Source organism: Nocardiopsis suaedae (genome assembly GCF_027706745.1).
Classification (GTDB): Bacteria; Actinomycetota; Actinomycetes; order Streptosporangiales; family Streptosporangiaceae; genus Nocardiopsis_A; species Nocardiopsis_A suaedae.
The window spans coordinates 1-57,671 of the sequence record NZ_JAQFWP010000033.1 but is presented as its reverse complement, the minus strand read 5'-3'; the positions used below and the strand labels follow the sequence as shown (position 1 = coordinate 57,671).

The following is a 57,671-nucleotide window of genomic DNA, read 5'->3' as shown; positions in this document are numbered from 1 at the left end:
ACCACCACGTCCAGGTCGGTGATGTCGGTGCGGATGCCGCGCGCCAGGAGCGGCCCGCTGCCCGCGATGATGTAGTCGTCGGCCGGCAGGCCGAGGCGGGCGAGGTCGACGAAGAGGGGATGGCTGTGCAGGAGTGCGTGCTGCCGTGTCACCCGAGTGCCTTCTCTCCTAAGACGATGCGGATCACCGCGGCGATCAGGAGGGCCAGGCCGATACTGCTCATCGAGCCGATGAGGAAGTACTCGGCGAACCGCTTCTGGTTGCTCTGCAGTTCGGGGAAGCGCGCAAGCGCCTTGATGCCGACGACCACCGCGATGGCCTCCGGCCGTCCCGCGACGGTGAGGGCGTAGGTCATGGACCGCTCCAGCCATCCGATGGCGGTTCCCGCCCCTTTCAGGGGCTCCATCTCCCCCGCCTCCGCCTTCTTCAGTTCGGCGTAGAACGGATGGAGCGTGTGCGTGACGACCTCCCCTCCGATGAACGTGGCGATCAGCAGCCCCGACACCGCGATCGCCGTTCTATCGTCCAGGATAAGATCACGCGCCCCGGTGAGGACCTTCGTCCCCGTGTGCAACGCCGCGGCCGTGCCCGCCAGGGCGAGGGTCAGCCCCAGCGGCGCGAAGATGGTCCCGGCCACCGAGCGCGAGATGAGGATGCGGGGGGAGCCCTGCATGTGGGCGTCGGTGCGGGCCAGCCGCCACAGGCCCCAGGACGCGGCCGCCGTCAGCGGCAGCAGCACGGCGGCGGCGGGGGAGAGCAGCGCCGGAGCCAGTGCGTAGGCCGCGTACAGGACGGTCAGGGGGACCGCGAGCAGCGGCCGGGGGCGGACGGCCGGGAGGGAGTAGGGGAGCAGCAGCGCGGCGACGAGTCCGATGACGACGCGTTCCAGCTCCATGCCGCTCCTCTTCAGTTGTCCGGCCGTCCGGGCGGCTCCCTGCCGGGCGGGCCCGGCGGTCGGGGCAGTCGATTATCGCCCGCAGAAACCCCCGAAAACAGGGGGAAGAGGGCCCATTTCCGGCATGGGTGTCCCCGGGTCGCAGGAGGCCGTACGGCTCACTCCCGAGGGGAAGAAGGACGGGAACGGGGCGATTCGGACCAACGGTGACCGCCTTGCCCAGCGGCCCAGCGCTGCCCTGCGTGCCCGCGCGGCGTGCGGAGGCGGGCGGGCCGTCCGGTGGTGCGTCCGGTGGGGCGGCCGGTTCCGGCCGCCCCACCGGGATCCGGGCTCAGTCCCGGAACTCCGGGATCACGTGCTCGGCGAACATCTCAAGGTTGCGCTTCACCGTGTCCAGCGGAAGCACGCCCTGCTGCCCCTGCATGAACAGGCCGAACCACTCCAGGTCGGGGATCTCCTTGAGCATCGCCTCGATGCCGCGCTTGACGTCGTCCGGGCCGCCGATCAGCGCCATCTGCACGTCGGCCATCCGCGTGAAGTCGCCCTTCTCCGGGCTGATGGGGGCGGCCGCGTCGTCGTCCTCGGTGCGCAGCACCTCCAGGTACCCGAAGGGGCCGAAGAACGAGGCGAAGTCCTTGTGCATCTTGGCCCCGTAGGTCGCGATCGCCTCCTCGCGGGTGTCGGCCATGCCCACGATCTTGAGGATGCCGGTGTGCTCGCCCAGCCGGTAGTCGCGCCCGTGCTCGGCGGCCACGCTCCGGTACAGCTCGGCCTTCTTGCGGTGCTCGCCCGGCAGCGGGGTGAACATCCACGGCAGGATGTCCTCCTGCGCCGCCCGCACCACCGACCGGTCGCTGACGGTGAAGGGCTGCCACAGCTCCGGGTGCGGGTCCTGGTAGGGGCGCGGCACCACGCTCACCCGCTGGACGCGGCCCTGTTCATCCAGCTCGCCCGGGGCCCCGAAGGTGCGCGTCCACTCCTGGGCGGGCCAGCCCTCGATGCCCTCGTAGGGGTCGGGCACCTGGTAGTCCAGCACGTCGCTGCGGTAGCGCAGCGTCTCCTGCGTCCAGGCCATCTTCATGATCTTCAGCAGCTCGCCGAAGACGTCGAAGTTGCGGTCGTCGGTGCGCGAGCCGTCGCTGCGCGCGGCCCGCGACTTCCACCGCTGGCCCAGCACGTCCGCCCAGCGCGACTGGTACCCGCGGGCCACCCCCAGGCGCAGCCGCCCCTGGCAGAAGTGGTCGAGCAGGGCCACGTCCTCGGCGGCGCGGATCGGGTCCCAGGCGGGCAGCACCAGCCCCAGGGGGGCCAGCAGGATGCGCTCGGTGCGCGCCGCCAGGTCGGCCAGCACCATCAGCGGGTTGACCGAGAACTCGAAGCCCTCGGAGTGGAAGTGGTGCTCGGTCAGCATCAGCGCGTCGAAGCCGATCCGGTCGGCGTGCACCGCGATCTCCCGCACCTCGTGCAGCAGGGCCTGGTAGGAGGCGGGGTCGCGGCCGATGGGGCGCAGGGCGCGGGCGTTCTCCTCGGCGGCGTAGCCGGACCCGGGGATCTGGGGGTTCATGAACAGGCTGAACTTCACGGCCATCTCACCTCTCGTGGTCGGTTCCGGCCAGCCAGCCCTCCAGCGCCCGGAGGAACTCGGCGGGCCGCTCCTCGTGCAGCCGGTGCCCCGCGCCCTCCCAGCACTCCACCCGGGAGCCGGGCGGGAGCAGCGGGCGCTCCCAGGCGGCCCGCCCGGGGTGGTGCCACAGCGACAGCGCGGGCTGGGGGCGCCGCGCCAGGTGCCGCTGGGCGGCGGGGCGCGGCCCGATCGCCCCGGGGTCGGTGAACATCCCGGCGAAGGCCTCGGCCAGCACGCGGGGCCGGGCGGCCCGCAGCCGCCGCTCGTGCCAGGTGCGGATCCAGCCGGGGGTGGCGGGGGTGGTGCTCCAGGCGTCCAGGGCCAGGGCGGTGCCGACCGGGTCGGGCCCGTTCAGGGCGCGCACGGCGGCGGGCAGCGGGTCGGTCTCGGCGGGGCCGAAGCCGTAGCCGGGGTCGACGGTCACCACCGCACCGACCAGGTCCGGCCGGTCGGCGGCGAGCAGGCTGACCACCTGCCCGCCCATGGAGTGGCCGACCGCGGCGACCGGTGCGGCGCCGGCGTCCTCGACGAGGCGGGCGAGGTCGGCGGCCATGGCGGCGGGGGTGCAGGGGGTGTCGGGGACCGAGGAGGCCCCGTGTCCCCGCAGGTCGGGGGCGAGCACCCGGTACCGCTCGGCCAGCGGGCCGATGTGGTGCACCCACTCGTGGGAGTCCGACCCCCAGCCGTGCACGAGCAGCAGGGTACGGGCGCGCCCGGGGTCGGCCGGGCCGTCGTCGGTGTGGAAGAGCCGCACGTCGGAGAGGTCGGTGAAGGCCATGGACGCTCCCGCGGGGGAGGGGTGCGGGCGGTCGAAAAGCAGAACATGTTTCAGTTTTTCGGTCCCGTTCACGGTAACCCGTCCCCATCGGCCCGATCAATCGCCCCAGGCCGGTTCGCGCATCCAGCGTGGTGAAAGGACCATCCCGGGGCTGGCCGTGTGGCGGAACCGCCCCCCTCGCCGTCCCCACGGTGCGCATGGGCCCCGGGGAGCGGGGCGCCTGCCGGTCCGTTGCTCATCCCTGCGGGACGACGAGGGCGCGGGCGGTCTCCCCCTTTCGGACGCGCTCGACGGCGCCGTTCACGTCCTCCAGGTCCACGCGCTCGGTGATCAGCTCCTCCAGGCGCAGCCGTCCCGCCCGGTACAGGTCGACCAGGCGCGGCAGGTCCGTGTGCGGGGACGCGTCCCCGCCCTGGCAGCCCATCAGGCGCCGGGAGGCGAACAGGGTCCCGGCCGGCACCGCCGCCTCGGCCCCCGGCGGCGGGCTGCCCACCATCACCGTGGTGCCGCCCGGCCGGGTCGCCGCGAACGCCCCGGCCAGCGCCGCCGGCGCCCCGGTGGCCTCGATGGCGTAGTCCACCCCGCCCGGCACCAGGTCCCGCACCCGCTCCTCCAGGCCGTCGCCGGCCGTGACGGTGTCGGTGGCGCCGAACCGCCCCGCCGCCTGGGCCTTGGCCTCCACCAGGTCGGCGGCGACGATCCGGGCGGCGCCCGCCACCGCCGCCCCCTGCACCGCGTTCAGCCCCACGCCCCCGCAGCCCACCACCAGCACCGAGGAGCCGGGCTCCACCCGCGCGGTGGTCAGCACCGCCCCCACGCCGGTGACGACCGCGCAGCTCAGCAGGGCCATCGGGGCGAGCGGGACGTCGCGGGGAAGCGGCACGAGCGCGCGCTCGGAGACCACCGTGTACTCGGCGAAGGACCCGATGCCCAGGTAGGGGCGCACCTCGGCGCCGTCCATGCGCAGGCGCGTGCCGCCGTCGGGCATCAGCCCCATGACCGCCTTGAGGCGCGCGTCGTCCGTGCACAGGTGCGCCTGGGCCCCGGCGCACATCCGGCACCGCCCGCACGGGCGGTTCATCGCGATGAGCACCGGATCGCCGGGGGCCACGGCCTCCGCCCCGGGCCCGACCGCGTCCACGGTCCCCGCGCTCTCGTGCCCGCACACCACCGGAAGCCGCGGCACCACCGGGCTGTGGCCGTCGATCGCCTTGAGGTCCGACCCGCACACGCCGGACGCGGCGATCCGGACCCGCGCCTCGCCGGGCCCGGGGTCGCCCGCCTCCACCCCGCGGACCTCCAGCGGAGCGTCGAAGGCGGTCAGCACCGCCGCACGCATCAGCATCCGTCACGTCCTTCCCGTCCGGGCCGCCTCAGGCCGGCTCGATCCACGCGGCCTTGAGGGTGAGCCACTCGCGCAGGGCGTCCGGGCCGTTGGAGGGCAGGTTGCCGCTCTGCTTGCGGCCGCCGAAGGGGACCGCCCAGTGGATGCGCCGGAAGGTGTTGATCCACACCGTCCCGGCGTCGATGGCGGAGACCGCCCGCCGGGCGCGCGCCAGGTCGCGCGTCCACGCGCCCCCGGCCAGCCCGTACCCGGTGCCGTTGGCGATGGCGTAGGCCTCCTCTTCGGTGGCGAAGGGCAGCGCCACGGCCACCGGTCCGAAGATCTCCTCCTGGCAGAGCCTCAGGCCGCCGTCGTCGGCCCGGAACAGGGTCGGCTCCACCCAGTAGCCCCCGTCCAGGGCGGGGTCGGGCCCGGTGAGCGCGTCCGGGCCGGAGCCGCCGCCGAACAGGAGCTCCGCGCCCTCCTTGGGGCCCAGCTCCAGGTAGGAGAGCACCTTGCGGTACTGCTCCTCGGAGGCGATGGGCCCCATGTCGGTGTCGGGCGCGCCGGGGGCGCCCACGCGCAGCGCCCGTGCGTGCGCGCGCACCCGCTCGGTGAACGCCTCGAAGACGGTGTCCTGGACGACGAACCGGGAGGCGGCCACGCACGACTGGCCCGCGCCGCCGGTGTAGACCGCCCCGGCGGCCCCCGCGGCGGCCGCGTCCAGGTCGGCGTCGTCGAAGACGATGCAGGCCGACTTGCCGCCCAGCTCCAGCGAGAGGTCGGTGATGCCGGCGGCCGACAGCTCGGTCACCCGCCGCCCGGTGGCGGTGGAGCCGGTGACGTGCACCTTGGCGACGCCGGGGTGGGCCACCAGCGCCTCCCCGGCGCGCTCCCCGGTGCCCGCGACCACGTTGACCGCGCCGGGCGGCAGCCCCGCCTCCTCCAGCAGGGCGCACCCGGCCAGCACCGAGCAGCAGGCCTGCTCGGCGGGCTTGACCACGACCGCGTTGCCCGCCGCCAGGGCGCCGGACACCTTGGCGAAGAACATGGCCAGCGGGGCGTTCCAGGGCAGGATCACCCCGACGACCCCGTAGGGCTCCAGGAGGGTGGAGACCGAGGCCGTGCCGCCCAGGTGGAGGGTGTCCCCGGTGACCGTGTCGGCGAGGCCCGCGTTGTACGCGATGTGCATGGCGCCGCCGGGCAGGTCGGCGCCGCGCGTCTCGCGCAGCACCCGCCCGTTGTCGCGGCTCTCGGTGCGGGCGAGGTCATCGGCGTGCTCGGTGACGGTCTGGGCCCAGCGGCGCAGCACGGCGGCGCGCCGGGCGGGCGGGACGGCCGCCCACCCGGGTGCGGCCCGCCGGGCGGCGTCCACCGCCTCGGCGATGTCGTCGGGGCCGGAGTCGGGCACGCGCGCCCAGACCCGGCCGGTCGAGGGGTCGGTGCTGTCCAGCCACCCGCCGCCGATCGCGGGCCGGGACTCACCATCGATGTGGTTGGGGTAGGTGGGCGGCGTCATCGGGGGGTCCTTTCACGGCCGCCCTGCCGCCCGGGGCGCGGGAGGGAAGGGCGTCGGGGGAGTCGTGCGCGCATCGTAACCCGCATACCAAGCGAGCGCTAGGTGCGGGTGGTCGCCGCCCCTTCCCGGCGGTGGGGGCGTGCGGTGACCGGGGGTGGCGACCTCCGATGATCTCGGGAGGAACGACGGAAGGGGCCGGGTCGGCGGCCGAGTCGCGCGGCTCCTTCGGTGACGCGCGGCGGCTTGGCGGAGGCTTTGCCACCCGGATGCCGCCGCCCGCGGCACGCCCCTCCGGGGCCGTCCGCCACCGGGGTCTACGGTGGAGCGGGGACCCCCGCCCCGCATTCCGGGGCGGGGCCGCCCGGTGCACGGGGCGCGCCTGAGGGGGCGCCCGGACTTCGCGAAAGGCGGGGGCATGACGCGGGGCGTCTACATCGCGGCCACCGATGCCGATAGCCAGCAGGCCGTCGTCGCGCTCGGGACCGCCGAGCAGCTGTCCAGCACCGTCCACTCCGTCGGGGTGCTGCGCCCCGTCGTCGACGGGCGCGGGCGCGACCCCATCGTGGAGACCCTGCGCACCCGCTTCGACCTGGGCGACGACTACGAGGACTGCGTCGGCGCCACCTACGGCGACGTGCGCACCGACCCCGACCAGGCCTTGTCGCGCATCGTCGACGCCTACCACGCGGCCGCCGCCCGGCACGCCGCCATGGTCGTCGTCGGCTCCGGCTACACCGACGTCGGCTCGGCCACCGAGTTCTCCTTCAACGCCCGCGTCGCCGCCAACCTCGGCACCCCCGTGCTGCTGGTGGTCTCCGGCGCCGGGCGGGGCGAGCCGGAGGTGCGCGACGTCATCGCCATCGCCCGCCAGGAGCTCGACCGCGAGCACGCCTCCCTGCTGGGCACCGTCGTCGACCGGGTCGACCCCGACCAGGCCCCGCTGCTGCGCCGGGAGCTGGCCGGGGAGGGGTACGTGCTGCCCGAGGTGCCCCGGCTGCGCGCCCCCACCCTGCGCGACCTGCAGCGGGCCTGTGAGGCCCGGCTGCTCTTCGGCGAGGAGAAGCGGCTCGGCCGGGAGGTGTCCGGCGTGCTGGTGGCCGCCATGTCGCTGCCGAGCATCCTGGACCGGCTCGAACCCGAGAACGCGGTCATCATGGCCGCCGACCGCGCCAGCGCCCTGCTCCCGGCGGTCAACGCCGCCCACACCTCGCCCGACTTCCCGCCGCTGGCCGGGGTGGTCCTCACCGGCGGCGCCGACCTGCCCGAACCGGTGTGGCGGCTGCTCACCGGGATGGACATCCGGCTGCCGGTGCTCGCCACCGACCTGGACACCTTCCCCACCGCCACCCGGGCGGCCCGCACCCGCGGCCGCATCGCCCCCGGGGCCGGACCCAAGATCGAGACGGCGCTGCGGGCCTTCGCCGAGTCCGTCGACGGCCGCGACATCGTCGAGCGCCTCCAGGTGGCCCGCTCCACCGCGGTCACCCCGCTCATGTTCGAGCACACCCTGCTGCAGCGGGCGCGCGCCGACCGCCGCCGCATCGTGCTGCCCGAGGGCACCGAGGAGCGGGTGCTGCGCGCCGCCGACCTGCTGCTCCGCCGCGACGCCGCCGACCTGGTGCTGCTCGGCTCGCCCCGGGACGTGGCGGCCCGCGCCGCCGACCTGGGCCTGGACGTGGGCGCCGCCGAGGTCGTCGACCCCGACGCCTCCCCGGACCTGGTGGAGCGGTTCGCCGAGGAGTACGCCCGGCTGCGCTCCCACAAGGGCGTCTCCGTCGGGCTGGCCCGCGACACCGTCCGCGAGCTCTCCTACTTCGGCACCCTGATGGTGCAGTGCGGACTGGCCGACGGCATGGTCTCCGGCGCGGTGCACACCACCGCCCAGACCATCCGCCCCTCCTTCGAGCTGCTCCGCAGCTCCCTGGTCTCCAGCGTGTTCTTCATGTGCCTGGCCGACCGCGTTCTGGTCTACGGCGACTGCGCGGTCAACCCCGACCCGGACGCCGAGCAGCTCGCCGCCATCGCCGTCGACTCGGCCCGCACCGCGCGCGGCTTCGGCGTGGATCCGCGGGTGGCCATGCTGTCCTACTCCACGGGCGCCTCGGGCACCGGGGCCGACGTGGACAAGGTGCGCCGGGCCACCGAGCTGGTCCGTGAGCGCGCCCCGGAGCTGGCCGTGGAGGGGCCCATCCAGTACGACGCGGCCATCGACCCGGGGGTCGCCCGCACCAAGCTGCCCGACAGCGAGGTCGCCGGGCGCGCCACCGTGTTCATCGTGCCGGACCTGAACACCGGCAACATCCTCTACAAGGGGGTGCAGCGCAGCGCGGGCGCGGTGGCGGTCGGCCCGGTCCTGCAGGGGCTGCGCCGCCCGGTCAACGACCTGTCGCGCGGCGCGCTGGTGGACGACATCGTCAACACCGTCGCCATCACCGCGGTCCAGGCGCAACAGGCCGACGAGGATGCCCGTTGACCTCGGGGGCCAACGAGAAGGGGGGCGGCGGGAAGCCCGCCGCCCCCTACTCGAACCGCCGGACTACTGCCCGGCCGCCTCCGGGGCCTGGAGGTCGGCGTCGGACGGCGGCAGGGACAGCTCGAAGTCGGGCGTGTCCGCGATGAGCGCGCGCGTGTACCCGTGCCGCGGCCGCGCCATCACCTCGCCCACGTGCCCGTGCTCCACGATCTCTCCCTTGTTCAGCACCGCGACCTTCTGCGCGATGTTGGACACCAGGGCGATGTTGTGGGTGACGAACAGCAGCGCCATCCCCCCGTCCTGCAGGTTGCGCAGCAGCTCCACGATCTCGGCCTGCACCGACACGTCCAGCGCCGAGGTGATCTCGTCGCAGATCAGCAGGTCGGGGCTGGTGGAGATGGCGCGGGCGATGCTCACCCGCTGCCGCTCGCCCCCGCTCAGCTGCTCGGGGTAGCGCGCCGCGTACGACGCCGGGAGCGCCGCGCGCTCCAGCGCGCGCGCCACCACCGCGTCGGGGTCCTTCGGCTTGCCCGCCAGGTGCGTGTACGGCGCGAGGATCAGTTCCCGCACCCGCTTGCGCGGGTTCAGCGCCTCGTAGGGGTTCTGGAAGATGTACTGCACCCGGCGCCGCTGCTCGGGGGTGCGCCGGTAGCTGCTGCGCGCCAGCACCTCCCCGTCGAAGACCATCCCCCCGGAGAACTGCGTGTGCAGCCCGGCCACCGACCGCGACAGCGTGGTCTTGCCCGATCCGGACTCGCCCAGCAGCGCCACGCACTCCCCGCGCCGCACCTCCAGGTCGATGTCGCGCAGCACGATGGTGCGCCCGTACCCGGCCTGCACCCCGCTCAGCTCCAGCACCGGCGCCTCGGGCAGCTCCTCCGGCTCGGGGTGCCCCTCGGTGCGCAGCAGCGGCACCGCGCGCAGCAGCCGCCGCGTGTACGGGTGCTCGGGCTCGGCGAGCACCCGGGCCGCCGCGCCGCGCTCGACGACCTCGCCCTTGTACATCACCGCGATGTCGTCGGCCAGGTCGGCGACGACCGCCATGTCGTGGCTGATGTACACCCCGGCGGTGCCGTAGTCGCGGGTCATGGACCGGATGGTCTGCAGCACGTGGGCCTGCGTGGTCACGTCCAGCCCGGTGGTGGGCTCGTCCATGACGATCACGTCGGGGTACCCGGCGAAGGCCATGGCGATGGCGACCCGCTGCTGCTGGCCGCCGGAGAGCTGGTGCGGGTAGCGCGCCAGGAACGCGTCGTCGTCGGGCAGCGCCACCTCCCGCAGGACCTCGCGCACGCGGTCGGCGCGCGGCCCGCGCTCCTGCTCGTCCCACTCGTGCAGCGCCTCGGTGAGCTGGGTGCGCAGCCGCAGCGCCGGGTTGAGCGCCGAGGCCGGGGACTGCGGGATGTAGGCGACGGCGCGGCCGCGCAGCCGTCGCACCTCCTTCTCGCCGAGCCCGGTCAGAGCGTTGCCGGACACCTCGATGGTCCCGTGGGAGACCTCGGTGGCGCGCTTGCAGTGCGCCAGCAGGGACAGCCCCAGGGTGGTCTTGCCCGATCCGGACTCGCCGACCAGGCCGAGGATGTGCCCGCGCTCCAGGGTGAGCGACACCCCGGAGATGATCTCCACCTCGGAGGGGTGGCCCACCACGGCCAGGTCGTCGACGCGCAGCGCGGTGCCGCCGCGCCCGGCGGCCGCGCCCGTGTCCGCGTTCTCTTCGGAGCCGGTCATTACTTCTCCACCCCCCGGTCGATCCCGATGGAGGCCCGGGAGAGCCCGTCGGTGATGAGGTTCGCGCCGATGGTGAGCACCGCGACCGCCGTGACCGGCAGCACGACCGCCCACGGCTGGATGGTGATGGCGGTGCGGCCCTCGTTGATCATCAGGCCCCAGTCGGCCTGGGGCGGCTGCAGGCCCATGCCCAGGAAGCTCAGCGTGGCGATGGTGCCGACCGAGTAGGTGATCCGCAGCCCCAGCTCGACCAGCAGCGGGCTGGTGATGTTGGGCAGGATCTCGGCGGCCATGATCCGCCACCGCGGCACGCCGATCGCCTCGGCGGACTTGACGAAGTCCTGCTCGACCACCTTCAGCGTGGCCTCGCGGGTCACCCGCGCCACCCGGTTGGCGTGCGAGAGCGCGATGATGGCGACGATCAGCCACACCTTCGGGCCCAGGATGGACAGCAGCAGCAGGGCCAGCACCAGCTGCGGGAAGGCCAGCAGCATGTCGTTGGTGCGCATGATCAGCTCGTCGGCCCAGTTGCGCAGGTACCCGGCGACGATGCCGAACACGGCGCCGGCGGCGACCCCGGCCAGGGCCGAGGCCACGGCGATGGTCACCAGCGTGTAGCCGCCGTGCAGGAACCGGCTGAACACGTCCCGGCCGACCTCGTCGGTGCCGAACAGGGTCCCCGCGGCCGAGGCGCTGTTGGGCATCCCGGCCCCCTCGGTCGGGGAGAACGGGCTGAGGAACGGGCCGGCCGCGGCGACCAGCAGTACGGCGCCGGCCAGCACCACGCCGATCTTGGTGCGGTGGAAGCGCCAGGCGGTGCGCAGCAGGCCGGGGCGGCGGACGGGCGCGGCGGGCGCCGCGCCGGATGCGGTGTCGGCGGTGCTCATCGGGACGACACCCTCACCTTCGGGTTGGCGGCCAGCCCGACGACGTCGGCGATCAGGTTGACCAGCACGTACACGGCGGCGATCAGCAGCGCGACGGCCTGGATGACCGGGAGGTTGCGGGCCTCGATCGCGTCCATCAGCGCCTTGCCGATCCCCGGGAAGTTGAACAGGAACTCGATCGCGACCACGCCTCCGGCCAGCCAGCCCAGCTGCAGCGCGATCACCTGGGCCACCGGCCCGATCGCGTTCGGGGCGGCGTGGCGCCAGATGACGGTGCGCTCGGGCAGGCCCTTGAGCCGGGCCTGCTGCACGTACTCGCTCTCCAGGACCTCGATCATGGAGGCGCGCATCATCCGGATGATGGGCGGGCTGACCGCGATCGCCAGCGTCAGCACCGGCAGCACCAGCTGGTCGGGGTTGGCCAGCACCTCGGTGGAGCTTCCGGCGTAGACGGCCGGCAGCAGCTTGAGGCCGCCGGTGGACAGCAGCAGGATTCCGGCGATGCCGACCGCGAACTCGGGCACGGCGGCCAGCACCAGGGTGGCCATCGAGGAGGTGTGGTCGAAGCGGCGGTCGCGGCGCAGCGCGGCGAAGGCGCCGATGGCCATCGCGATCGGGGCGGCGATCACCGCGGTGACCAGCATCAGGGTCAGGCTGGCCTGGACGCGCGGGCCGAGCAGCTCGGACACGGGCATGCCGCCCGACAGCGAGGTGCCGAAGTCGAGCACCGCGACGCCGCTGAGCCAGCTCCAGTACTGCAGGGCCAGCGGCTGGTCGAGGTTGAGCTGTTCGCGCAGCGCCGCCAGGCGGGCCGGGTCCGCGGCCTCGCGCCCGAGGATGGCCTGGGCCGGGTCGCTGGGCAGCGCCTGGGTGGCCGCGAAGACCACGAGCGAGACCACGAACAGGGTCAGCAGCCCGTAGAACAGGCGGTACAGGATGAGTCGAAGCATGGTGACCTTCGGAGTCGGCGGGAGCGGGCGTTCGGGAGGGCGGCGCGCCCCGGTGCCGGTACTCCGGCGCGCCGCCCCCGTCGGTCAGTCCTCGACGGTCACGCCTCGATGGTCACCGAGCGGAAGTTGTAGCCGCCCAGCGGATGGCCGACCACGGAGGGCTCGAAGCCCTTCACCTTCTTGCTGACCCCGTCGATCATGCTGGGGAAGCCCCAGATGATGTAGCCGCCGCGCTCGTACTCGATCTTCATCGCCTGCTGGACGAGCTTCTCGCGCTCGGCGTCGTCGGTCTCGGCGCGCGCCTTGTCGACCACCTCGATCCACTCCTCGTCCTCCCAGTGCGTCTCGTTGAACGGCGCACCGGGGTAGGACCCCTGGGCGGTCTGGGAGAGGTAGTGGCGGGCGCTCCAGAAGTCCTGGGCGAAGGTCCACTTGAGGTAGTTGTCGCCGTAGAACTCCTCGCTGGTCACCCGCTTGAGCTTGACGGTGACCCCGGCCTGTTTGGCCTGCTCCTTGAAGACCTGGGCGGCGGCCTCGGCGCCGGCGTTGATCGGGCCGGTGACCAGCTCGACCTCCAGGTCGTCCTCGTAGCCGGCCTCCTTGAGGAGCTTGCGGGCCTGCTTGATGTCCTGCTCGCGCTGGGGCAGCTCCTCGTCGTAGAAGGGGTCGAACCGGCCGTAGACGTCGTTGCCGATGAGCCCGTGGCCGTTGAGGGCCTGGTCGATCATCCCCTGGCGGTCGACGATGAGCCGGAAGGCCTGGCGCACCTTCTCGTCGTCGAAGGGCTCGGAGTCCACCCGCATGGTGAACGGCAGCCACATGCCCGACTCCGACTCCATGATCTGGAGGGACTCGTTGGACTCGATGACCTCGATCTGGGAGTGCGGGACCTGCGCGATGGCGTCGACCTCGCCGCTGACCAGGGCGTTGACCCGGGCGCTCTCGTCGGCGAAGTTGATGATCTCCACCTCGTCGATCTTGGGGCGGCCGTCCCAGAAGTCGTCGAAGGAGGTGAACAGGCTGCGCTCGCCCTTGGTGAACTCCGAGAAGGCGAACGGGCCGGCGCCGACCGGGTTCTCCGGGTCGTAGCCCTCGGGGACCAGGCCCATGGCGTACTCGGAGCACAGCTCCTTGAAGGTGACGTAGCCCTCTTCGAAGGGGATCTCGACGGTGCGGTCGTCGACCTTCTTGAGCTCGTCGCGCTTCATGGTGGCCAGCTGCTGGGCGCTGGTGCCCGGCTTGTCCGGGTCGGTGATGCGCTTGAGGGTGAAGATGAGCGCGTCGGCGTCGACCGGGGAGCCGTCGTGGAAGGTCAGGCCCTCCTTGAGGGTGGCGGTCCACACGTCGGCCTTGTCGTTGGGCTCCAGCGACTCGGCCAGCGCCATCTCGATGGAGAAGTCAGCGGCGAAGCGGCACAGTCCGGCGTAGAGGTTGTAGACGCGGGCGATGTCGGGGTTGTCGGTGGGGTTGTGGGCGTCCACGGTGTCGTTGGACGATCCGCCGGCCACGCCGACCCGCAGACGGCCGCCGCCCGCGCCGCTCCCGCCGCCGGAGCCGGAGCCGCAGGCGGACAGGGCGGGGACGACGACGGCGCCGGCCGCACCCGCCATCAGGACGGTGCGGCGGCTGGGCGCCGCCTTCGCGTCCCCGGAGGCGGGCTGATGGTCGGAATCGGTGGGCAGGGACGACACGTGGCACCTCGGTTCGCGCTGGGGTCAGGACAGGGTGCGCTTCGGCGCCGGGTCGGGGAGGCGCGAAGCGAGGGGGCACCCGCGGCGCACGCATGCGCCGACCTGACCGATAGTCATCACCACGAAGATGCACGTCAAACCGTGGTCGAGCGCTCACACAGGGTGAAATCGGACTGTGATGGACACCCGATGGCATTTCGTCACAGCATGTAATTAAAATGGGGGTGACCAGCAATGATGCGATTATCGCAAGTTGCGTCAGGCGCACCGCCGTCCGGATGGTGCGAGCGGGTGCCACGGCCCCGGAAAGCGCCTCCGGGGCCGTGAGGTCGTGACCGAATCGATGCGGGCGATACGTGAAAACGTGTTGTTTGAGGTTGATTTCGCCCGATTTGGGTTATATCAAGCGCACGCTTGGTAAAGATGGGGTCAGCGCGGCCCCACCGCCGGGTCGGCCGCCGGGTCGTCCGCCAGGGCACGGCGGCTCTCGGCCAGCGCCTCGGGGCCGACCGTGAAACCGTGGTCCACCTGCCCCCGCAGGTCGCGCCCGGTGGCCGCCTCGGCCCACGCCTCGGCGTTGCGCAGGTGGAACTCCACCCCCTGCCGGGTGAACTTCTCCCAGTCCTTGGGGACGGCGTCCACGGTGTCGCGCATCCAGGCGAGCGTCTTGAGGTTGGCCCCCTCCAGCTCGGAGAGGGCCGGGTGGCGGCCCTTCTCCATGGCGCGGACGAAGCGCGAGTGGCCGAACGAGGCGACCAGCGCGTCCCCGACGTGCTCGTGGAGGAACTCCAGGTCGGCCTCGTCCTCCACCTTGTTGCCGACCACCATGATCCGCACGTCGTGCTCGCGCGCGTAGTCCGCGTACTGGCGGTACACCCCCACCCCGCGCAGTGTCGGCTCGGCGACCAGGAAGGTGACGTCGAACCGGGTGAACAGGCCGGAGGCGAAGGAGTCGGCCCCGGCGGTCAGGTCCGCCACCGCGTACTCCCCCGCCCCGTCCACCAGGTGGTTCAGGTACAGCTCGGCCGCGCCGACCTTGGAGTGGTAGCAGGCCACCCCCAGGTCCTCGGAGGTGAACGGGCCGGTGGCCATGAGCACGGCGCCCCCGGGGGCGCGCAGGCCGAACCGGCGGTGCACGGGGTTGTCCCCGTCCAGGCCGAGCAGGCGCGAGCCGCGCCCCGGAGGGGTGGTCTTGACCATGTCCCCGGCCGAGGGGATGCGCGGGTTGTCTCCGCGCAGCAGCTCCTTGAGCTCGGCCAGGCGGCCGCCCAGCGGCGGGAGGGCGGCGAGCTCGGCGGCGGGCACGCCCAGTGCCGCGCCGAGGTTCTGGTTGATGTCGGCGTCGATGGCGGCCACCGTGTGGCCCGACTCCGCGAGAAAGCGGGTGAACAGGGCGGACAGGGTGGTCTTGCCGCTTCCGCCCTTGCCCGCGAACGCGATCTTCATCTGGTGCCTTCCGAACGTGGTCCCTGGAGTGTGTGGGCCCCGAGAGGTGCGGGGTGTCCGTGATGATAACGATTATCGTTCCGAAGGGAGGCGGTGTCGGGGATTTCACCCTGGCCGCATCCCCGGCGCGTCGCGGGGGCGCCCGGCCCGCGGGCCGGGCGCCCCGGCCCCTCGCGGTGTGCGGGCGGGGTCGGGAATCCCCAGGTCGGCGGGGGTGTTGACGTCCGGGCGCGTCCTTTGTCGTATCGGGACCGGACACGGAGCCGCGTTTTGTGGGGTTGCCGCCGCCCCGCGCGCCCGGATGTGCTGTCCTGGTCATGGTGCGCCTTTGTCTAAGGTGAGGTCGGCGGCTACCGTCGGCCGGTGATGGGAGTGACACGGGGATGACCGAATCGCAGCGACTCCAGGAGTACGCCGCTGCCGACCCCGTCGCCGCGCCCGGCCTGGCCGAGGAGGAGTTCACGGAGGCCGCCACCGACCACACCGTGTGGAGCTGTGTGGGCAACCTGACCGCCGTGCGCTCGATCCGCGCGCGCGTGCGCGACGTCCTGGAGGGGGTCCGACTCCCCGGCGGCCCGGTCCCGGCCGGCTCCATCGACGACGCCGAGCTGGCCGCCAGCGAACTGGCCACCAACGCGCTGCTGCACTCGCGCTCCGGCCAGGTGGGCGGGGTGATGACGCTGTCCATCCGCACGGAGCGCGGCCTGGTCCGGGTCGCCGTGGCCGACCAGGGCGAGAAGAGTGCGGAGGCCGGGTCCGACGGCGAGCTGCGCGACGCCGACGGGGACTACGGCCGCGGCAAACTCATCATCGAGAGCTGCACCTCGCGCAGCGGCGAGTACCGCGGCGAGGGCACCCACGTCGCCTGGTTCGAGATCGACCTCCCGGAGTCCTGACCTCGTTGATCTCGGGAAAAGCGACGCTGAAAGCGCGCTTGTAGGGGCGTTTTTCCCGAGATCAACGAGGAGCGGGCAGGGTGATGTCCGTTATGTTCCTGTTTCTTTGGTGATGTGAGGATCGCTCGGGGAGCGGGTAGGTTCGCTCCCGGCCGGGGCGTCCCCGGCGGCGCCGCCCCCGGCGCCCGGCGAGCGGAACAGGAGACGGGCGGCATGGCGGTCGACCCCGAACTGCAGGCCTACATCGACACCCTCACCGAGGTGGTCTTCGACGACGCGCTGGACGTCCCGGCCGAGCGGGCCCGCGAGCGCGAGGAGGCGCTGGAGGCGCCCCGCCTGGCACGGCTCCACTCCGTCGAGGACCGCACGGTCCCCGGCCCCGAAGGCGCCCCCGGGATCCCCGTGCGCGTCTACCGGCCCACCCCCGGCGAGGGGCTGCCCGCGGTGCTCTACCTGCACGGCGGCGGCTTCGTCGTCGGCGGCCTGGACACCCACGACAACGCCGTGCGGCTGCTGGCCGAGCAGGCCGGGGCGCTCGTGGTCGCGGTCGACTACCGGATGGCGCCCGAGCACCCCTTCCCCGCCGCCCTGGAGGACTGCTTCGCGGCCTACACCTGGCTGCGGGACGAGGCCGGGCCCCTGGGCGCCGACCCCGCCCGCATCGCGGTCGCCGGGGACAGTGCGGGCGGCTTCCTCTCCCTGAGCACGGCCTTCATGGCCGCCGAGCGCGGCGTGCCCGGACCGGTCCACCTGGGCCTGGTCTATCCGGGCACCGGGGCCGCCTCGGGGGAGGGCTTCGCCGGACCGGGCGGGGACGGCGCCGACGCGTCCGGCGGCATGAGCGCCGACGAGCTCGGCTGGTACATGCGGACCTTCCTCGGCGGCTTCCCGCTGTCCGAGCTGCCGCACTACGTGCCCCCGGCGCGCGCCCGCGACCTGACGGTCCTCCCGCCCGCGTTCATCCTCACCGCCGAGCACGACCCGCTCAAGGAGGACGGCACCGCCTTCGCGAAGCGCCTGGAACAGGCCGGGGTCCCGGTCGAGGCCTGGGACGCCCCCGGCATGGTGCACAGCTTCCTGCGCTGGATGCACGCGGTCCCGGCGGCGCGGCGGTCGGCCCAGCCCTTCTACGACGCGATGCGCAGGGCGCTGCACGGCTGAGGCGCGGCCGAGGCGGAACGGGGAGGTGCACCGGCGGGATCGGACGGGAGCCGGCGCACCTCCCCTGGTCCGGGCGGGCGCATCAGCCGATGCGCGCCGGGGTCGGCGACCCCTGCACCGTCACCCCCAGGGCGGCCAGCTCCGAGGGCTGCGCACCGGGGGAGGCCACCACGGAGGCCCCGCGCCACAGCGCCACCGCGGCCAGCACCACCTGGTCGTGCTCGGGCATGGCGGCGTCCAGGGCCACCGTGTCCTCCGGGGTCAGGACGAGCTCGGCGTCCAGCGCGCGGAACCGGGCCAGCAGTTCCTCCTGCCCGTGCACCACGGTGCGCACCGACCGGGCGTCGGCGCCGTAGGTCAGCAGCCCGCCCTCGGCCTCCCCGGCGGCCCGGTCCGGCTCTGCCCCCTCGGGCCCGGGCAGCAGCAGCTCGTCGAACGGCGTGGTCTCGGGGGCCTGGCCGAAGGCCACCACCTGGCGCACCCGGGACCGGTCGGCCAGCGCCAGCGCGTCCGGGGCCAGCGCCTCGGCGGCCAGCAGCATCCGGGTGTCGGTGGAGGTGAGCACCTCGGCCGCGGCCACGGGGTCGGCCCCCTCCAGCGGCAGCACCACCGCCCCCGCCGCCATCGAGGTGAACACCGCCAGCAGCCGCTCGGGGGAGGGCGGTACCAGGACCGCCACCACGTCGCCCGGGTGGACGCCCCGGCGGGCCAGCCCCGCGGCGGCCCGCTCGGCGGTGGCCGCGAAGACGATCGCCGGGGTGCGCGCGCCGTCGGCCGCGGTGACCGCGGGGGTGCGCGCCGAGTTCTGCAGCCGCTCCAGCAGCCCTCCGGTGAGCGAGCCGACCGGGCCGCCGTGCGCGGGCAGATCCCTCATCCCGACCCCCACATCGCCTCGATCGGCCACCGGCGCGCCCGGCGGCGCATCGCTTGCCGGGCTCGTCACGCCCCCTCCACGTGGCGAGCCCGGTAGCGCCGTGCCCGGCGGCGCCGCGGGTGCCTCCCCTCTCCGCACCCGCGGCCGCACGGTCCTCCAGCGATTCCGCGGTGCCGCCGCCGGACCCCCGCTCCGTCGCCCCCGAGGGGACGGAGCGGGCCCGCCGGGCGGATGCTCCGCACGGCCGCTCCGCGGTGCCCTGGAGACTCGCACCTCCAGGACGTCCGAGGGTCCTCGTCCCTCCGCCTGACGTCGGTGGGGCTCGGCCTCCTCATGTCCACGACACTAGCGCGCGAATCGGCGTTTGCACATGCATTCACGTGTGCACCTGCATATGTATTTTCTGTACACAGGGGCGTCGTGATCCTGAAATAGCAGGTCGTAGCGGTTATCTCAGCGGAGCCCCGGCGGAGGGGGTACCGCGGCTCACCGGGTGGGCCCTGGGCCGCCGACCCACGCCGCGATCTGGCGCCGCGAGTGGAATCCGAGCTTGCGGTTGATGTTGGCGACGTGCCGGGCGACCGTGGCCGGGGCGATGAACAGCTTCACGGCGATGTCGCGGTTGCCCAGCCCCCGGCTGACCAGCCGGGCCACCTCCAGCTCGCGGGCGGTCAGGTCCCGGCGCTCGGGCACCGCCTCGCGCCGGGGCGTGCGCGGCCGGGGCAGCCGCCCGGTCTCGGCGACCCGCAGCGCCAGCGCCGCCGCCGCGCCCGGGTCCATCCGCCGCCCCTCGTGCCACCAGGCCGCCAGCGCCGCCGCGTCCACGCCGAGCTCCTCGGCGGTGCGCGCCCAGGACCGGGACGGGCGGTCCGGGGAGGACCGCTCGCGCAGCGCCGCCCCCGCCCCGGCCAGGCGGCACGCCTCGGCGACGTCGCCGTCCCCGGCCGCCACCCGGGCGATGGAGGCCAGCCCCACCGCCACGCCCGCGCGCTGGCCGGTGCTCTGACTGAGCACCAGCCCCTCGCTCAGGTAGTCGTAGGCCTGGGCGGCCGACCCGAGGGCGCGGGCGACCCGGCCCACTCCGAACAGGCACCGGGCCAGATCCGGCGCCGCCCCGATGTCGCGCTGGATGTCCAGCGACTCCCGGTAGCAGCGGTCGGCGGCGGTCAGGTCGCCCTGCCGCTCGGCGGCCGTGGCCTGCCCGATGAGCACGACCCCCACGCCCCAGCGGTGGTCCATCCCGCGCAGGAGCATCAGCGCCGCGCTGTAGCGGGTGTCGGCGGCGGCGGGGTCGCCCCGGAGCGCCGCGAGCGCTCCCTGGCCGCTCATCGCCATCGCCTCGTTCCACAGGTCCCCGGAGGAGCGGGCCAGCGCCAGCGCCTCCGACAGGCGCGCCCCGGCGGCGGCGCGGTCCCCGGTGCGCAGGTCCAGCAGGGCCAGCAGGTTGAGCCCCATGGCGACCGTGGCGGCGTCCTCGTCGGCCCGGCACCGGGCCAGGCCCTCCTCGGCCAGGCGCCGGGAGGTCCCGGTGCGGCCCCGGGCCCACTCCAGCTCGGCCCGGCACAGCAGCGCCCGCGCGCGGGCACCGCCCTCGCCCTTGGGGTCCGGACCGGGGACGGGAGGGGCGGGCGCACCCGAGCCGGGGGGAACGGGCTCACCGGAGGGCGGGCCGTCGCCCTCCGGCCCGTTCAGGAAGCAGCCGCTCCACTGCGCCCCCTCGGTGAAGTGGTAGCCGGTCAACCAGTACGCCCGCAGCGCCGCGCAGAACCGCAGCCCGGTCGCGGTGTCGCCGCGCCGCGCCGTCCAGCGCAGCGCCGCGCGCACGTTGTCGTACTCGATGGACACGCGCCGCCACCGGCCGAACCGCTCGGCCCAGGGCATCAGCCGCCCGGCCACCGCGGCCGAGCCCAAGTCCTCGACGGCGGCGAGCATGTGGTCCCGGTGCCGCAGCAGCACCCGGTCCCGCTCCCCGGAGGCCTCCAGCCGATCCGCGGCGTAGCGGCGCACCGGCCCGGGCAGGCGGTAGCGCACCCGCTCCTGCAGTTCGGCGGTGAGCGCGATCAGCCCCCGGTCGACCAGGGAGGAGACCAGGTCCAGAACCGCCCCCTCATCGACCGGGCCGCCCGGGCAGACCCGTTCGGCCGACTCCAGGTCCCAGTCGCCGAAGACCGACAGCCGCCGCAGCAGCACCCGCTCCTGCTCGCCCAGCAGGCCGTGCACGTGGTCCAGCAGGGCGCGCAGCACCGCCTCCCGGGAGGCGGGCGGGCGGGGGCGGCCGCGCCGGGGCGGAGGGGCCGCCCCCGCCTGAGCCCGAAGGCACGCGGTGACCTGAGCGGCGACCTCCTCTGGGGAGAGGCGGCGCAGCCAGGCCGCGGTGAGCTCGACCGCCAGCGGGATGCCGCCCACCGCCCGGCACACCGCCGCCGCGGCCGCCACCGTCCCGGGCGTGGCCGACAGGTCCGGGCGGGCGTCCCGGGCGCGCTCCAGGAACAGCCGCACCGCCTCGGAGTCGCGGACGTCGGCCTCGCCGTCCGGACCGGGCAGCGCCAGCGGCGGCACCCGCCAGATGGCCTCGCCCGGGATGCGCACCGGATCCTCGGAGGTGATCAGCAGGGAGACATCGGGGCAGGACTCCACCAGCGAGGCGCCCAGCCGGGCCACCGGCCCGGCCACGGGCCCGCAGCCGTCCAGCAGGAGCAGCACCCGCCGCGCGCGCAGCGCGTCGCGCAGCGTGTCCTCCAGCGGCCGCCCGGCCTCCTCGGTGACCCCCACCGCCGCGGCCACCCGGGCGGCGACCTCGTGCGCGGTGGCCAGCCCCGCCATCTCGGCCAGCCAGACGCCGTCGGCGAAGGAGCCGGTGGCGTGCGCCGCCACCCGCAGCGCCAGCCGGGTCTTGCCGATCCCGCCCACCCCGCACAGGGTGACGACCCGGTCGGCCTCCAAGAGGCGGAGCAGGTCGCTCAGGTCGCGCTCGCGGCCGATGAAGCTGTCGGACTCCAAAGGGAGGTTCTGCCGCGCCGGCGCGGTACGAGGTGCCATGGCCATCACGCGATCAGGCGGTCGGGGGTCGCTCTCACCTTGCCTGGGGGTAAGGGCGTTGTGTGGCGGTCGTGGGCGTGGTTTGGCTCTGTTCTTAGTAGGTGAGCACGGCGCGTGCAAGCGGTACGGGGGAATCGGGGGCGCCCCGTTTCCGGAACGCCGTGTGCCCGCGCCGCTCCGCGGCGTGTCCGGGAGGAGGTCCGCCTCCGCGCGGCCCGGTTCACGGGTCGAGGCGGTGCTCGTGGGCCCACTCGGCCAGCTGCGAGCGGGACGTGAACAGCAGCTTGCGGAAGATGTTGGCGATGTGCCGGGCGGCGGTGGCCTGGCTGATGGTCAGCCGCTCGGCGATCTGGCGGTTCGACAACCCTTGGCTGACCAGCACCGATATCTCCTTCTCCCGCCGGGTGAGCAGCGACGGCAGCGCCCTGCGCGGCGCGGGGAAGTACAGCGCGTTCTCCACCGCCTGCTCCAGCGGCAGCGACCGCCAGGCATGCCAGGCCTTCTCCGCGGCGTCGTCGCCCAGCACCGGCCGCGCCTCGGCCAGCAGCGCCTCGGCGTGCTCGGCCGGGACCCCCAGGGACGCGCGCAGCAGCGCGCCGGACCCGGCCAGCGAGGCGGCCCGCTCGGGCTGCTCCTCGGCCAGCGCCAGGTCGCCCAGCGCCTCCAGGGCGTGCGCCACCGACAGCCGCCGCCCGCTGGCCACGCTCATCCGCAGACCCGCTGAGAGCCGCCTGCGCGCCCCGGACACGTCGCCGCGCACCAGGTCCAGGTAGCCCAGCCCGGCGGTGCACCGGGCGATGTCGGGCACCAGGCCCATCTCCACGAACACCTGCAGGGCCTCGTGCAGCTGGCGGGCGGCGGCGTCCAGGTCGCCGCGCCGGGTGGAGAGCATGCCCAGGGCGTTCAGGCACCGGGCCGTGCACCACCGGTCGCCGATGTCCTGGCCGATGCCGATGCTGCGGGTCAGGAACACCTCGGAGGAGTCGTCGTCCCCGCGCGAGCGGGCGAGCTGGGACAGCGCGCCGAGCGAGCAGATCTCGGTGAACCGCTCGCCGGAGGCGATCGCCAGCCGCAGGGCCTCGCGGCCGTGCCGCAGCCCCTCCTCGGCGTTCCCGCGGCGCAGCGCGGTCATCGCCAGGGTGGTGCGGGCGATCCCGGCCGCGGCCCCGTCCCCGCACGCCCCGGCGGCCTCCAGCGCCTCCCGGGCGGCGGTCTGGGCCGGTTCGGGGCCGTGCAGGCCGAGCATCAGCTCGGCGCGGACGGCGGCGGCGCGGGCGCGCAGCGGCGCCGCGCCCTCCCCGGTCTCCAGCAGCCGCTCGATCGCCCGGCAGGCGGGCTGGTGCAGGTCGCGCACGTACCAGTAGCTGCGCAGGGCCGCGCAGATGCGCAGCCCCTCCTCGACCATGCAGGCGCCCACCGCGTGGTCCAGCATCTGCAGGGTGTTGTCCAGGCAGTGGTCGAGCACCCGGATGTGCTCCAGCCGCTCCTCCCAGGGCAGGCGGTCGGCGAGCCGCTCGGCCAGCGCCTCGTACCACTCGGCGGCCGTGGCCAGCATGCGCCGCCAGACCCGCTGCTCCTCGCCGGCGGCGGCCAGCTCGGCGGAGGCGAAGGCGCGCACCGTGTCGGTGAGCCGGTAGTGGCGCTCGGAGCCGACCTCGGCGTCCAGGGCCACCAGCGACTTGTCCACCAGCCAGGCGTGCGCGCGGCGGGCCTGGGCGGGGTCCAGGTCGCCGAAGGAGCACACGTGCACCGCCTTGTCCAGGCTCCAGGTGCAGAACACCGCCAGGCGCCGCAGCAGGAGCTGCTCGGCGGGGCTGAGCAGGCCGTGGCTCCACTCCAGGGCGGCCCGCATGGTGCGCTGCCGGGCCGGGACGTGCGGCTCGTCGGTGGCCAGCAGCCGGAACCGGTCGTCCAGCCGGGCGAGGACCTGCTGGGCCGAGAGCACCCGGATGCGCGCGGCGGCGAGCTCGATGGCCAGCGGCACCCCTTCGAGCATCCGGCACACCGCGGCCACCGCGGCGGTGTTGGCGCCGGTGAGCTCGAACCCGGGCCGGGCGGCCAGGGCGCGGGAGACGAACAGCCGCACCGCCTCGGAGGCCAGGGCCCGCTCGGGGGTGAGCGGCGGGGCGCCGGCCCGCTGGTGCGCCCCGGGGTCGGGCGGCACCGACAGCGGGGGCACCCGCCACACCGCCTCGCGGTCGACCCGCAGCGGCTGGCGGCTGGTGGCCAGGACGTGCACGCCGGGGCAGTGCTCGATCAGGTGCGCGCACAGTTCGGCGGCCGCCGCGGCCACGTGCTCGCAGGTGTCGATCACCAGCAGGACGCTGCGCGGGCGCAGGGCCATGGCGACCGCCTCCAGCGGGGAGCGGTGCCCGTGCTCGGACACCCCGGTCGCCAGGGCGGCCGCCGAGGCCACCTGCTCGGGTGCCAAGACCTGGCCCAGGTCGACGAAGCGCGCGCCGTCGGCGAAGGAGCCGGCGGCGCCGTCGGCCACGTCCAGGGCCAGCCGGGTCTTGCCTATTCCGCCGGTGCCGACGAGGGTGACCATCCGTGTGCCGGAGACGATCCGGCGGAGGTCGGCGACGTCGCGTTCGCGGCCGATGAGGTCGTCGGGGGGCACCGGCAGGTTATGGCGAGGGTCTGACATGGCCTCGTTCACTGGGCGATGTGCAACTGAGGGATGCCGCTCCGCCGTGCCGACCCGGGACCGGCACACGTGAGCCCTGTCTTCAAGTGTTCCACGCGGGGCGGCCCGTGTCCGCGAAACTGGCCGGTTCCGGCAGCGCACGCCCTAGCGGGCCGGGCGCTCCCAGGCCGCGGGGTCGGCCTCGGCCTGCTCGCCGGTGGCCATGTCCTTGACCTCGTGCGGGCGCCCGTCGGCGAACGGCGGGAACCACACGAAGGGGATGCCCTTCTTGGACGCGTACTGGAGCTGCTTGCCCACCTTGGAGGCCTGGTGGAAGACCTCGGTGTTGAAGCCGCGCCCGCGCAGCAGCGCACCGGTGCGCAGCGCCTCCTCGCGCCGCTCGGCGGAGGGGACGGCGACCAGCACGTCGGTGGGGCAGGTGCGCCCGGCCGGGAGCCGCCCCTCGGCCACCAGCTTGGCGAAGATGCGGGTGAGCCCCACCGAGATGCCCACGCCGGGCAGGTTGCGCCGGATGAACTGCCCGGCCAGGTTCTCGTAGCGGCCGCCCGCGACGATGCTGCCGTAGCCGGGGTCGTCGTCGAAGGCCGCCTCGTAGACGGTGCCGGTGTAGTAGTCCAGGCCGCGGGCGATGGACAGGTCCGCGGCCACGCTGCCCTCGGGCAGGTCGGCCAGCGAGTCCAGGACGAAGCCCAGCTCCTCCAGGCCCTCGGTGAGCAGGTCGGACTCGGCGCCGAGCTTGGCGACCTCGTCGACCACCGAGCGGTCGGCGCCCTTGACGCGGGCCAGCTCCAGGCAGGAGTCGGCCTGGGCGGCCGTCAGCCCCTCGTCGGCGAGGATCGCCCGCACCCCGTCGTCGCCGATCTTGTGCAGCTTGTCGACGGCGCGGATGACCGCGAGCGGGTCGGCGATGCCCAGCCCCTCGTAGAAGCCCTGCAGCACCTTGCGGTTGTTGATGTTCAGCGTCCAGGCGGGCAGGTCGAGCCCGGCCAGCACCTCGTGCACCACGCGCGGCATCTCGGCGTCGAAGTGCAGCGGCACCCCGTCGACGTTGATGACGTCGATGTCGCACTGGGTGAACTCGCGGTAGCGGCCCTCCTGCGGGCGCTCGCCGCGCCAGACCCGCTGGATCTGGTAGCGCTTGAACGGGAACGCCAGCTCGTTGAAGTGCTGGGCGACATAGCGGGCGAACGGCACCGTCAGGTCGAAGTGCAGCCCGAGCCGGGCCTCGGAGTCCTCGCCCTCATCGTCCTGCACCCGGTGCAGGGTGTAGACCTCCTTGGAGGTCTCGCCCTTGGCCATCAGGACGTCCAGGTTCTCCACCGAGGGCGTCTCGATCGAGGCGAACCCGTACCGCTCGAAGCCGGCGCGGATATGGTCCAGCCAGCGCTGCTCCACGGACCGAATCTCCGGCAGCCACTCGGGGAAGCCGCTGATGGGGGTCGGGCGGATGACGCGCTGTTCGGACATCGGTTCGGTTGGCTCCTTAAGCCGGTACAGGGATCAGACCAATGGTAGGCCCTGGCGGGGTGCCGGACCGAACCGCCGGGCGCGCGGCAGGGGGAGGGGCGCGGCGGACGCGGCCGGAAGGGCGCGGTGCCCGGAACGCCGCCACCGGCCCACCTGGACGGTCGAGTGGGCCGGTGGGGCCACCGTGCGCCGCAGGGGCCGGGACGTCGGGCGTCCGGGCGCCCCTGCGCGTCGGTGAGGACCGTTCCTATACGGCCGCGCCGGGTTCGCTGTGCCAGGAATGCGAAGACGGCCGCCGCGTCGAAGGCCTCCCCTCCACGGTAGTCCGCGGCCCCGCACCGCCGACACCGTTCCCGGCGGCCGAAATGGGACGCTCACGATGTCGTAAAGTCCGCGTGCTCCGGTGGTGCCCGGGGCCTTCCGCCGCAGCGCTCGCCGCCGCGCCGGGGAACGGGCCGCTAAACATCCGGCATTCTTGATATTCGGAACGAAACGGGCGGAACCCCGGGAGGACGCATGAAGCTGGGCTGGACGCTGTACGGAGACGGGAGCGCGCCGCCCCCGGGCGCGTCCGTGGCCCCGGGCGAGCGGCTCTCCTGGGGCCGCACCGTGGGCCTGGGCGCCCAGCACGTGGTGGCCATGTTCGGGGCCACCTTCGTCTTCCCGGTGCTCATGGGCCTGGACCCGAACCTGGCGATCATGATGTCCGGCCTGGCCACCATGCTCTTCCTGCTCATCGTGGGCGGGCGCGTCCCCAGCTACCTGGGCTCCAGCGCCTCCTTCGTGGGCGCCTCGGCCGTCATCGCCGGGGCCGGGGGCGGCCCGGCCGTGCTCACCGGCGCGGTCTGCGTCGCCGGGATCGTGCTGGCGCTCTCCGGCTTCGCGGTGCACCTGCTCGGCCCCCGGGTGATCACCGCCGCCTTCCCGCCCGCGGTCACCGGCGCGGTGGTGCTGCTCATCGGCTTCAACCTGGCGCCGGTCGTCGCCGAGAACTACTGGCCCTTCGACCAGTGGACCGGCCTGGCCGTGATGGTCTTCGTGATCCTGGCCACCGTCCTGCTCAAGGGCTTCCTCGGGCGCATCGCCATCCTGCTGGGCCTGGTGTTCGGGTTCGCCCTGTCGCTGGCCGCCGACGCCCTGCTCGGGCCGGCGGCCGGCCCGGACGGCTCCGCCGCGCCGCGGGTGGACCTGTCGGCGGTGCACGAGGCGGCCTGGGTGGGCCTGCCCGACCTGCACGCGCCCCAGTTCGAGGCCTCCGCGGTCCTGGTGGTGCTGCCCGCGGTCATCGCCCTCATCGCCGAGAACGCCGGGCACGTCAAGGCCGTGCAGGAGATGACCGGCGACGACCTGGACCCCTACATGGGGCGGGCGATCGCGGCCGACGGCATCGCCACCGCCCTGTCCAGCGCGGTCGGCGGCGCCCCCACCACCACCTACGCGGAGAACATCGGGGTCATGGCGGCCACCCGGGTCTACTCCACGGCGGCCTACTGGGTGGCGGCCGCCGTGGCGGTGCTGGTCGGCCTGTGCCCCAAGTTCGGGGCGCTGGTGGCGGCCACCCCGGCGGGCGTGCTCGGCGGGGTCACCGTGGTGCTGTACGGGATGATCGGGCTGCTGGGCGCCAAGATCTGGGTGGAGAACCGGGTGGACTTCGGCGACCCGGTGGTGCTGGTGCCGCTGGCGGCCGGGCTGGTCGCCGGGATCGGCGGGGTGAGCCTGGAGTTCGGGGAGGGCTTCTCGGTCGAGGGCATCGCCCTGGGCACCATCGTCACCCTGGCCGGGTACCACACGCTGGCCCGGCTGTCCCGCCGCGGACGCGGGGCGGATCCGGCCGCCGACTGACCCCGCGCCGACCTGCGCGGGCCCCACGAGCCCGACGAACCGGTCACGCGGCGCGACCGGTCGGTGCTAGGTTCACTGCATGGTCCCCGGGCGCAGCCGTGAGGGCCGTATCCCTTTTGCGGCGGGCCGTCCGGGTACGCCAGGGCGCCCGCCGTGAACCCGGAGTCGTGAGGACTTGAACAGACAGTGAACGAGTCACCGAAGCTCTCTACGAAGATCATCGTCGCCGGCGGGTTCGGGGTCGGCAAGACGACGTTCGTCGGCGCGATCTCGGAGATCCCGCCGGTGCGCACCGAGGCGGCGGTCACCGCGGCGAGCGCGGGCATCGACGACCTCTCCAAGACGCCGGACAAGGGCAGCACCACGGTCGCCATGGACTTCGGCCGGATCTCGCTCGACACCGACCTGGTCCTCTACCTCTTCGGCACGCCCGGCCAGCAGCGCTTCTGGTTCATGTGGGACGACCTGGTCCGCGGGGCGCTGGGGGCGGTCATCCTGGTCGACGTGCGCCGCCTGGAGGACTCCTTCCAGGCCCTCGACTACTTCGAGAAGCAGTACCGGCTGCCGTTCCTGATCGCGGTCAACGACTTCGACGACCCCGCGGGCTACTCCGACGAGGAGTTGCGCGACGCCCTGGACCTGGGCGCCGGGGTGCCGATCGTGCACTGCGACGCCCGGGACCGCCAGTCCGTGCTGAACGTCCTGGTCTCCCTGGTCAAGCGGGCGATGGCGGTGGAGGCCATGGGCCGCCAGGGCCAGCCCGCCTGAGGGCGCGACGACGGAGCCCCGCCGGACCACGTGGTCCGGCGGGGCTCCGCTCTGTTCCGTGCGGCCGTCAGCGCTCGGCCAATAGCGCCTCCACGCGCGCACGGACGTCATCGGTGTCCAGGCCCCGGACCGTGACGGTGGTGCGGCGCCGCAGCACGTCGTCGGCGGTCTCGGCCCACTCCTCGTCCCGGGCGAAGACCGCCTGCGCCCAGATGTCCGGGCCGTCGGGGTGGATCCGCTCGCCCAGCGACGGGTCCTCGCGCACCAGGTCGGCGAGGTCCAGGGCGACGCTGCCGTAGTGGGTGGCCAGGTGCCGGGCGACCAGCGGGTCCATCCGCCGCGGCGGCTCGGCGTCGGCGGTCAGCCGGTGCGCCACCGCCTCGGGGCGGGCGATGCCCGGCAGCGGCACCGTCTTCAGCGTCGGCGACATGTCCTCGGCCAGCGGCACCGAGCGGCTGCGGCGCAGCCGGTCGATGACGGTCCGGCCGATGTGCCGGTAGGTGGTCCACTTGCCGCCGGCCACCGACAGCATGCCGCCGCGCCCGCGGGTCACCACGGTCTCGCGCTTGGCGGCGCTGGTGCCCCCGGGGCCGCCGGGCAGCACCCGCAGCCCGGCGAAGGAGTAGGTGATGTCGGCCGGGTCGAGCACGTCGGTGCCGACGGCGGTGCCGGCCTCGCCCAGGATCTGGTCCACATCGGCCCGGCTCGGGGCGACCTCGGCCGGGTCGCCGGTGAACTCCTCGTCCGTGGTGCCCAGCAGCAGGTGGTCCTCCCACGGGATGGCGAAGGAGACGCGGTACTTGTCGACCGGGACGGTCAGCGCCGCGTGCCACGGGCGGTTCGGCTTGACGACCAGGTGCGCGCCCTTGGACAGGCGGATGCTCGGCTCGGCCGCGGGGTCCTCCATGCGGCGCAGGTGGTCGATCCACGGGCCGGTCGCGTTGAGCACCAGGCGTGCGTCGATGCCGAACTCGGTGCCGTCGACGCCATCGCGCACCTCGGCGCCGCTGACGCGGCCGTTCGTGGTGCGCAGGCCCTGCACCGGGGCGTGGTTGAGCACCACGGCGCCGGCCTCGACGGCGGCGCGCACGGTCATCACGGCCACGCGGCTGTCGTTCATCTGGTGGTCGTGGTAGGCGGCGACCGCCTTGAGGCCGTCGGTGCGCAGGTCGGGCACGAGGCGGCGGGCGTGCGCGGGGGTCATCACCCGGCCCACGCCGTCGCCGAAGGCCGACAGCGCCGAGTACAGGAACACCCCGGCGCCCATCTTGGCGGCGCCGTGCGGACCGCCCTTGTACACCGGGACCAGGAACGGCATCGGGTTGACGAGGTGCGGGGCGACCGAGCCGGACAGGGCGCGCCGCTCGCGGTGGTTCTCGGCGACCAGGCCCACGTTTCCGGTCTGCAGGTAGCGCAGGCCGCCGTGGACGAGCTTGGAGGAGGCGCTGGAGGTGGCCCCGGCGAAGTCGCCGGCGTCCACCATCGCCACCCGCAGGCCCGCCTGGGTGGCCATCCAGGCGACCGAGGTGCCGAGGATGCCGCCGCCGATGACCAGCAGGTCGAAGGTGCCGCGGGTGAGTTCGGCGCGGGTGTGCTCGCGGGCGGGGGAGATGGGGCGGGTCACGGTGGAGGTGCGCATCGCTGGTGTTCCTGACTCTCCTGATGTCGACCGGCGTACGACAATGCCGAACGCAACGCCCAGACTGCCCCCGCCGCGGCCGTGTGTCAACTCCCACTCCTCCGGCCCGCCGGCGCCCGGGGGCGGGGCGCGTAAGGAAGAAGAGCGGAATGTGCCGGAACACACATCCGGGCGGGCGCGTTAGTCTTGCGTGGTGTTCGGACGAATGGCGGAAGGCGTCCGCAGGCTGCTGGGCAAGCCCGGAGCGGTGGACATCAGGCCCTATAGCAGACTGCTGGAACAGATCGAGTCCCGCGAGGAGGAGCTGCGCGGTCTGGAGGACGCGGAGCTCACCCGCAGGGCCACCGACCTCGGCAACGCCGAGCTCCCCTATGACCGGCCCGACCTGGTCGAGCTGTGCGCGGTCGGCCGCGAGGCCGCCCGCCGCGCCCTGGGCGAGCGCCCCTACGACGTTCAGCTCGTGGGCACCATGGCCCTGCTGGACGGGCGCATCGCCGAGATGGCCACCGGTGAGGGCAAGACGCTGACCGGCGCGCTGGCCGCAGCGGGGTTCGCCCTGCGCGGCAAGCGGGTGCACGTGCTCAGCGTCAACGACTACCTGGCGCGGCGCGACGCCGAGTGGATGCGCCCCCTGTACGACCTGCTGGGGGTGGCCCCGGCGTGGATCGCCGAGGACTCCACGGGCGAGGAGCGCCGCACCGCCTACAGCGCCGACATCACCTACGCCTCGGTGAGCGAGCTGGGCTTCGACGTGCTGCGCGACCGGCTGGTCACCGAGGCCGGCGACCGGGTGCTGCCCGAGCCCGAGATCGCCATCGTCGACGAGGCCGACTCCGTCCTCGTCGACGAGGCGCGGGTGCCGCTGGTGCTGGCCGGCGCGGCCGAGGCCTCCGACGCCGACGCCGAGATGGCCGACCTCGTGCGCGGCCTCAAGCCCCGCATCCACTACGAGGTGGACGAGGAGGGGCGCAACGTCCAGCTCACCGACGCCGGCATCGACGCGGTGGAGAAGGCGCTGGGCGGCGTCGACCTCTACGACGAGAACGACACCTCGGTGCTGCCCCGGGTCAACCTCGCCCTCCACGCGCACGTGCTGCTCCAGCGCGACGTGCACTACGTGGTCCGGGACGGCCAGGTGCGGCTGATCAACGAGTCCCGCGGGCGCATCGCCCTGCTGCAGCGGTGGCCGGACGGGCTCCAGGCCGCCGTCGAGGCCAAGGAGAAGGTGGAGGTCTCCGAGACCGGCGAGGTGCTGGACTCGGTCACCGTGCAGTCGCTGGTGCTGCGCTACCCGACCCTGTGCGGCATGACCGGCACCGCCATGGCCGTGGCCGAGCAGCTCCGCGAGTTCTACGAGCTGGAGGTCGCCCAGATCCCCTCCAACAAGCCCTGCGTGCGCGAGGACGAGCCCAACCGGCTCTACGCCACCCGGGAGGAGAAGGAGGACGCCCTCGTCGCCGAGGTGGCGCGGGTGCACGCCGAGGGGCGCCCGGTGCTCATCGGCACCCAGGACGTGGCCGAGTCCGAGCTGCTCGCCAAGCGCCTGGCCGACGAGGGCCTGGAGTGCACGGTCCTCAACGCCAAGAACGACGCCGACGAGGCCGCCGTCATCGCCGAGGCCGGGACCCACGGGGCGGTCACCGTCTCCACCCAGATGGCGGGACGCGGCACCGACATCCGGCTCGGCGGCAGCGACATGGCCGACCGGGACCGCGTCGTGGAGGCGGGCGGGCTGTACGTGCTCGGCTTCGGGCACTACCCCAGCAGCCGCCTGGACGACCAGCTCCGGGGGCGCGCCGGCCGCCAGGGCGACCCCGGCGGGTCGGCGTTCTTCGTCAGCCTGGACGACGAGCTCATCACCGCCAACGGCGGGGAGACCACCGGCTACACCGCCGACGCCGACGGGCGGATCGCCGACGAGGGCTGGCTGGCCATGGTCGACCGGGCCCAGCGCATCGCCGAGGGGCGCCTGCTGGAGGTGCACCGCAACACCTGGCGCTACAACAAGATCATCGACGTGCAGCGCCAGGTCGTGCTGGAGCACCGGGAGGCGGTCCTCACCCAGGCGCTCGGCGACCGGCAGCTCGCGGTCGACTGCGCCGCCCGCCACGGCGAGCTGGCCGAGGAGGTCGGCGAGGAGGAGACGGCCCGCGCCGCGCGGCTCATCACCCTGTACCACCTGGACCGCGGGTGGACCGACCACAACGCCTTCCTCGCGGAGCTGCGCGAAGGCATCCACCTGCGCTTCCTGGGGCGGCGCGACCCGCTGGACGAGTTCAACCGGGACGCGGTCCCGGCCTTCAAGGGGTTCCTCGACGACGCCCGGGCGCGGGCCGCCCAGACGTTCGAGGAGGCCGAGGTGGAGGACGGCACGGTCGACGTGGCCGCGGCCGGTGTCAGGCGCCCGTCGATGACGTGGACCTACATGGTGCACGACCACCCGTTCTCCTCCGACATCGAGACGGTCGTGGGCCGCCTGAAGGGCCGCTCCTCGGACTAGAGCCGGTCCGGAGCCTCCGGAGCCCCGATGATCCCGGGGAAGACGACGCCGAGCACGCTTTCAGCGTCGTTTTCCCCGAGGCCGACAACGGGAGGGGCGCCTCCCGGGGTAGGGATGGCCCTACCCCGGGGCTATGGGCAGGGCCATCCCCTGTACGGCCGGGACCGCATAGCTTGGGAGCCGTGCCCGACGACCACCCGCGCACTCTGCTGCAGGCCTTGGCCCGGCCCGGCTACCTGCTGAGCCTCTGGCCGCTGCGCGCCCTGCTGTACGGGGCCACCACGCCGCTGTCGGCGCTCCTGTGGGGGGTGCCGCTGGGGCTGCTGAGCCTGCCGTGGGTGTTTCCGGCCGCCGCGCTCGCGGGCACCGTCCACGGGGTGCCCGCCACCCCGTGGGGCGCGGTCCTCCTCCTGGCCCTCGGCGCGCTGCTGCTCGCCGCGGCGGGGCCCCTGGTCGCCCTGCCCGGTGCGGCGCTGGAGCGCCTGCGCGTGCGCCTGGTCGACGACCGGCCCCTGCCGACCCCGCACCGGGAGCCGCGCCGGACCGGTCTGGCCGCCTGGTTCGCCACCCGCTACACCGAGGGCGCCACATGGCGGGGGATGGCCGTCCTCGTCCTCACCGCGCTGCTGTTCCTCCCGCTGACCGGCGCCGTGGCGCTTCTCCTGGTGTTCTGTGCGTCGATGGCCGCGGCCCCGCTCCTCGTCTGGGGGTCCGTGGGTCCCGTCGCCCTGGGGCCGTGGGAGATCGAGACTCTCGCGGCCTCCTGGATCCCCGCCCTTGCGGGCGTCGGGCTGCTGGCGGCGGGCGCCTACATCGGCGGCCTGGCCGTCGCCGCCCAGGCCGAACTGGTCCGGTTCATGCAGCGCGACCGGGGCGAGGAGGCGCTGCGGGCCGAACTGACCGAGGTGACGCGCTCCCGGGCACGGCTGGTGGACGCCTTCGAAGCCGAGCGCCGCCGGATCGAGCGGGACCTGCACGACGGGGCCCAGCAGCGGCTCGTGGCGCTCTCCATGCAGCTCGGGCTGGCCCGGCTGGACCTGCCGGAGGGCTCGGCGGCGCGGGAGCGCATCGCCGGGGCCCAGGAGCAGGCCAAGCGCGCGCTGGAGGAACTGCGCGAGCTGGTGCACGGCATCCACCCGCAGGTGCTCACCGACCGGGGCCTGGAGGCGGCACTGCCCGAGCTGGCCGACCGGTGCGCCGTGCCCACCGAGGTCCGCGTCGGGATCGACCGGCGGCCGCCCGCGCACACCGAGGCCACCGCCTACTTCGCCGTCGCCGAGGCGCTCGCCAACACCGCCAAGCACAGCGGGGCGACGAGTGCCCGGGTGGACGCGCGGATGGAGGGGCGGACGCTGGTCGTGGAGGTCTCCGACGACGGCCGGGGCGGGGCCCAGGCCGCCGAGGGCGGCGGGCTGACCGGCCTCGCCGACCGGGCGGAGGCGGCCGACGGGAGGATACTGCTGTCCAGCCCGCCCGGCGGGCCGACCCTTCTGAGACTGGAGCTGCCGTGCCCGTGAACCCCGGCGACCGCCCGAACGGCACCGTCCGCACCGTCCTGGCCGAGGACGGGGTCCTGCTGCGCGAAGGGCTGTCCGGGCTGCTGGAGCGGTTCGGGTTCGCCGTCGTGGAGGCGGTGGGCGACGCGGCCGCACTGGAGGACGCGGTGCGCCGGCACGGCCCCGGCCTGGTGGTCACCGACATCCGGATGCCGCCCGGCTACAGCGACGAGGGGCTGCGCGCGGCCGTGCGGCTGCGCCGGGAGCGGCCCGGCCTGGCGGTGGTCGCGCTCAGCCAGTACGTGGAGCAGAGCTACGCCGCCGACCTGCTGGACTCCGGCGGGGGAGCGGGCGTGGGGTACCTGCTCAAGGAGCGGGTGGCCGACGTGGAGGAGTTCGCCGCGCAGCTCGGGCGGGTGGCGGCGGGCGGGACCGTGGTCGACCCGGAGGTGGTGCGCCAGCTGCTGCGGCGGCGCCGGGACCCGCTGGAGCGGCTGTCCGAGCGCGAGCGCGAGGTGCTGGCCGAGATCGCCGGGGGGCACTCCAACACCGCGATCGCGCGGCGGATGCACCTGAGCGAGGCGGCGGTCGGCAAGCACATCGGGAACATCCTCGCCAAGCTCGACCTGCCGCCGGACGACGGGCTCAACCGCAGGGTGATGGCCGTTCTGGCCTATCTGCGGAGCGCGTGAGGCGGCAGGGACCAAAGTCCCCAGCGGGATTCCGACTCCGACACTTCGCGAAACGGGCGGCAAATGCGGGTCGGCGGTCATATGCATTTACATTCCCGGAGGGTAGAGTTCGGAGAATCCGCGCGGGGCCGACAGGGGGCGCCGCGTCGCTTTTTCGGTCGTGTCGGGGGGGAACGGCCGCCGATGGAACGGAGACGGTTCGGTCTTGATCCACGAGGTCGGGGCGCAGGAGAAGATCACCTACGGCCGGAACGACCGCTTCAAGGGCGGCCCGGTCGGCGGAGGGAGGTTCTGGCGTGACGACGATGGACGTCCGACGGCCAAGATCGGCGGCCCCGAGGAATGGCGTCCCAGCGGAATGCTGGTCGTGCGCGTGGGCGACACCTTCACCGTCGGCGGCCAGACGTGGAAAGTGACCGAGATCGGTGAAGAGGAGACCTCGAAGGCCTATCTTCTGTGCGTCCGTCTGAGCTGATTCGGGGCGCCCGTTTTTCCGTGGAATGCCGGAAGAGGGGAACACCGGCACGCCCGCCCGGGACACGCCGCCCACCCGTCGGTCACCGCCGTCGCCGCCCCTGGTCGGACCGGGCTCAGGCCGGTTCCCGCGGCTCGGCCTGCTCCTCTTCTCCGTCCCGCGCGGTCGCGAACGCCTTGGCCGCCATGACCGCCACCGCCGCCGTCTCCATCGAGGTGGAACACGGGACGCCCGCCTCCCGCGCGGCCGGGCGCAGGGTGTCGAGCAGGCCGGGCGGACCGCATTCCACGTTGCGCAGGACCAGCGATACCCGGGTCGCCGGGACCTCCTTCTGCAGGTGCCCGAGGTGGCCCACGTACTCCAGCAGAGAGGCGCGCACCGACTCGGCCGTCGACGCGCCCCCGGCCGGGGGCGCGAACGCCGCGAAGCTCTGCACGTTCGCGTGCGCCACCGCATCCGGGTACGGGTGGGCGCCGCACACCGCCGCCACCGCCGACCGCGCCAGCCCCATCGGGCCGAGCGGTCCCAACGGGATCTCCAGCGGATTGCCCGGCGCCGCGCGCGGCACCGCCGCACGAAGGGCCTCCTCCGCCTCAGGGCCCAGCGGCGGAAGCGCCGCCCCCGCCGTGTCGAAGGCGTCGGCCGCCAGCACCCCCGCCCCGCCGCTCGGGCCCGCGATCAGCACCTCCGGCCCACCGCCCGCCGGGCGTTCGGCCTGCAGGTCGAACATCTCCAGCACCGCGAGCAGCTCCTCCTGGCTCCGCACCAGCGCGAAGCCGCACCGGGCGGCCAGGCCCTCCCAGACCCGCGCGTCCCCGGCCAGGGCGCCGGTGTGCGAGGCGGCGGCGCGCCGCCCCAGCCGGGTGCGCCCGCCGACCAGGACCGCCACCGGCACCCGGCCCCGCGCGGCGCGCAGGGCCCGGGCCAGGGCGCGGCCGTCCGGCGGGCTCTCCACGTACAGGCCCAGCACCCTGGTGCCCGGGTCGCCGACCAGGTGCCGGACCAGTTCGGCCGCTCCCACGTCGGCCGCGTTCCCGACGGTCGCCGCGGTGGAGAAGCGCAGCCCGCGCCGCTCGCCGACCCGGACCGTCTCGCCCGCCAGGCCCCCGCTCTGCGCGACCAGTCCCACCCGCCCCGGCTCGCCGGGCGGCCCGCCCAGGAAGGTCTGGCCGCCCGCGGGGGAGTAGACCCCCATGCAGTTGGGGCCCAGAAGCCGGGCCCCGCTCCGGCGGGCGGCGGCGACCAGCTCGGCCTCCAGGGCCGCGCCCTCGGGCCCGGACTCGGCGAAGCCGTCCCCGACGACCTGCACGAACGGGATGCCGCGCGCCCGCCGGACGGCGTCGGCGCAGGCGGCGGCGGGGACCGCGACCAGGGCGTAGTCGGTCTCCGGGGGCACCTCGGCCAGCGACGGGACCGCGGGGACGCCGTCCACCTCGCGGGCGGTGGGGTGCACGGCGACGAGCGTGCCCGGGTAGCCCGACGTGCGGTAGTTGGACAGGAACATGCTGCCGAAGCCCCGGCCGCGGGTGGAGGCGCCGACGACGGCCACCCCGCGCGGCGCGGACAGCCGGGCGAAGTCGGTCGGAGGGGCGCCGTCCCGGCCCACGCGCCCGCCCGGCTCCGCGGGAGGCGCGGGAGGGAGGTCCTCGGGCACGGTGGAGCCGTCGGCGACCAGCAGCCGGGCGTCGGCCGCCACGGCCCCCTCCGGCCCGGCGATGACCGGGTTCAGCTCGAATGAGGACAGGGCCGGGCCGAGGCGCTCCACCAGCCCGCCGGGGCCGCCGACCGCTTCGACCACCGCCGTGAGGGCCGCCCGGTCCACCGGAGGGGTGCCGCGCCCGCCGCGGAGCAGGGCGGCGCCGCGCAGCCGGTCCGGCAGGCGGGCGGCCTCGCCGGGCTCCAGCGGGCAGGGGAGGACCACGGTGTCGTCGAGGGCCTCGGTCCAGACCCCGCCGAGCCCCACCAGCAGGAGAGGGCCGAAGGACGGGTCGGCGACGGCGCCGACGATGACCTCGGCGCCGGGCGGGCACTGCTCCTCCACCAGGAAGCCGTCAGGGGCCGGGCCCAGGTCCCTCAGGCGGCGCAGCATCGCCTCCGCCGCGGCGCGGACCCGGCCGGGCCCGTCCAGGCCGAGGCGCACGGCACCGGCGTCGGACTTGTGCAGGAGTCCGGGCCCGAACGCCTTGAGGACCAGCGGCGGTCTCAGGGCGGCGGCGCCTGCGGCCGCCTCCTCGGGGGTGCGGTGCGCGGTGCCGCGGGGGACGGGGACGCCTGCCTGCGCGGCGAGGCGCTTGGCCTGCATCTCGGTGGCGGCGACGGGTGCCATGGCGCTCCCTCGGTATCGGCGCGGGACGGTGGCGGGCCTTCGCCGGGGCGGCGGTCAGGGCTCCGCGTTGGGCCTGTGGGCCCTGGGAGGGGGTCCAACGGCCCAAATCGGAATCCGGGCCTGTGGTGGGTCTGCCGGGGCTGGTGGCGCGGACGGGAGAATCCGTTGGTGAGCGGCCCGGAGCCCGGCCCCCGCCGGCCGTGCTCCGGAACGGCGGTCGGGCCGCCGACACAGCGCACCACCATCCCCGACGGCCTGCCGCCGGTCCGCTCGGCCCCGCCCTTCCGACCCCCCAGTGGGAGGGCGGGGCCCCGGTGAACCGGCTCCGGACCCGGAGCGTCCGGGCGCCAGGGGGCCGTTGCGGGCAGGACGGAGGCCCGTCGCGGCCCCCTGGCCCCTCATTCGGCCCGGTGCCCGTAGAGGTCCCTGATCCGCCTGCGCAGCAGCTTGCCCGGCCCGCCCGAGGCGTCCTGGGTGCGGGGCAGCCCGTCGGCCACCACCACCGCGTCCGGGCGCCGGTGCTCCGGCAGGCGGTCGGACAGCTCCCGCGCCACCCCCTCCGGGGTCACCGCGGAGCCCGCCTTCGGCACCACCGCCAGCAGGATGCGCTGCTCGGCGGCCTCGGCCCCGTCCGGGTTCTCCGGCACCCCCACCGCCCCGCAGTCGGCCACGCCCTCCACCTCCTGGGCCGCCTCCTCGACCCGCGCGGGCTGGGTCCACACCCCTCCTTTGAGGATCGCGTCCGACCGCCGCCCGAGCACCTGCAGGTTCCCGTCGGCGTCCAGCACCCCCAGGTCGCCGCCGACGTACCAGACGCCCCGCAGCACCTCGGCGGTCGCCTCCGGCAGTCCGTCGTACCCGGCCATCCGGTGCGGCCCCGCCAGGTTGATCTCCCCGGCCTCGCCGACCACCGGCCGCCCGTCCGGGTCCGTCACCCGCACCGCGAACCCGGTGCGGGCCCGCCCCGACGAGCGCCGGTCCCACGTCCCGTCGTCGATCCGCCCGGACACCGAGTACGGCGCCTCGGTCTGCCCGTAGTACCCGTACACCCGGGCCTGCGGCAGCCGGTCCTTGATCCGCGCGAGCAGCGCCGGGGCGATCGGCTCCCCTCCCAGGACCACCGTGGTCAGCGACGACAGGTCGGCCTTCTCGTGCCCGCTTTCGGACAGCAGCGCGCTGAAGAAGCCGGGGATCAGGCTCACGTGCGTCACCCTTTCCCGCGGGACCGCCCGCAGGAAGTTCTCCGGCCCCCAGTCCTGCTCCAGCACCAGGTGCATGCGCCCGTACAGCGCCGGGCCCGCGATCGCGGGGAAGCCGATGCCCCAGATGATCGCGCCGGTGCCGAAGACGCCGTCCGGGCCGCCGGGGATGTCCTGCCACAGCCGGGCGGTCGCCAGCGCGCTCGCGTGCGTGTGCACGACCGGCTTGGGCAGGCCGGTGGAGCCGGAGGTGTAGAACAGCGCCAGCGGGTCGTCCCCGCTTCCGTGGACCGGCGGCTCGGTGTCCGGCACGTCGGCGCCGAGCGCGTCCAGGTCCACCGTGTCCGCGTCCTCCCCGGACGGGCCGCCCACCCGGATCCAGGAGGAGACGCCGGGCAGGCGCGGGCGCACCGCGCGCACCGCCTCCTCGGCGCCGGCGTCGTAGACGAACGCGGTGGCGCCCGAGCGGGACACCACCTCGGCCAGCACGTCGGCGTCCCAGTAGGGGTTGAGCGCGGCGGTGACCGCGCCCGACTTGAACAGGGCGAGGTAGACCTCGGCCACCGCCACCGTCTCGGTGAGCAGCGCCGCCACCCGGCGCCCCGGCGCGGCGCCCGCCCGCGCGAGGGCGTGGGCGCGGCGGTCGACGGCGCGGTTCAGCTCGCCGTAGGTGAACCGGCGCTCGCCCATGTAGGTCAGGGCCATGCGGTCGGGGGCGGCCAGGGCGCCCGCGGTCAGGATCGCGTATCCGTAGTTGCCGAAGGGGTCGGCGGCCGGGGCCGCCTGCGGGTTCTGTTCCACCTGGCCTCCTGGGGGTGATCCGGCGCGCGGCCGGTGACGGTCGGGTCTGGGGGCGGGCGCGTACAGCACCACGGGGTGCCCGCCGGGGTCGGCCGCCACGGCCCGGACCTTTGTGCGTCCCCTCCTCGACGACCGCCTCCGCGCCGGAAGACAGGGCCAGCGACGCGGCCCCGCCGGGTCCGCGGGCGGGTTCAGCGCTCATGGTCCTCCGTCTCCGGTCGGAAGTCGGGGATCGGGCCGAAGCCGGGCAGGTCGGTGAAGACGACGCGGACCGGCAGGCCGATGCGGGGACCCCCGGGCGGGCGGCCGCGCAGGCCGCCGAAGGCGCGCAGCCCCGCCTGCTCGGCGAGCTCCACCCACACCAGGGTGTAGGGGGCGGCGCCGGTGAACCCGGGGGCGAACGAGCGGTGCACGGTGGTGTGGGTGACCACCCGCCCGCGCCCCGACACCGGTGCGAAGGCGAGGTCGCCGCCGCCGCAGAAGGGGCAGGCGGGCTCGGGCAGGTGCACGTAGCGGCGGCAGCCCGCGCAGCGCTGGATCGCCAGCTCGCCCCGGCGGCACGCGCGCCAGTAGGGCTCGGTCAGCGGGGTGGGCACCGGGTGCGGGCGCCCGCCGCGTGCGTCCATGGCCACCGCGACCTCCCGGGTCCCGTGACGACCGCGTGAAATCAAGCTAGCGTATGCTTGGTTCACCGGCAAGGGTGGTCCCGCGCCGCCCGGAGGGAGGTCCCGTGGAGTACCGGACCGACGGCCTCGACGGGCGGAGCGCGCTGGTCACGGGCGCCGCCGGAGGGATCGGCCGGGCGGTGTGCGCCGCCCTCGCCCGGGCCGGGGCCCAGGTGGTGGCGGCCGACCTGGACGCGGCCGCCGCACAGGGGGCCGTCGCCGCCCTGCCCGGCGCGTCGGCGATCGGTGTCGACCTGGCCGACCCGGACGGTGCCGCGGCCGCCGCCGGGAGGGCGCGCGACGCGGCCGGGGGCGCGGTGGACGTGCTGGTGCACGGCGCCGGGGTGAGCACCGTCGGCCCGTTCGCCCGCGGCGACCCCGCCGACTGGGACCTGATGTGGCGCGTGAACGCCCGCGCGCCGATGCTGCTCACCCGGGACCTGCTGCCGGGCATGGCCGGGCGCGGCTTCGGCAGGGTGGTCTTCGTGTCCTCCGACGGGGCACGCGCCGGCGCCGGAGGCGAGGCCGCCTACTCGGCCACCAAGGCGGCGCTGCTCGGCCTGGCCAAGTCGCTGGCGCGGGAGTACGCGCGGCAGGGCGTCACCTGCAACACGGTCTGCCCGGGGCCGACCGACACCCCGATGCTGCGCCGCGTCGCCGAGGAGCACCCGGGCATGGTGGAGGCGCTGGCGCGGAGGATCCCGGTGGGCCGGCTGGGCGAGGCCGCCGATATCGCCGCGGCGGTGGCCTTCCTCGCCGACCCGGCGGCGTCCTACATCACCGGCCAGACCCTGTCGGTGAGCGGAGGCGTCACGATGCACTGACCGCGGCGCCCGCCCCCTCAGCGGAGGCTGTCGTAGACCGCCTTCACCAGGCGCATCGACCGCATTCCCCCCGACAGCTCAGCGCCCAGGCCGTTCATCACGTACCCGATGGAGATGCCGTGGTCCAGGTCGGCCAACCCGATCGAGCCGCCCGATCCCGTATGGCCGAACGCCCCGGCCTGAGCCGCCCGCGGCACCGCGAACACCAGCGACGGGCGCATGAACCCCAGGCCGAACGAACTCGTCAGGTGCAGGACGGCGTCGGCCCCCTCCACGCGCGGCGCCACGGCGGCCCGCAGCGTGTCCGGGGAGACGATCCGCCCGGCCAGCAGGTCCCGGTAGAACCCGGCCAGTCCGGTGGCGGTGGTGGTCAGTCCCGCGGCCGGCCAGCCCGCCGCCATCACGCCGCGGTCGTTGAACCCGCCCCGCACCGGGGCCATGTCGGGGTTGCGGAAGGAGCGCGAGTACAGGCTCTCCGGGTCGCGGGCGGCCCGCGCCATCCGCGCGATGGGGTCGTCGGAGGGCCCATCGGCGATGTCGGCGGACCGGGAGGGCCCAGACCCCGCCTTGCGGGTCAGCCGGGCGGCCCGGGCGGCGACGCCGTCCGGCGCGCCCACCCACAGGTCCAGCCCGAGCGGCCCGGCGATCTCGTCCGCCGTGTAGGCCCCGACGGTGCGCCCGTCCAGCCGCCGCACGATCTCCCCGGCCAGCCATCCGTAGGTGAAGGCGTGGTAGCCGTGGCCCGTCCCCGGCTCCCACGCGGGGGCCTGGGCGGCCAGCAGGTCGGCCATGGCCGCCGGATCGGCCGCCTCCTCCGCGCTCACCGGGGTGTCGAAGGCGGGCAGCCCCGCCTGGTGGGACAGCAGGTGCTCGCCGGTGGTCTTGCCCTTGCCGTGCGCGTCGTACCCCGGCCACCAGGAGGCCACCGGCGCCGACAGGTCGTGCCCGCCCCGCTCGGCCACCCGCAGCGCGGCCGCCGCCGTCACCGCCTTGGTGCAGGAGAAGGCGAAGCAGGGGGTGTCCCGCCGCCACGGGCGCTCCGCGCGGCGGTCGGCCCAGCCGCCCCACAGCTCGACGACCCGCTCGTCGCCCGCGAAGACGGTGACGGCGGCGCCGACCTCCAGCCCGCGGGCGAAGTTGTTCTCGAAGACGCGGCGCACCCGCTCGAACCCGGGCGCGCACACGCCGTGGACCTCGGTCTCCTCGGACACTGCCCCCTGCCTTTCCCGATCTCGGGCGACCCGCGCATGCTACCGGCCGCCCCCTCGCATGTGATCACCCGACCTCTAGGAGAGGAGAAGCCGTGGACGTCGGCGACCGCGCGCCGGACGGGCCGCACAACTGGGGCCGCTGGGGGCCGGAGGACCAGCTCGGCGCCCTCAACCTGCTCACCCCCGAGGCCGTGCTGCGCGGCCTGGCCGCCGTCCGGGACGGCCGGGTGCTCAGCCTCGCCCAGCCGGTCGAGGGCGCCACCGCGAGCGGCCGCCCCGCCCGCGTCCCGCACATGGCCGGGCGGCCGCTGCCGCAGCACTACATGGCCGTCGACGGGGCCGACCAGGCGGCCGGGGCCCCGCCCCTGCCCGGCGGGCGCCGGGTCGCCGACGACGCGCTCGTGCTCTCCCCGCACGGCACCACCACCCACATGGACGCGCTGTGCCACATGTGGGCCGGGGAGCGCATGTACAACGGCCACCCCGCCGCCCGGGTGGGCAGCCGCGGGGCCTCCCGGCTGGGCGTCGAGCACGCGGCCGCGCGCGGCGTGCTGACCCGGGGGGTGCTCTTCGACGCCGCCCGGCACCGCGGCGCCGCCCGCCTCGGCCCCGGCGACCGCGTCGGCGCCGCGGACCTGGAGGCCATGCCCGGCGCACGCCTGCTGGCCCCGGGGGACGCCGCCGTCGTGCGCACGGGCTGGCCCCTGGCCTGGGAGGAGGACCCCGGCCTGTACCAGGGCGCCCAGCCGGGCCTGGACGGGTCGGCGGTGCGGTGGCTGGCCGCCCGCGACACGGCGGTGGTGGTGTGCGACAACACCGCGGTGCAGGCGCTGGGGGCCGACGGCGGCCCGGTGGACGCCCCCGAGGACGACGCGCACCTGGTGCTGCTGTGGCGGCACGGGGTCCCGCTGATGGAGATGGCGCGGCTGGAGGAGCTCGGCTCGGCGCTGGCGGAAGCGGGCCGCGCCGACTTCCTGCTCGCGGTGGCGCCGCTGCCGGTCGGAGGCGGGACGGGCAGCCCTATCAACCCCCTCGCGGCGCTGTGAACCGTCCGCGCGCGGCCGGATCCGGACGCCGGGTCCCCCTGGCGGGCCGCTTATCCCGCATTTATCGTGACTGCTCATGTGGGCCACAGGCGACGCCGGTGAGGAGGAATCGAGACATTCCGGTTACCGGAATAGTTCGGATGCGTGACCGGAGCGCCGTTAGGTTCTTCTCGGCGGTGCGGCCCCGCCCCCCAGGGCGCCGAATCCCGAGAACCGCACCCGGCCGGGCTTCCAGGACCCCACGTCCGTCATGGAAGCCATGACGGCCGCGGATTTCCCCCGCGGCCGGCCCCAGGGGCTGTCCCCCGCCCCTGGGCCCGGCACCCTCCCCCGGCGCCTGTGGCCCTCCCGTCACCCACCACCCTCAACGGCGCAGATCACCCGCCCGGGTACCCGCCCCCGCCGTACGCGGCGTCCAGCTTCGCGTAGTCGGGCAGATGGCCGTCCTTGGGCAGGGCGTCGGTGAACACCACCCGGCTCGGCTTCTTGTACGAGGCCAGTAGGCCGCGCACGTGCTCCACGACCTCCTCCTCGGTCGGCCGTGCCCCCGGTTCGCACTGCACCACGGCCGCCACGCGCTGCCCCCACGTGTCGTCCGGGACGCCGATCACCGCCGCGTCCGCGATCCCCGGGTGCGCCTTGAGCGCGCGCTCGACCTCGGCGGGGTAGACGTTCTCGTTGCCCGTCTTGATCATGCGCAGCCGCGGGCCGATGAAGGTGATCGTGCCGTCGGCCTCCCGGCGCCCCAGGTCGCCGGTGCGGTGCCAGCCCCCGGACAGCGTGCGCGCGGTCAGCTCGGGGCGGGCGTGGTACCCGCTGAACAGGCTCGGCCCGCGCGCTGTGATCTCCCCGGTCTCCCCGGCGGGCAGCTCCTCGCCGCCGGACCCGGTGATACGCACCTGCACCATGGGGGAGGGGCGCCCGGCCGCCCCCTCGCCGCCCGGCCCCAGCGCCAGGTAGGTGAGCATGCCGCACGCCTGCGTCTGCCCGTAGCCGCCCATGCCCGAGGCGCTCCACGGGTCGGTGCCGACGGTGACTTGGGCGTCCCATTCGGGGGAGTGCGACGCGAAGTGCAGGCTCGACAGGTCGTGCCTGAGGGCGCCGTCCCCGTCCCGGTTGGCCTCGGCGACGGCGTCGAGCATGGGGCCGAAGCCGAACATGTGGTCCACCCGCTCGGCTTCGATGAGCCGGGCGGCCTCGGCGGCGTCGAAGGCGGGCATGTACACGTTGGTGCCCCCGGCGTGGAACGTCGCCAGGTTGAACATCATGGTGCCGACGTGGAAGAGCGGCCCGCTGTTCAGGAAGGTGAAACCGGGGCCGATCCTGCGCACCTGGAAGAGGGCGGCGTCGTGCGCGATGAGGGCGGCGTGGCTGAGCAGCGCGCACACCGGCCGCCCGTCGAACGCGGCGGTGTACAGGCCCAGGACGGGGAGGGAGGCGTCGGTGTCGCCCCCGGGGTCGTCTTCGGGCGCTGAGGCGATCAGTTCCTCGTAGGGGTCCGCTGCCGCGGTGTCCCCGTCGGCGGGGCCGTCGCACCGGATCCACAGGCACTCGCGCCGCCCGGGGTCACCGGCCACGGCTTCACGGGCGGCGCGCACCGCAGGCTCCAGGTCGCCGCCCTGCCAGAGGACCGCCGAGGGGGCGAGGTCGCGCAGGACGAACGCCAGCTCCTCGGCGCTCTGGCGCCAGTTGGCGGGCACGAACACCGCCCCGAGCCGCGCCGCCGCCAGCAGGCCCTCCTGGAGCCGGACGGAGTTCCGGCCGATGTACAGGAGACGGTCTCCGGGCCCGGTCCCCGCGTCGGCCAGCGCGCGGGCCAGGCGGCAGGTGCGGGCGTCGAGGCCGGGGTAGGTGAGGCGGACCGGCCCGTCGACGGCGGCGGTGGTCGCGGGCCGCGAGCGGCGGTGCTCGCGCAGGACGTCGGCGAGGGTGAGGGTGTGGACGGCGGACATCGGGCCTCCGTGGGGGCGCGGCGCGGTTCGGGTGTCAGGCGAAGGCGGGCATGACCTCGGCCGCGAAGAACTTCAGCACCTTCTTCATCTCCTCCAGCGGCATCCGCCGGGTGCTGCCGAAGTCGCACAGCAGGTGGCCGAAGCCCATCTCCTGGAGCATCCGCACCTGACCGACCACCCGATCGGGGTCGCCGACCACCTCCAGGCGCTCCCAACGGTCGTCGGTGCCGACCTCGGCGCCCTTCATGTACCGGTTCTGCCAGTACTCGAAGCCCTGGGCGACCTCGCCGGTGCGCCGGTCGAGCGGGGCGCTGCGCTCGTTGAAGATGCGGGTGCGGTCGAAGGACGCCTCGAACCGCTCCAGGTCCTCACGGGCCTGCCCGGCCGAGGGGGCCACGTAGACGGAGCGCCCGACCACCAGCTCGGCGGTGTCGGGGTCGTGCCCGTGGGCGGCGGCGGTCGAGCGCCACGCCTCGGCGGCGCGGGCCACACGGGAGAAGGGGGCGGCCGGGTCGGCCAGGATGGGCAGGCCGCGCGCCGCATACCGTTCGACGGTCTCCGGGCTGACGGCGGCCACGTGAACCGGGGGGTGCGGGGACTGCAGGGGGAGCGGCACCAGGGCGACGCCCTCGTCCAGGGCCGGGGCGACCGAGGAGAACGCGCCCTCACGGCGCACGGGCTCTCCGCCCCACAGGGCCAGCACCGTCTCCAGGGCCTCGTCGAAGCGCGCGCGGGCCTGGGACAGGTCGACGCCGAACCCGTCGAACTCGTAGCTCTGGTAGCCGCGCCCGACGCCGAGGTCGAGCCGTCCGCCGGAGAGCACGTCGACCATGGCGGCCTGCTCGGCCACGTGCACGGGGTCGTACAGGGGCAGCACGACGATGCCGGTGCCCAGGCGCAGGCGCTCGGTCCGCCCGGCCATGTGGGCGAGGAACGCCAGGCCGGAGGGGACCGTGCCGTAGTCGCGGAAGTGGTGCTCGGCGACGCGTGCGCCGTGGAAGCCGAGCTCCTCGGCGAGCTCGATGAGCTCGGCGTGGTGGTCGTACACCTCTTGGACGGACTGGCCGGGGAAGCGGTGGAAGAGGTGGAAGGTGGAGAACTTCAAGGCCGCATCCTTCCTCGCGGACGGACCGCGGACCGGATATCTACCAAGCGTTCGCTTGGTAGCCTAGCAGGGCGGCCGGGGCGCGGCCAGACGCCGTCCCGGCGGCTCGGGCGGCGTCCGGGCGGGGCGGAGCGAGGCCTCCCGTGCCCCGGACGGTAGGTTCGGCACCATGGCGATCAGGCACATCGCGCTGTTCCGCTGGAACGGCGAGGCGACCCCCGAGAAGGTGGACCGGATCCGCGACGCGCTCGCCCGGCTCCCCGGGCGCATCCCGGAGCTGCGGGCCTACACCTTCGGCCCCGACCTCGGCATCTCCGAGGGCACCTACGACTTCGGCGTGGCCGCCGACGTCGACGACGAGGCCGGGCTGGAGGCCTACCGCGACCATCCCGACCACCAGGCGGCGCTCGCGCTGATCCGCCCCCTGCTGGCCGACCGCGCCTCCGTGCAGATCGCCGTGCCCGACCGCGGGTAGAGCGCGCACCGGGCCGTGTGGCGCGCGTCATATCGAATCGATTGCGGCCCTTGCGTTAGAACGTGTTTCAAAGCTAGCTTCGGTTGCGAGCCGAGCCCGGTGAGGGCGCCCGGTGGGCCCACCCCGCCAGGCGTGCCGGACGGCAGGCATGAGAACGCGTCGCCTGTCGGGGATGGATCGCGCCCCGTCCCCGGCGGGCGGCGTCCGGCCCCTCCCCGGCCCCCGGGAGGCCGCATGGGCGCATCCGGAATCGCCGAGCGCGCCGCGGTCGTCGGCGTCGGGGCGACCCCCCTCACCCGGTCCTCCGGCCGCACCCCGCTCGCCCTCGCCGCCGAAGCCGCCCGGACCGCCCTCGACGACGCCGGTACGGCCCCCGACGAGGTCGACGCGATCCTCTCCTACCACCTCGGCGACTCCGCGCCCGCCACCGACCTGGCCCGCGAACTGGGCCTGGCCCGCCTGGGCTGGCACAACGACATGCACGGCGGCGGCACCCAGTGCGCCTCCGTCCTCGGGGACGCCGCGATGCTCGTGGCCACCGGGCAGGCCTCCACCGTGCTGGTGCACCGCTCCCTCAACGGCCGCTCCGGCCGCCGCATGACCGGGCTCGGCCTGCGCCAGGGCGAAGGCGTCGAGGAACAGTTCACCCTGCCCTACGGGCTCGCCGGGCCGGTCGCCCACTTCGCCCTCGTCGCCCGCCGCTACCTGTACGACGCCGGGCTCGGCGAGCGCGACCTGGCCGCCGTGGTCGCCTCGTCCCGCGCCCAGGCCGCCGACAACCCGCGCGCGATGCGCCGGGAGCCGCTGCCGTGGGAGGACTACCTCCGCGAGCCGGTCATCGCCGCGCCGCTGCGCCGCGCCGACTGCTGCCAGGAGGCCGACGGGGCGTGCGCCCTGGTGGTCACCGGCGCGCGGCGGCCGGCCGCGGAGGGGGCGCCGCGCATCCGGGCCGTGGTGCGCGGAGGACGCCCCGACCTGTCCCGGCTGGACCGGTCACCGGACCCGGGCGCCGTCTTCTCGGAGGAGGTCGCCCCGCGCCTGTACGCCGCGGCGGGCATGCGCCCCGGGGACGTGGACGCGGCGTTCCTCTACGACGCCTACTCCTTCCTGGTGCCGCGCCAGCTCGCCGACTTCGGCCTCGTGGAGCCGGGGGAGATGGCACGGGTCCTGCGGTCCGGCGGCATCACCGCGCAGGGCGCGTCCGCCGCCGGGGGAGTGCCCGTCAACCCGCACGGCGGGCTGCTGTCGGAGGGGTACGTGCACGGCCTGAACAACGTCGCCGAGGCGGTGCGGGAACTGCGCGGCGACGGCGTCGGCCGCCTGGCCGGGGCTTCCGCGGCCCTGTGCACCGGCTTCGGCGGCGCCTACGGCAGCGCCGCGCTGCTGGTCAGGTAGGCCCCGCGACCGGTACGCCGAGTGCTCTGAGCTCCGCCGCCGTCCGGGGGGTGAACAGCCAGTCGCGGAACCGCGGGTCGGGCACCAGCTCCCCGGCGGGGGCCAGGGCGCGCGTGCCCACCAGGTGGAACCGGTACCCGAGCGGTTCGAGCAGGGACGACAGGCGCTCGGCGTCGGCGTCCGGCAGGACCTCGCACAGCACGTCGGGCCGGTGCCCGGCCATGAACGCCCGCCCGTGCGCGAACACCTCGGCCTCGGTCCCCTCCACGTCGACCTTGAGCAGGACCCGCCCGTCGCCGGGCAGCCCGGCGAAGGAGTCCAGGGCGACGGTGCGCACCGGGACGCCGTCGGCGAACTCCATGCCGCTGGAGTAGTAGCAGGGCAGGGCGGCGTCGCCGGAGCGGGCGGGCATGGCCACGGTCGTGTCCGGCGGCCCCACCCCCACGTGGTGCAGGGTCGTGCGGTGCAGCACCCGGTTGCGCACGCAGTTGTCGAACAGGGCGCGGTAGACCTCCGGCACCATCTCGAAGGCGTGCGCCTCCAGGTCCTCGTTGGCGGCGGTGCCGACCAGGGTGAACAGGCCGGTGTAGGCGCCGATGTCGAGCAGGTGCGAGGCGTCCCGGGCCAGCGCCGCGAACATCCGCACCGCCAGGTCGTCGGCGGGCCGCGGGCGGCGTCCGCCGCCCCAGTACAGCTCCTTGGCGATGACGCAGTCGGCCGGGCGCAGCATCACGAAGCGCGCGCCGTCGGCGTGTCCGACGACCTCGGGCAGCCGTGCGGGGGCGGGCAGGCGGCCCGACGCGCGGAGCCCGGGTGCGGCGACCCGGACCGCGCCGCGCATCGCCAGGTGGGGCAGGCGCGTTCCGAGGACGCGCTTGACGTGCCTCTTGGTGCCGTACCAGCTGTGCCGCCGCCCCTCCGGGGTGGAGCGGTAGTCGTGCTCCCGGCGGGGCGCGGCGGAGCGGAAGTACAGGGCCATGTCGCTCTCCGGGATGTGGGGCGGCCGTCGGCGGCCGACCCGCGTGGGCGCGGCCCGCCTCGCCCGTCAGGCTAACCCGGGGTCCGCGCGGGAAGCAGGGCCCGTGCCCGGCGTGTGGCGGATGGGCCGGACGGACCCGGTCGGAAGCGGGCGAAGGGCGGCGACACGGGCGGTCCGGCGGGTTCCGGACCGTCCCCCAGCCGTGATCCGGTCACCGTTATCAAGGCTGCGGTACCCCCCGAGCACATACCCCTGAACCACGTGAGGAGAAGCCGATGACGGAGAGGACCGCACGAGGCGTCCTGGTGCTGGTGGCCGGTGCGCTGCTGGTCGGAGGGCTGGTCATGGCCGGGGTCCTGCCCGTGCCGGATGGGCCCGGTGCGCAGGGCGGCCTGCCGCTGGCCGCCATCGACGTCGGGCTGAGCCCCGCGCTCGTCGGCGGGCCGTGACCCCGCCCGCCGCCCGGGGGCGCCGAGCGGGCGCCCCCGGGCCCTGGGCTCAGCCCCCGGCCGGTGCGGGCTGGGAGTCGCGGCGGCCGACGCTGATCCCGTCGAACAGCACCGTCATGAAGTGCTCCGCCAGCTCGGCGGTGCCCAGGGTCCCCTCCGGGCGGTACCAGCGCACCGCGACCCAGATGGTGTCGCGGATCATCCGGTAGGTCAGCTTCGGGTCGATGTCGTGGCGGAACACCCCTTCGCGCTGGCCGTCGCCGATCACGCCGACCCAGATGTCCTGGATCTCGCCCTCGGCCTCGGCCAGGTAGCCGAACCGCGGGAACTGCTGCAGGTAGTTCCAGTCGTTCTGGACCACCGTGATCGCCGCCCGGTGCGGCTCCAGCGACCGGTAGGCCTCCTGGATCAGGCGGGAGAGCACCTCCCGCGGCCCGCCGTCCGCCTCCACGGCCGCGCGGTAGCGGCCGAGCAGGTCCTCGAGGTAGGAGGAGAGCACCTCGTCCACGATCGACTCCTTGGAGTCGAAGTGGTGGTAGAGGCTGCCGGAGAGGATGCCCGCCTCGTCGGCGATCTCCCGCACGGTGGTGGCCTGGAAGCCCTTGCGGGCGAACAGGTCGGCGGCCAGCCGCACCAGGTTCCCGCGCCGCTCCGAGGCGGCGGCGGAGGAGGAGCGCCGGCCGCGCCCGCGCCCGCGGGGCGCGCCGCCGGTCACCGGGGAGGTGGCGTCGTCAGTGGCGTCGTCGGTGGTGGAGGCGCCCGAGGCGTCTCGGCTGCGGGTGTTCACGCCCCCATTATGCTTCCGCTGTCCAATCGCTTGCTCGATAACGCCGGGCCGCGCGTCCTCGCGCACGGGCGTCCCGGCGCGGTGCCCCGGTCAGCCGAGCAGTTCGGCCATCTCCCGGATGGTCGGGCAGGGCCAGCGGAGCATGCAGCAGCGGCACCGCTGCACCGCCGGGGCCTGGGCGCTGCTGATGCCGCCGCCGTCGCGCGGGCGGTGCAGGGACAGCAGGTTCAGGCACAGCCCGGCGAAGGTGGAGATCTCGTGCCGGGCGTTGGCGTAGAACGCCACGTCGTTGATGCGCAGCAGCCCGCTGTCACAGCTCTGGCGGGGGACGCCGACGGTGTCGGGCCCCCAGGGCACCGCCCGGTCGGCGCGCTCGCGCACCCCTTCGATATAGAGCCGGAGCCGCTCGTGCAGGTCGAGCTGGTCCTCCGCGGAAGCGAACAGATCGGAGATCGACATCGGACCCTTCCCCCCGGTCCCGCCTTGCGACCAAGCGTATTGGCAATGTCACAGAGTGTGGCAACAAAGAGAGGGGAAAACATCCTGCCGCGCCGGTCCACCGCACGGGCCGCCCCGGGGGCGTGGGGTGACCCGTGCTCCGTGGTGGCCGGAGACGCGGCGCCGCCCGGTCATCCTCCGGAGGATTCCCGAACCCGGGGGCCGCCAACCGCCGTCGGCCGCAACCGGCCCGTCGGCGACCCGAGCGCCGCCTGGGCGAAGAAGCCGGTCGCCGACGCGGGACGGCGCAGCATCCGGTACAGCGCCACCTGGCCCAGCACCATGAGCGGCACCACCGGGGCCAGCGCCACCGCCACCAGAGTCAGCACCGCTCCGGGCACCGGCTCCACCGGCAGCGCCGCACCCACCGCCACCGCCGGGGCCAGTACCCCCATCGCCACGGCCGAGGCGTGCCGGGAGCGCCCGGGGCCCTCCGTCCCGGCGGTGGCCGCCAGGGCCACCGCGACCAGCGCGGCCCCGGCGCCCGCCGCGAGCGGCCGACCGCCGTCCAGGGCGCCGGGGAGGGCGCCCAGCACCGCCGCGACCGCCAGCACCGCGAGCCCGACCCGCGCCAGCACCCGGGTCAGCCGCGCCGCCGCGTCCGCCGCGTCCGCGGCCTCCGAACCGTCGGCCTCGCGGCCCGGCGGCACCAGGCGCTCGGCGCCGAAGGCCGCCCCGCGCAGCAGGAAGAGCACCACCACGAGAGCGGCGACGGCCAGCGCGAACGGGGAGGCGGGCGACCCGCCCGCCAGAAGCGCTCCGCCGACCAGGCCCCAGCACACCGCCACCGTCCAGCTTCCGCCGACGATCGCCGCGTCCCACAGCCCGTGCCAGGCCGGCGCCTCGGCCCGGGCCCGGAACCACAGCCCGGCGTCGCGCAGCAGCCACCCGGCCAGCAGGGCCGAGAACACCGGCCACAGCCCGGTGACCACGGTGGTCTTCAGCTCCGGGAACAGGCCCGCGACGACGCCGATCGCGCCGACCAGCCACACCTCGGTGCCCAGGAAGTAGGGGGCGGCCGCGGAGACGGCGCGCCGCCGCTCACCGCGGGTGCGGGCCAGGTAGGGCACCAGCATGCCCAGCCCGACGTCGCAGCCCGCGAGGACGAAGTAGCCCACCAGCAGTGCGGTGAGGAACAGGACGGGTACGAGCTCCATCGGGGTCTCCAGCGTCGTCGTGGGGGGTCACGGGGTCTCCGGGGTCACAGGGTCCGGGCGGGCACCGGCTCCCCGCCCTCCCGGTCCGGTCCGGCGGGCGCCGGGGCGAGCGGCCCGCCCTCGGGGCCGCGCCGGGCGAAGCGGACCAGCAGCCAGAAGGTGACCGCGGCCAGCGCGGTGAAGGCGGCGGTGAAGAAGGCGAAGGAGGCCACCGCCATCGCGGGCGACAGGTCGGTCATGGCGTCGGCGGTGGTCAGGTGGTGGCGGACGACCCACGGCTGGCGCATGGTCTCGCGGAACGTCCACCCGCCGATGCTGGCGAGGTAGGGCAGGGCGGGCAGGGCGATCAGCACCCAGTGGAACCAGCGCCACCGGTCCAGCCGCCGCACCAGCCACACCAGCGCCCCGGTCCCGGCCACCAGGGTGATCAGCAGCCAGGACGTCATCATGACCACGTCGCCGCCGATCCTGCCGACGGCCTCCACCGCCGGGGACGCGGCCGCCTCGATCGCGGCGATCTCCTCGGCGGTGTAGGTGGCGCCGCTGGTGGGCGGGTCCTGCCCGATCATGGCGAACTGGGTGCCCCCGAACGCGACCACCGGGAAGACCGCCACCAGCATGATCGCGACCGCGTGCCGCACCCCGCGGTGGAACATCCGGTCCGGGTCGTGGCCCCGCCGCAGGTGGGAGGCGCTGACCGCGCCGATCACCGCGGCGCCGACGAGCAGGGCGGAGGTGGCCACGTGGGCGAAGGCCAGCAGCGCCGACGGGTTGCCCATCAGTGCCCAGGGGCTGTCCAGCACCGCCGTCCCGTCCTCGATGCGGAACCCGGCCGGCCACTTGAGGAACCCGTTGGCCACCAGCACCCAGTAGGCCGAGGCGTAGGCGGTCGCGGTCACCACCAGGAAGCACGCCCAGTGCGCCCACCGGCCCATCCGGTCCCAGCCGAAGATCCACAGGCCGAGGAAGGTGGACTCGACGAAGAACGCGCCCATCGTCTCCACCGCGAGCGGGGCGCCGAAGGCGTAGCCGAACATGCCGCTCAGCCCGCTCCAGTTCAACGCCAGCTGCAGCTCCATCACCAGGCCGGAGAGCACGCCCATCGCGTAGTTGACGACATAGAGGCCGCCCCAGAACCGGACGGCGCGCATCCGCGCCTCGTCGCGCTTGCGCACGGCCGCGAGCTGGTTGAACAGGATGTAGGGGGCGAGGCCGAGGGTGAGCGCGACGAACATGTAGTGCGTCGCCGCCGTGAACGCGAACTGGAGCCGCGCCAGAGCCAGGGGGTCGTCGAGCATGCCGTGCGCCTTAACCGTCGGGGCCGAATCAGTGACGGCGACGATGGTGGGCCCACGGTCGGCCGCGGGGCATCGACCGGGGGAAGGCAATCCCCCTACGGCGCTGGGCGTGGGGGAGGCGGGCCGGGTACTCCCCCGGGTGTAAGGGGGAACCCGCGGTGCCCTTAGGGGGGATGCGGGGGCCCAGACGCGCCGCGGACGGCGGATCGGCGGGCGGGGCGCGTCGTGCGGGTCAGGCCAGAGGCGGCCGGACCCGTCTCGGTGGTGCGGGTACCCCCATGGCCCGCTAGTGCGCGCCCGTCCGCTGCGCGGCGTACGGCTCGGCGCGGGCGGGAGCGCCGGGTGTCAGTCCAGCCAGCCCGGCGTCACGAGGGACGTCTCGTAGGCGATCACGACCAGTTGCGCCCGGTCGCGCACCCGGAGCTTCACCATCGCCCGGCTGACGTGCGTCTTCGCCGTCGCCGGGCTCAGTACCAGCCGCTCGGCGATCTCATCGTTCGACAGCCCCGCACCGACCAGGGCCAGCACCTCGCGCTCCCGGTCGGTCAGCTCGGCCAGCCGCTCCGTCGGGGCCGCGCGGCGGGACGGCCGGGCGGCGTAGTCGGCGACCAGGCGCCGGGTCACCGTCGGCGACAGCAGCGCGTCCCCGCGCGCCACCACCCGCACCCCCTGCAGCAGCTCCTCCGGCTCGGTGTCCTTGACCAGGAAGCCGCTGGCGCCCGCCCGCAGCGCCTCGAAGATGTACTCGTCCAGGTCGAAGGTGGTCAGGATGATCACCTTGGTGGCGGACAGCGCCGGGTCGGCCAGGATGCGCCCGGTGGCGGCCAGGCCGTCGGTGCCCGGCATGCGGATGTCCATCAGCACCACGTTCGGCCGCTCGGCGGCGGCCAGCCGCACGGCCTCCTCGCCGTCCGCGGCCTCCGCGGCCACCTCGATGTCGGGCGCGCTGTTCAGCAGCGCCGCGAAACCCGCCCGCACCAGGGACTGGTCGTCGGCCAGCAGCACCCGGATCACCCGTGCTCCCCTCGAACGCCCGCACCGTCCGGGCCAGTATCCCGTGCCGCCGAGGGTTCTCCCGAGGAGGCCGGGAGGTGGGCCCACACCTCGAACCCCCCGTCCCCGCCCGGTCCCGCGCCGAACGCGCCGCCGAGCGCCTCGGCGCGCTCGCGCATCCCGGTCAGGCCGTTGCCGGCCCGGTGCGCGGGCGCCGGGCCGCGGCCGTCGTCGCGCACCCGCAGCTCCACCCCCTCGGGGCGGTAGCCGACCTCCACCGCCGCGTGCCCGGCGCCGCTGTGCCGGACGACGTTGGTCAGCGCCTCCTGGACGATCCGGAAGGCGGCGGCCTCGGTGCCCGGCGGGAGGCGCCGGCGCTCGCCGCGGACCTCCAGAGCGACGCCGATCCCGGCGCCCCGGGTGTCCTCGACCAGGCGTTCCAGCCGGTCCAGGCCCGGTGTGGGGGCGCGTGGCGCCTCCTCGTCCACGGCCCGCAGCACGTCGAGGGTGGCGCGCAGGTCGCGCAGGGTCTCCTTGCTGGTCCGCTTGATGGTGGCCAGCGCCTGCGCGGCGCGCTCGGGCTCGGCCTCGATGAGGTAGAGCGCCGTCCCGGCCTGGACGTTGATCAGGGAGATGCTGTGCGCGACGGTGTCGTGCACCTCCCGGGCCAGGCGCAGCCGCTCGTCGGCGGTGCGGCGCAGGATCTCCTCCTCGCGGGTGCGAGCGGCGTCGGCGCGGCGCTGTTCCAGCACCGCCTGGTACTCGCGGCGCCACCGCGTCACTTCGGCGGTGCACATGACCACCAGGGTCCACGCGAGGACGCCGAGGGCGGGGCCCAGAATGAGCGGCGTCCCGAAGGCGTAGGCCTCCCAGCCGTGGACGACGAGCCACTGCGCCAGACCCAGGGACCACCCCTGCCAGCGGTACCCCTGGGCGACGACGGTGAACAGCGCGACCGCGCCGCACAGGAGCACCGGGCCGTCGGGGAAGCCCAGCGGGTAGTACAGCGTGGTGGCGGGGACGGTCGTGAGCGCGACGGGCAGGGGGGCCCGCCTGCGCCAGAACAGGGGGAACACCGCCAGGCCCAGCAGCGTGTAGCCGAGCGGGTCCAGGCCGCGCTCGAAGGGCGGAGCGTGGTAGAGGTCGAGCCCGATGGAGACGACGAACACGACGGCCGCGAGCGCGGCGGCGAGCACCGTGTCGCCCGTCGTGGGGCGCCAGCGGGAGACGGTCATGGCACCCAACGGTACGCAGCGCCCCAGGGGGCGGCGCGTCCTCCCGGAGGGGAGGATCCGGCCGGGGCGTGTACTCCCCGGGGAGTACACGCCCCGGGCGTCCGGGGGCCGGATCAGCGCCGTAGGCGCCGCCGCACGGCGTCCGCGACCGGTTCGGCCGACATGGACACCGCCAGCAGCGCCGTACCGACCAGTCCCGGCACCGTCATCCGCTCACCGAGGAACAGGGCCGACAGAACGGCGGCGGTCATCGGCTCGGCGAGCGTGCCGACGGCGGCCCCCGCGTCCGAGGCCGACTGCAGGCCCCGGAAGTAGGCCAGGTAGGCGAGGACCGTGGGGACCAGGCCCAGGAAGGCCAGCAGGGCGAGCGTGTCCGGCCGGGCGGGGACGGCCATCCCGGCGGCCAGGCCCGCGGGCAGCAGGAGCACGGCCCCCGCGAGCATGCCCAGGCCGACGTTGACCAGCGGCGGCAGCCCTTCCACGGGTCGCCGGTTGACCAGCGTCATCGCCGAGAACGCCAGCCCCGCCCCCAGGGCGCAGGCCAGCCCGGCCGCCAGGTGGGCCGGGGAGGCGCCGACCGAGGGGAACCCGGCCAGCAGCGCCAGCCCGGCGAGGGCGGGCACCACGGACACCGCGAGCCGCGCGCCGGGGCGGCGCCGGGCGAGCAGGCAGACCCCGGCGGCCACGAACACCGGAACGCTGCCGATCTTCACCAGCGTCGCCAGGCCCACCGGGATGAGGGCGAGCGAGGCGAAGTACAGGAGCTGGAAGACGGCGTGCAGGACGGCGTTGGCGGCCAGGCGCACCGCGAACGCCCGGGAGCGGGGCAGGCGCCGCAGGGCTCCGGTGGCGGCGAGGAACGCGGTGATCAGCAGCCCGGCGATGAGCAGGCGGTAGGTGGCCACGGCCAAGGGGGCGACCCCGGCGGACTGCAGCAGGTGGCCGGCGGGGCCGCCCATGCCCCAGAGCACACCGGCGGTGGCGAGCAGGGCGAGGCCGCGCCGCGCGGGCGCGGCGGACGACGCGGCGTGCGCGGACGCGTCGGGAGAGGTGGAAGGCACGACGAGGACTCCTCCGTCGATGGGGATTCGGCCGCATCACGGAGCGCCGGCGGTGTCCGTACCGCGGAGCCGCGGACGCTCCTGTCAGGCGTCCGGGGGAGGAGTGACGAAGAGAGTGGTCGGGTCGCCCATCGGTGTCCTCGCGTGGGTGGTGGTCCGGGGCCGACACTAGCGCACCTGGGGTGACCCGATGAATGGCGGCCCCCTTGCCCGGTCGCGCCGGTCAGCGCACGAAGGTGCCGCTCGGCGGGGCGGGGGAGTCCTCGGCGTCGGCGTCGCGGACGGGACGGGCACCGGAGATGAAGCGCTCCAGGTCGTCTCCGTGCACGAGGCGGGCCATGTCCGGGTCGCGGTGGGCCCGGTGGGCCAGCTCGTCGGCGGGCAGCGGCCGGTCCGAGGCGACCAGCACGAGGTTGCCGAACCGGCGCCCGCGCAGCACACCGGGTTCGGCCACCACACCGGCGTGGGCGAACACCTCGGCGGCGGTGGCGAGCTGGCGGCGGGCGTGCAGCAGGCGGCCGCCGTCGGCGACGTTCACCGCGAGGACGCCGCCGGGGCGCAGCACCCGGGCGGCGTCGGTGAAGAACTCGGTGCTGGTCAGGGCGGCGGGGGTGCGGGCCCCGGCGAAGACGTCGGACACGATCAGGTCGGCCCGGGCGTCGTGCCGCTCGGCGAGCCAGGAGCGGGCGTCGCCGATGCCGACCCGGATCCCGGACCGGCGGTCCAGGGGGAGCGTGGAGCGGACGGCGGCGACCAGGTCGGCGTCGATGTCGACGGCCCGCTGCCGCGATCCGGGGCGGGTGGCGGCGATGTAGCGGGCGAGGGTGAGCGCCCCGGCGCCGAGGTGGAAGACGTCGATCGGCTGCCCGGCGGGCGCGAGGAGGTCGGCGACGTGCCCGAGGCGGCGGACGTACTCGAAGTCCAGGTGGGTGGGGTCGGAGAGGTCGACGTGCGACTGCGGCGTGCCGTCGACGACGAGCAGCCAGGAGTCCGGGCGGTCGGCGTCCCGGACGAGTTCGGTGTGCGTGCGGAATCCGCCGTCGGCGCCGGTCGACATGGTCCCCCGTGTTTCGTGTCCGTCCCCGCCGCATGCCGTGCGGCGGTTTCACGGTGAAGATTACGCAATCCCCGTTCGGAGGACCCACCGAGCATGTGGTGAGGGGATGTCGGGTGGTCGCGGGGTCCGCCCCGGCAGGCCGATAGGCGCGGGGGAGTGGGGCCAGGGGGCGGGGTCCGTTCTTCTCGGCGGTAGTGCCGGGCGCCGGGTTCCTCTCGGTCCATGTGGGCAGGCGGCTCGGCAGGTACCCCAGCTCATGGACTCCGGCCGGGCGGCGGGCCGCCGGGGTGTCAGGTGGAGGGCGGCGACGAGGGAGGGCGGCGGCCCTCCCTGGTGCGTTGTCGGCC

Annotated in this window: 45 protein-coding genes (1 of these 45 running past the window's edge); 14 read left to right on the top strand and 31 right to left on the bottom strand. The window is 74.9% G+C overall.

Annotated features, from left to right (window positions below; genetic code table 11):
- From O4U47_RS17710 to O4U47_RS17685, 6 genes are all read right to left on the bottom strand, one after another.
- On the bottom strand, positions 1-152 hold the beginning of the coding sequence (locus O4U47_RS17710; protein ID WP_270678995.1) for a hypothetical protein. The gene continues 331 nt to the left of window position 1, outside the view; only the first 152 of its 483 coding nucleotides appear in the window; its start codon is at positions 150-152; the stop codon falls past the left edge of the window.
- Positions 149-895: a hypothetical protein gene (locus O4U47_RS17705; protein WP_270678994.1), complete on the bottom strand. Its 747-nt coding sequence runs from the start codon at positions 893-895 to the stop codon at positions 149-151. The genes O4U47_RS17710 and O4U47_RS17705 overlap by 4 nt, the downstream gene beginning before the upstream one ends.
- Before the next feature lie 331 nt (positions 896-1,226).
- Positions 1,227-2,477 carry an LLM class flavin-dependent oxidoreductase gene (locus O4U47_RS17700; protein ID WP_270679009.1) on the bottom strand — a complete coding sequence of 417 codons (1,251 nt, stop codon included), beginning with the start codon at positions 2,475-2,477 and terminating at the stop codon, positions 1,227-1,229.
- 7 nt (positions 2,478-2,484) lie between these two features.
- Positions 2,485-3,297, bottom strand: a complete 813-nt coding sequence (locus O4U47_RS17695) for an alpha/beta fold hydrolase (protein WP_270678993.1) — start codon at positions 3,295-3,297, stop codon at positions 2,485-2,487.
- A gap of 235 nt (positions 3,298-3,532) precedes the next feature.
- Entirely contained in the window at positions 3,533-4,642 is a 1,110-nt protein-coding gene (locus O4U47_RS17690) for an alcohol dehydrogenase catalytic domain-containing protein (protein WP_270678992.1), read from the bottom strand.
- A gap of 28 nt (positions 4,643-4,670) precedes the next feature.
- Positions 4,671-6,140 carry an aldehyde dehydrogenase family protein gene (locus O4U47_RS17685; protein WP_270678991.1) on the bottom strand — a complete coding sequence of 490 codons (1,470 nt, stop codon included), beginning with the start codon at positions 6,138-6,140 and terminating at the stop codon, positions 4,671-4,673.
- Positions 6,141-6,555: 415 nt separating this feature from the next.
- On the opposite strand from O4U47_RS17685, the gene pta reads away from it, so the two are divergent.
- Positions 6,556-8,613 carry a phosphate acetyltransferase gene (pta, locus tag O4U47_RS17680; RefSeq protein WP_270678990.1) on the top strand — a complete coding sequence of 686 codons (2,058 nt, stop codon included), beginning with the start codon at positions 6,556-6,558 and terminating at the stop codon, positions 8,611-8,613.
- 63 nt (positions 8,614-8,676) lie between these two features.
- Here the strand turns inward: pta and O4U47_RS17675 are convergent, their stop codons facing one another.
- From O4U47_RS17675 to O4U47_RS17655, 5 genes are all read right to left on the bottom strand, one after another.
- Positions 8,677-10,341, bottom strand: coding sequence for an ABC transporter ATP-binding protein (locus tag O4U47_RS17675; RefSeq protein ID WP_270678989.1), 1,665 nt, complete (start codon positions 10,339-10,341; stop codon positions 8,677-8,679).
- Complete coding sequence (locus tag O4U47_RS17670; RefSeq protein WP_270678988.1) at positions 10,341-11,228, bottom strand: ABC transporter permease; 888 nt, start codon at positions 11,226-11,228, stop codon at positions 10,341-10,343. Before O4U47_RS17670 ends, O4U47_RS17675 begins: the two co-directional genes overlap by 1 nt.
- Positions 11,225-12,178 carry an ABC transporter permease gene (locus O4U47_RS17665; protein WP_270678987.1) on the bottom strand — a complete coding sequence of 318 codons (954 nt, stop codon included), beginning with the start codon at positions 12,176-12,178 and terminating at the stop codon, positions 11,225-11,227. Before O4U47_RS17665 ends, O4U47_RS17670 begins: the two co-directional genes overlap by 4 nt.
- Positions 12,179-12,276: 98 nt before the next feature.
- A complete protein-coding gene (locus O4U47_RS17660) occupies positions 12,277-13,869 on the bottom strand; it encodes an ABC transporter substrate-binding protein (RefSeq protein ID WP_270678986.1) in 1,593 nt (530 codons plus the stop codon).
- Positions 13,870-14,298: 429 nt separating this feature from the next.
- Positions 14,299-15,315 carry an ATP-binding protein gene (locus O4U47_RS17655; RefSeq protein ID WP_270678985.1) on the bottom strand — a complete coding sequence of 339 codons (1,017 nt, stop codon included), beginning with the start codon at positions 15,313-15,315 and terminating at the stop codon, positions 14,299-14,301.
- Between the two features lie 383 nt (positions 15,316-15,698).
- Here O4U47_RS17655 and O4U47_RS17650 point away from each other — a divergent pair, with 383 nt between their 5' ends.
- Positions 15,699-16,211, top strand: coding sequence for an ATP-binding protein (locus O4U47_RS17650; RefSeq protein ID WP_270678984.1), 513 nt, complete (start codon positions 15,699-15,701; stop codon positions 16,209-16,211).
- Positions 16,212-16,424: 213 nt separating this feature from the next.
- Entirely contained in the window at positions 16,425-17,372 is a 948-nt protein-coding gene (locus tag O4U47_RS17645; protein ID WP_270678983.1) for an alpha/beta hydrolase, read from the top strand.
- Positions 17,373-17,454: 82 nt separating this feature from the next.
- Here O4U47_RS17645 and O4U47_RS17640 read toward each other — a convergent pair whose 3' ends face one another.
- The 4 genes from O4U47_RS17640 to hisS all read right to left on the bottom strand — a co-directional run bounded on the left by O4U47_RS17640 (position 17,455) and on the right by hisS (position 25,399).
- Entirely contained in the window at positions 17,455-18,246 is a 792-nt protein-coding gene (locus O4U47_RS17640) for an AMP-binding protein (protein ID WP_270678982.1), read from the bottom strand.
- Between the two features lie 486 nt (positions 18,247-18,732).
- Positions 18,733-21,291, bottom strand: coding sequence for a helix-turn-helix transcriptional regulator (locus O4U47_RS17635; RefSeq protein ID WP_270678981.1), 2,559 nt, complete (start codon positions 21,289-21,291; stop codon positions 18,733-18,735).
- A gap of 214 nt (positions 21,292-21,505) precedes the next feature.
- Positions 21,506-23,905 (bottom strand): ATP-binding protein, encoded by a 2,400-nt coding sequence (locus O4U47_RS17630; protein WP_270678980.1) that lies wholly within the window; start codon positions 23,903-23,905, stop codon positions 21,506-21,508.
- A gap of 171 nt (positions 23,906-24,076) precedes the next feature.
- On the bottom strand, positions 24,077-25,399 hold the full coding sequence (hisS, locus tag O4U47_RS17625; RefSeq protein ID WP_270678979.1) for a histidine--tRNA ligase: 1,323 nt from the start codon (positions 25,397-25,399) through the stop codon (positions 24,077-24,079).
- A 516-nt stretch (positions 25,400-25,915) separates the two neighbouring features.
- Between hisS and O4U47_RS17620 the strand changes: the two genes are divergently transcribed.
- Both O4U47_RS17620 and O4U47_RS17615 read left to right on the top strand, forming a co-directional pair.
- Positions 25,916-27,241 (top strand): uracil-xanthine permease family protein, encoded by a 1,326-nt coding sequence (locus O4U47_RS17620; protein WP_270678978.1) that lies wholly within the window; start codon positions 25,916-25,918, stop codon positions 27,239-27,241.
- A gap of 186 nt (positions 27,242-27,427) precedes the next feature.
- Positions 27,428-28,009: a GTP-binding protein gene (locus tag O4U47_RS17615; RefSeq protein WP_270678977.1), complete on the top strand. Its 582-nt coding sequence runs from the start codon at positions 27,428-27,430 to the stop codon at positions 28,007-28,009.
- Between the two features lie 67 nt (positions 28,010-28,076).
- Here O4U47_RS17615 and O4U47_RS17610 read toward each other — a convergent pair whose 3' ends face one another.
- A complete protein-coding gene (locus O4U47_RS17610; RefSeq protein ID WP_270678976.1) occupies positions 28,077-29,648 on the bottom strand; it encodes a glycerol-3-phosphate dehydrogenase/oxidase in 1,572 nt (523 codons plus the stop codon).
- A 205-nt stretch (positions 29,649-29,853) separates the two neighbouring features.
- On the opposite strand from O4U47_RS17610, the gene secA2 reads away from it, so the two are divergent.
- The 4 genes from secA2 (at position 29,854) to O4U47_RS17590 (ending at position 34,811) form a co-directional block, all read left to right on the top strand.
- A complete protein-coding gene (gene secA2 / locus O4U47_RS17605) occupies positions 29,854-32,148 on the top strand; it encodes an accessory Sec system translocase SecA2 (protein WP_270679008.1) in 2,295 nt (764 codons plus the stop codon).
- Between the two features lie 182 nt (positions 32,149-32,330).
- Positions 32,331-33,665 (top strand): sensor histidine kinase, encoded by a 1,335-nt coding sequence (locus O4U47_RS17600; RefSeq protein ID WP_270678975.1) that lies wholly within the window; start codon positions 32,331-32,333, stop codon positions 33,663-33,665.
- The gene (locus O4U47_RS17595) at positions 33,656-34,336 is read left to right on the top strand and encodes a response regulator transcription factor (protein WP_270678974.1); all 681 of its coding nucleotides are present in this window, start codon (positions 33,656-33,658) and stop codon (positions 34,334-34,336) included. The genes O4U47_RS17600 and O4U47_RS17595 overlap by 10 nt, the downstream gene beginning before the upstream one ends.
- Positions 34,337-34,541: 205 nt before the next feature.
- Entirely contained in the window at positions 34,542-34,811 is a 270-nt protein-coding gene (locus O4U47_RS17590; protein ID WP_270678973.1) for a DUF6406 domain-containing protein, read from the top strand.
- Between the two features lie 115 nt (positions 34,812-34,926).
- Here the strand turns inward: O4U47_RS17590 and O4U47_RS17585 are convergent, their stop codons facing one another.
- The 3 genes from O4U47_RS17585 to O4U47_RS17575 form a co-directional block, all read right to left on the bottom strand.
- Positions 34,927-37,137 carry an acetate--CoA ligase family protein gene (locus O4U47_RS17585; protein ID WP_270678972.1) on the bottom strand — a complete coding sequence of 737 codons (2,211 nt, stop codon included), beginning with the start codon at positions 37,135-37,137 and terminating at the stop codon, positions 34,927-34,929.
- A 398-nt stretch (positions 37,138-37,535) separates the two neighbouring features.
- Positions 37,536-39,137 (bottom strand): class I adenylate-forming enzyme family protein, encoded by a 1,602-nt coding sequence (locus tag O4U47_RS17580; protein WP_270678971.1) that lies wholly within the window; start codon positions 39,135-39,137, stop codon positions 37,536-37,538.
- 191 nt (positions 39,138-39,328) lie between these two features.
- Positions 39,329-39,763: a Zn-ribbon domain-containing OB-fold protein gene (locus tag O4U47_RS17575; protein WP_270678970.1), complete on the bottom strand. Its 435-nt coding sequence runs from the start codon at positions 39,761-39,763 to the stop codon at positions 39,329-39,331.
- A 104-nt stretch (positions 39,764-39,867) separates the two neighbouring features.
- On the opposite strand from O4U47_RS17575, the gene O4U47_RS17570 reads away from it, so the two are divergent.
- Positions 39,868-40,626, top strand: coding sequence for an SDR family NAD(P)-dependent oxidoreductase (locus O4U47_RS17570; RefSeq protein ID WP_270678969.1), 759 nt, complete (start codon positions 39,868-39,870; stop codon positions 40,624-40,626).
- A 17-nt stretch (positions 40,627-40,643) separates the two neighbouring features.
- On the opposite strand, the gene O4U47_RS17565 is transcribed toward O4U47_RS17570, so the two are convergent.
- A complete protein-coding gene (locus O4U47_RS17565) occupies positions 40,644-41,837 on the bottom strand; it encodes a serine hydrolase domain-containing protein (protein WP_270678968.1) in 1,194 nt (397 codons plus the stop codon).
- 92 nt (positions 41,838-41,929) lie between these two features.
- Here O4U47_RS17565 and O4U47_RS17560 point away from each other — a divergent pair, with 92 nt between their 5' ends.
- Entirely contained in the window at positions 41,930-42,883 is a 954-nt protein-coding gene (locus tag O4U47_RS17560) for a cyclase family protein (protein ID WP_270678967.1), read from the top strand.
- A 377-nt stretch (positions 42,884-43,260) separates the two neighbouring features.
- On the opposite strand, the gene O4U47_RS17555 is transcribed toward O4U47_RS17560, so the two are convergent.
- Together O4U47_RS17555 and O4U47_RS17550 are read right to left on the bottom strand one after the other, a co-directional pair.
- Positions 43,261-44,835 (bottom strand): AMP-binding protein, encoded by a 1,575-nt coding sequence (locus tag O4U47_RS17555; protein WP_270678966.1) that lies wholly within the window; start codon positions 44,833-44,835, stop codon positions 43,261-43,263.
- A gap of 34 nt (positions 44,836-44,869) precedes the next feature.
- On the bottom strand, positions 44,870-45,940 hold the full coding sequence (locus O4U47_RS17550; RefSeq protein ID WP_270678965.1) for an LLM class flavin-dependent oxidoreductase: 1,071 nt from the start codon (positions 45,938-45,940) through the stop codon (positions 44,870-44,872).
- A 169-nt stretch (positions 45,941-46,109) separates the two neighbouring features.
- Between O4U47_RS17550 and O4U47_RS17545 the strand changes: the two genes are divergently transcribed.
- Complete coding sequence (locus tag O4U47_RS17545) at positions 46,110-46,415, top strand: Dabb family protein (protein ID WP_270678964.1); 306 nt, start codon at positions 46,110-46,112, stop codon at positions 46,413-46,415.
- Between the two features lie 234 nt (positions 46,416-46,649).
- Entirely contained in the window at positions 46,650-47,810 is a 1,161-nt protein-coding gene (locus tag O4U47_RS17540) for a thiolase C-terminal domain-containing protein (protein WP_270678963.1), read from the top strand.
- Here the strand turns inward: O4U47_RS17540 and O4U47_RS17535 are convergent.
- Entirely contained in the window at positions 47,803-48,789 is a 987-nt protein-coding gene (locus O4U47_RS17535; protein WP_270678962.1) for an FkbM family methyltransferase, read from the bottom strand. The genes O4U47_RS17540 and O4U47_RS17535 overlap by 8 nt on opposite strands.
- A 275-nt stretch (positions 48,790-49,064) precedes the next feature.
- Here O4U47_RS17535 and O4U47_RS17530 point away from each other — a divergent pair, with 275 nt between their 5' ends.
- Positions 49,065-49,238, top strand: coding sequence for a hypothetical protein (locus O4U47_RS17530; RefSeq protein WP_270678961.1), 174 nt, complete (start codon positions 49,065-49,067; stop codon positions 49,236-49,238).
- A 49-nt stretch (positions 49,239-49,287) separates the two neighbouring features.
- Here the strand turns inward: O4U47_RS17530 and O4U47_RS17525 are convergent, their stop codons facing one another.
- From O4U47_RS17525 to O4U47_RS17490, 8 genes are all read right to left on the bottom strand, one after another.
- A complete protein-coding gene (locus tag O4U47_RS17525) occupies positions 49,288-50,025 on the bottom strand; it encodes a TetR/AcrR family transcriptional regulator (RefSeq protein ID WP_270678960.1) in 738 nt (245 codons plus the stop codon).
- Positions 50,026-50,115: 90 nt separating this feature from the next.
- Complete coding sequence (locus O4U47_RS17520; RefSeq protein WP_270678959.1) at positions 50,116-50,484, bottom strand: hypothetical protein; 369 nt, start codon at positions 50,482-50,484, stop codon at positions 50,116-50,118.
- 170 nt (positions 50,485-50,654) lie between these two features.
- Complete coding sequence (locus O4U47_RS17515; RefSeq protein WP_270678958.1) at positions 50,655-51,680, bottom strand: cytochrome d ubiquinol oxidase subunit II; 1,026 nt, start codon at positions 51,678-51,680, stop codon at positions 50,655-50,657.
- Between the two features lie 44 nt (positions 51,681-51,724).
- Positions 51,725-52,978, bottom strand: coding sequence for a cytochrome ubiquinol oxidase subunit I (locus O4U47_RS17510; protein ID WP_270678957.1), 1,254 nt, complete (start codon positions 52,976-52,978; stop codon positions 51,725-51,727).
- A gap of 345 nt (positions 52,979-53,323) precedes the next feature.
- On the bottom strand, positions 53,324-53,992 hold the full coding sequence (locus tag O4U47_RS17505; RefSeq protein ID WP_270678956.1) for a response regulator: 669 nt from the start codon (positions 53,990-53,992) through the stop codon (positions 53,324-53,326).
- Positions 53,989-55,206 (bottom strand): sensor histidine kinase, encoded by a 1,218-nt coding sequence (locus O4U47_RS17500; RefSeq protein WP_270678955.1) that lies wholly within the window; start codon positions 55,204-55,206, stop codon positions 53,989-53,991. Before O4U47_RS17500 ends, O4U47_RS17505 begins: the two co-directional genes overlap by 4 nt.
- Positions 55,207-55,319: 113 nt before the next feature.
- A complete protein-coding gene (locus tag O4U47_RS17495) occupies positions 55,320-56,267 on the bottom strand; it encodes a DMT family transporter (protein ID WP_270678954.1) in 948 nt (315 codons plus the stop codon).
- Positions 56,268-56,490: 223 nt separating this feature from the next.
- Complete coding sequence (locus O4U47_RS17490; RefSeq protein ID WP_270678953.1) at positions 56,491-57,324, bottom strand: spermidine synthase; 834 nt, start codon at positions 57,322-57,324, stop codon at positions 56,491-56,493.
- Between the last annotated feature and the right edge of the window lie 347 nt (positions 57,325-57,671).

Bases quoted from the DNA above. Each gene is read 5' to 3' on its own strand.
- O4U47_RS17705 (WP_270678994.1), bottom strand. From the start codon at position 895: ATGGAGCTGGAACGCGTCGTCATCGGACTCGTCGCCGCGCTGCTGCTC.
- O4U47_RS17695 (WP_270678993.1), bottom strand. From the start codon at position 3,297: ATGGCCTTCACCGACCTCTCCGACGTGCGGCTCTTCCACACCGACGAC.
- O4U47_RS17690 (WP_270678992.1), bottom strand. From the start codon at position 4,642: ATGCTGATGCGTGCGGCGGTGCTGACCGCCTTCGACGCTCCGCTGGAG.
- O4U47_RS17685 (WP_270678991.1), bottom strand. From the start codon at position 6,140: ATGACGCCGCCCACCTACCCCAACCACATCGATGGTGAGTCCCGGCCC.
- pta (WP_270678990.1), top strand. From the start codon at position 6,556: ATGACGCGGGGCGTCTACATCGCGGCCACCGATGCCGATAGCCAGCAG.
- O4U47_RS17675 (WP_270678989.1), bottom strand. From the start codon at position 10,341: ATGACCGGCTCCGAAGAGAACGCGGACACGGGCGCGGCCGCCGGGCGC.
- O4U47_RS17670 (WP_270678988.1), bottom strand. From the start codon at position 11,228: ATGAGCACCGCCGACACCGCATCCGGCGCGGCGCCCGCCGCGCCCGTC.
- O4U47_RS17665 (WP_270678987.1), bottom strand. From the start codon at position 12,178: ATGCTTCGACTCATCCTGTACCGCCTGTTCTACGGGCTGCTGACCCTG.
- O4U47_RS17655 (WP_270678985.1), bottom strand. From the start codon at position 15,315: ATGAAGATCGCGTTCGCGGGCAAGGGCGGAAGCGGCAAGACCACCCTG.
- O4U47_RS17650 (WP_270678984.1), top strand. From the start codon at position 15,699: ATGACCGAATCGCAGCGACTCCAGGAGTACGCCGCTGCCGACCCCGTC.
- O4U47_RS17645 (WP_270678983.1), top strand. From the start codon at position 16,425: ATGGCGGTCGACCCCGAACTGCAGGCCTACATCGACACCCTCACCGAG.
- O4U47_RS17640 (WP_270678982.1), bottom strand. From the start codon at position 18,246: ATGAGGGATCTGCCCGCGCACGGCGGCCCGGTCGGCTCGCTCACCGGA.
- O4U47_RS17635 (WP_270678981.1), bottom strand. From the start codon at position 21,291: ATGGCCATGGCACCTCGTACCGCGCCGGCGCGGCAGAACCTCCCTTTG.
- hisS (WP_270678979.1), bottom strand. From the start codon at position 25,399: ATGTCCGAACAGCGCGTCATCCGCCCGACCCCCATCAGCGGCTTCCCC.
- O4U47_RS17620 (WP_270678978.1), top strand. From the start codon at position 25,916: ATGAAGCTGGGCTGGACGCTGTACGGAGACGGGAGCGCGCCGCCCCCG.
- O4U47_RS17610 (WP_270678976.1), bottom strand. From the start codon at position 29,648: ATGCGCACCTCCACCGTGACCCGCCCCATCTCCCCCGCCCGCGAGCAC.
- secA2 (WP_270679008.1), top strand. From the start codon at position 29,854: ATGGCGGAAGGCGTCCGCAGGCTGCTGGGCAAGCCCGGAGCGGTGGAC.
- O4U47_RS17585 (WP_270678972.1), bottom strand. From the start codon at position 37,137: ATGGCACCCGTCGCCGCCACCGAGATGCAGGCCAAGCGCCTCGCCGCG.
- O4U47_RS17575 (WP_270678970.1), bottom strand. From the start codon at position 39,763: ATGGACGCACGCGGCGGGCGCCCGCACCCGGTGCCCACCCCGCTGACC.
- O4U47_RS17555 (WP_270678966.1), bottom strand. From the start codon at position 44,835: ATGTCCGCCGTCCACACCCTCACCCTCGCCGACGTCCTGCGCGAGCAC.
- O4U47_RS17545 (WP_270678964.1), top strand. From the start codon at position 46,110: ATGGCGATCAGGCACATCGCGCTGTTCCGCTGGAACGGCGAGGCGACC.
- O4U47_RS17540 (WP_270678963.1), top strand. From the start codon at position 46,650: ATGGGCGCATCCGGAATCGCCGAGCGCGCCGCGGTCGTCGGCGTCGGG.
- O4U47_RS17535 (WP_270678962.1), bottom strand. From the start codon at position 48,789: ATGGCCCTGTACTTCCGCTCCGCCGCGCCCCGCCGGGAGCACGACTAC.
- O4U47_RS17530 (WP_270678961.1), top strand. From the start codon at position 49,065: ATGACGGAGAGGACCGCACGAGGCGTCCTGGTGCTGGTGGCCGGTGCG.
- O4U47_RS17520 (WP_270678959.1), bottom strand. From the start codon at position 50,484: ATGTCGATCTCCGATCTGTTCGCTTCCGCGGAGGACCAGCTCGACCTG.
- O4U47_RS17515 (WP_270678958.1), bottom strand. From the start codon at position 51,680: ATGGAGCTCGTACCCGTCCTGTTCCTCACCGCACTGCTGGTGGGCTAC.
- O4U47_RS17510 (WP_270678957.1), bottom strand. From the start codon at position 52,978: ATGCTCGACGACCCCCTGGCTCTGGCGCGGCTCCAGTTCGCGTTCACG.
- O4U47_RS17500 (WP_270678955.1), bottom strand. From the start codon at position 55,206: ATGACCGTCTCCCGCTGGCGCCCCACGACGGGCGACACGGTGCTCGCC.
- O4U47_RS17490 (WP_270678953.1), bottom strand. From the start codon at position 57,324: ATGTCGACCGGCGCCGACGGCGGATTCCGCACGCACACCGAACTCGTC.